The sequence below is a fragment of the Catenulispora sp. GP43 genome, from assembly GCF_041260665.1.
In the GTDB taxonomy this organism is placed as follows: Bacteria; Actinomycetota; Actinomycetes; order Streptomycetales; family Catenulisporaceae; genus Catenulispora.
In genome coordinates, this window is the sequence record NZ_JBGCCT010000010.1 from 223210 (window position 1) to 278712 (window position 55503).

At 71.5% G+C, this 55503-nt stretch carries 58 protein-coding genes (1 of these 58 only partly in view); 22 read left to right on the forward strand and 36 right to left on the reverse strand.

The genetic code is table 11. From position 1 onward, the window contains the following. The 3 genes from ABH926_RS22210 to ABH926_RS22220 form a co-directional block, all read right to left on the reverse strand. A protein-coding gene (locus ABH926_RS22210; RefSeq protein ID WP_370367620.1) for a transketolase crosses the window boundary here: on the reverse strand, positions 1 to 1119 show its 5' portion. It extends 822 nt beyond the left edge of the window; 1119 of the gene's 1941 nt are visible here — the first part of the coding sequence; its start codon is at positions 1117 to 1119; its stop codon lies beyond the left edge, outside the window. Positions 1120 to 1407: 288 nt separating this feature from the next. Continuing rightward, the gene (locus tag ABH926_RS22215) at positions 1408 to 1929 is read right to left on the reverse strand and encodes an SRPBCC family protein (protein WP_370367621.1); all 522 of its coding nucleotides are present in this window, start codon (positions 1927 to 1929) and stop codon (positions 1408 to 1410) included. Positions 1930 to 2017: 88 nt separating this feature from the next. After that, positions 2018 to 2353 carry a hypothetical protein gene (locus ABH926_RS22220; RefSeq protein WP_370367622.1) on the reverse strand — a complete coding sequence of 112 codons (336 nt, stop codon included), beginning with the start codon at positions 2351 to 2353 and terminating at the stop codon, positions 2018 to 2020. Positions 2354 to 2660: 307 nt separating this feature from the next. On the opposite strand from ABH926_RS22220, the gene ABH926_RS22225 reads away from it, so the two are divergent. Continuing rightward, complete coding sequence (locus tag ABH926_RS22225; RefSeq protein WP_370367623.1) at positions 2661 to 3959, forward strand: PP2C family protein-serine/threonine phosphatase; 1299 nt, start codon at positions 2661 to 2663, stop codon at positions 3957 to 3959. 6 nt (positions 3960 to 3965) lie between these two features. Here the strand turns inward: ABH926_RS22225 and ABH926_RS22230 are convergent, their stop codons facing one another. After that, positions 3966 to 4391 (reverse strand): response regulator, encoded by a 426-nt coding sequence (locus ABH926_RS22230; protein ID WP_370367624.1) that lies wholly within the window; start codon positions 4389 to 4391, stop codon positions 3966 to 3968. A 156-nt stretch (positions 4392 to 4547) separates the two neighbouring features. Between ABH926_RS22230 and ABH926_RS22235 the strand changes: the two genes are divergently transcribed. Continuing rightward, entirely contained in the window at positions 4548 to 6236 is a 1689-nt protein-coding gene (locus ABH926_RS22235) for an ATP-binding protein (RefSeq protein WP_370367625.1), read from the forward strand. Between the two features lie 7 nt (positions 6237 to 6243). On the opposite strand, the gene ABH926_RS22240 is transcribed toward ABH926_RS22235, so the two are convergent. Next, on the reverse strand, positions 6244 to 6630 hold the full coding sequence (locus ABH926_RS22240) for a low affinity iron permease family protein (protein ID WP_370367626.1): 387 nt from the start codon (positions 6628 to 6630) through the stop codon (positions 6244 to 6246). 143 nt (positions 6631 to 6773) lie between these two features. Next, positions 6774 to 7037, reverse strand: a complete 264-nt coding sequence (locus ABH926_RS22245; protein ID WP_370367627.1) for a hypothetical protein — start codon at positions 7035 to 7037, stop codon at positions 6774 to 6776. 223 nt (positions 7038 to 7260) lie between these two features. Here ABH926_RS22245 and ABH926_RS22250 point away from each other — a divergent pair, with 223 nt between their 5' ends. Next, positions 7261 to 7833 (forward strand): hemerythrin domain-containing protein, encoded by a 573-nt coding sequence (locus ABH926_RS22250; protein ID WP_370367628.1) that lies wholly within the window; start codon positions 7261 to 7263, stop codon positions 7831 to 7833. 150 nt (positions 7834 to 7983) lie between these two features. Here the strand turns inward: ABH926_RS22250 and ABH926_RS22255 are convergent, their stop codons facing one another. Continuing rightward, positions 7984 to 8625, reverse strand: coding sequence for a PRC-barrel domain-containing protein (locus ABH926_RS22255; RefSeq protein ID WP_370367629.1), 642 nt, complete (start codon positions 8623 to 8625; stop codon positions 7984 to 7986). 141 nt (positions 8626 to 8766) lie between these two features. Continuing rightward, entirely contained in the window at positions 8767 to 8940 is a 174-nt protein-coding gene (locus ABH926_RS22260) for a hydrophobic protein (RefSeq protein ID WP_370367630.1), read from the reverse strand. A gap of 353 nt (positions 8941 to 9293) precedes the next feature. Between ABH926_RS22260 and ABH926_RS22265 the strand changes: the two genes are divergently transcribed. From ABH926_RS22265 to ABH926_RS22285, 5 genes are all read left to right on the forward strand, one after another. Continuing rightward, positions 9294 to 10208, forward strand: coding sequence for an SRPBCC family protein (locus ABH926_RS22265; RefSeq protein WP_370367631.1), 915 nt, complete (start codon positions 9294 to 9296; stop codon positions 10206 to 10208). Positions 10209 to 10402: 194 nt separating this feature from the next. Next, entirely contained in the window at positions 10403 to 10696 is a 294-nt protein-coding gene (locus tag ABH926_RS22270) for a GlsB/YeaQ/YmgE family stress response membrane protein (RefSeq protein ID WP_370367632.1), read from the forward strand. Positions 10697 to 10789: 93 nt separating this feature from the next. Next, positions 10790 to 11254 (forward strand): hypothetical protein, encoded by a 465-nt coding sequence (locus tag ABH926_RS22275; protein ID WP_370367633.1) that lies wholly within the window; start codon positions 10790 to 10792, stop codon positions 11252 to 11254. Positions 11255 to 11441: 187 nt separating this feature from the next. Then, on the forward strand, positions 11442 to 11735 hold the full coding sequence (locus tag ABH926_RS22280) for a DUF4193 domain-containing protein (RefSeq protein ID WP_370367634.1): 294 nt from the start codon (positions 11442 to 11444) through the stop codon (positions 11733 to 11735). 55 nt (positions 11736 to 11790) lie between these two features. Further along, on the forward strand, positions 11791 to 12183 hold the full coding sequence (locus ABH926_RS22285; protein ID WP_370367635.1) for an ATP-binding protein: 393 nt from the start codon (positions 11791 to 11793) through the stop codon (positions 12181 to 12183). A 60-nt stretch (positions 12184 to 12243) separates the two neighbouring features. Here ABH926_RS22285 and ABH926_RS22290 read toward each other — a convergent pair whose 3' ends face one another. Next, positions 12244 to 13197 carry a YihY/virulence factor BrkB family protein gene (locus tag ABH926_RS22290; RefSeq protein WP_370367636.1) on the reverse strand — a complete coding sequence of 318 codons (954 nt, stop codon included), beginning with the start codon at positions 13195 to 13197 and terminating at the stop codon, positions 12244 to 12246. Between the two features lie 115 nt (positions 13198 to 13312). Here ABH926_RS22290 and ABH926_RS22295 point away from each other — a divergent pair, with 115 nt between their 5' ends. Beyond that, entirely contained in the window at positions 13313 to 13654 is a 342-nt protein-coding gene (locus ABH926_RS22295) for a hypothetical protein (protein ID WP_370367637.1), read from the forward strand. A 39-nt stretch (positions 13655 to 13693) separates the two neighbouring features. Here the strand turns inward: ABH926_RS22295 and ABH926_RS22300 are convergent, their stop codons facing one another. After that, positions 13694 to 16546 carry a LuxR C-terminal-related transcriptional regulator gene (locus ABH926_RS22300; RefSeq protein ID WP_370367736.1) on the reverse strand — a complete coding sequence of 951 codons (2853 nt, stop codon included), beginning with the start codon at positions 16544 to 16546 and terminating at the stop codon, positions 13694 to 13696. A 134-nt stretch (positions 16547 to 16680) separates the two neighbouring features. Between ABH926_RS22300 and ABH926_RS22305 the strand changes: the two genes are divergently transcribed. The 3 genes from ABH926_RS22305 (at position 16681) to ABH926_RS22315 (ending at position 18254) form a co-directional block, all read left to right on the forward strand. Continuing rightward, positions 16681 to 17037, forward strand: coding sequence for a VOC family protein (locus ABH926_RS22305; protein WP_370367638.1), 357 nt, complete (start codon positions 16681 to 16683; stop codon positions 17035 to 17037). 54 nt (positions 17038 to 17091) lie between these two features. Beyond that, positions 17092 to 17562 (forward strand): iron chaperone, encoded by a 471-nt coding sequence (locus ABH926_RS22310; protein WP_370367639.1) that lies wholly within the window; start codon positions 17092 to 17094, stop codon positions 17560 to 17562. Positions 17563 to 17630: 68 nt separating this feature from the next. Continuing rightward, complete coding sequence (locus ABH926_RS22315) at positions 17631 to 18254, forward strand: glyoxalase (protein WP_370367640.1); 624 nt, start codon at positions 17631 to 17633, stop codon at positions 18252 to 18254. Between the two features lie 26 nt (positions 18255 to 18280). On the opposite strand, the gene ABH926_RS22320 is transcribed toward ABH926_RS22315, so the two are convergent. The 14 genes from ABH926_RS22320 to ABH926_RS22385 form a co-directional block, all read right to left on the reverse strand. Next, the gene (locus tag ABH926_RS22320) at positions 18281 to 19348 is read right to left on the reverse strand and encodes an LLM class flavin-dependent oxidoreductase (RefSeq protein WP_370367737.1); all 1068 of its coding nucleotides are present in this window, start codon (positions 19346 to 19348) and stop codon (positions 18281 to 18283) included. An 80-nt stretch (positions 19349 to 19428) separates the two neighbouring features. Beyond that, a complete protein-coding gene (locus tag ABH926_RS22325) occupies positions 19429 to 20229 on the reverse strand; it encodes an alpha/beta hydrolase (protein ID WP_370367641.1) in 801 nt (266 codons plus the stop codon). Next, entirely contained in the window at positions 20226 to 21380 is a 1155-nt protein-coding gene (locus tag ABH926_RS22330) for an LLM class flavin-dependent oxidoreductase (RefSeq protein WP_370367642.1), read from the reverse strand. The genes ABH926_RS22325 and ABH926_RS22330 overlap by 4 nt, the downstream gene beginning before the upstream one ends. Before the next feature lie 70 nt (positions 21381 to 21450). After that, a complete protein-coding gene (locus tag ABH926_RS22335; protein ID WP_370367643.1) occupies positions 21451 to 22638 on the reverse strand; it encodes an acyl-CoA dehydrogenase family protein in 1188 nt (395 codons plus the stop codon). Beyond that, entirely contained in the window at positions 22635 to 24968 is a 2334-nt protein-coding gene (locus ABH926_RS22340) for a molybdopterin-dependent oxidoreductase (RefSeq protein WP_370367644.1), read from the reverse strand. The genes ABH926_RS22335 and ABH926_RS22340 overlap by 4 nt, the downstream gene beginning before the upstream one ends. Before the next feature lie 12 nt (positions 24969 to 24980). Continuing rightward, positions 24981 to 26099: an LLM class flavin-dependent oxidoreductase gene (locus ABH926_RS22345; RefSeq protein WP_370367645.1), complete on the reverse strand. Its 1119-nt coding sequence runs from the start codon at positions 26097 to 26099 to the stop codon at positions 24981 to 24983. A gap of 67 nt (positions 26100 to 26166) precedes the next feature. Continuing rightward, positions 26167 to 26949, reverse strand: coding sequence for an ABC transporter ATP-binding protein (locus ABH926_RS22350; RefSeq protein ID WP_370367646.1), 783 nt, complete (start codon positions 26947 to 26949; stop codon positions 26167 to 26169). Then, the gene (locus ABH926_RS22355; RefSeq protein WP_370367647.1) at positions 26946 to 27818 is read right to left on the reverse strand and encodes an ABC transporter ATP-binding protein; all 873 of its coding nucleotides are present in this window, start codon (positions 27816 to 27818) and stop codon (positions 26946 to 26948) included. The genes ABH926_RS22350 and ABH926_RS22355 overlap by 4 nt, the downstream gene beginning before the upstream one ends. Then, positions 27796 to 28680 (reverse strand): ABC transporter permease, encoded by an 885-nt coding sequence (locus ABH926_RS22360; RefSeq protein ID WP_370367648.1) that lies wholly within the window; start codon positions 28678 to 28680, stop codon positions 27796 to 27798. Before ABH926_RS22360 ends, ABH926_RS22355 begins: the two co-directional genes overlap by 23 nt. Then, a complete protein-coding gene (locus ABH926_RS22365; RefSeq protein ID WP_370367738.1) occupies positions 28677 to 29702 on the reverse strand; it encodes an ABC transporter permease in 1026 nt (341 codons plus the stop codon). Before ABH926_RS22365 ends, ABH926_RS22360 begins: the two co-directional genes overlap by 4 nt. Positions 29703 to 29815: 113 nt before the next feature. Further along, positions 29816 to 31375 (reverse strand): ABC transporter substrate-binding protein, encoded by a 1560-nt coding sequence (locus ABH926_RS22370; RefSeq protein ID WP_370367649.1) that lies wholly within the window; start codon positions 31373 to 31375, stop codon positions 29816 to 29818. Positions 31376 to 31781: 406 nt separating this feature from the next. Then, positions 31782 to 32528 carry a DsbA family protein gene (locus ABH926_RS22375; protein ID WP_370367650.1) on the reverse strand — a complete coding sequence of 249 codons (747 nt, stop codon included), beginning with the start codon at positions 32526 to 32528 and terminating at the stop codon, positions 31782 to 31784. Next, entirely contained in the window at positions 32525 to 32944 is a 420-nt protein-coding gene (locus ABH926_RS22380; RefSeq protein WP_370367651.1) for a cupin domain-containing protein, read from the reverse strand. Before ABH926_RS22380 ends, ABH926_RS22375 begins: the two co-directional genes overlap by 4 nt. Before the next feature lie 22 nt (positions 32945 to 32966). Next, positions 32967 to 33404, reverse strand: a complete 438-nt coding sequence (locus ABH926_RS22385) for an Rrf2 family transcriptional regulator (protein WP_370367652.1) — start codon at positions 33402 to 33404, stop codon at positions 32967 to 32969. A gap of 341 nt (positions 33405 to 33745) precedes the next feature. Here ABH926_RS22385 and ABH926_RS22390 point away from each other — a divergent pair, with 341 nt between their 5' ends. Next, on the forward strand, positions 33746 to 34327 hold the full coding sequence (locus tag ABH926_RS22390) for a flavin reductase family protein (RefSeq protein WP_370367653.1): 582 nt from the start codon (positions 33746 to 33748) through the stop codon (positions 34325 to 34327). A gap of 7 nt (positions 34328 to 34334) precedes the next feature. On the opposite strand, the gene ABH926_RS22395 is transcribed toward ABH926_RS22390, so the two are convergent. Then, a complete protein-coding gene (locus tag ABH926_RS22395) occupies positions 34335 to 34886 on the reverse strand; it encodes a MarR family winged helix-turn-helix transcriptional regulator (RefSeq protein WP_370367654.1) in 552 nt (183 codons plus the stop codon). Between the two features lie 47 nt (positions 34887 to 34933). Between ABH926_RS22395 and ABH926_RS22400 the strand changes: the two genes are divergently transcribed. Further along, positions 34934 to 35827, forward strand: a complete 894-nt coding sequence (locus ABH926_RS22400; protein WP_370367655.1) for a DMT family transporter — start codon at positions 34934 to 34936, stop codon at positions 35825 to 35827. Between the two features lie 54 nt (positions 35828 to 35881). Here the strand turns inward: ABH926_RS22400 and ABH926_RS22405 are convergent, their stop codons facing one another. The 8 genes from ABH926_RS22405 to ABH926_RS22440 all read right to left on the reverse strand — a co-directional run bounded on the left by ABH926_RS22405 (position 35882) and on the right by ABH926_RS22440 (position 46731). Further along, on the reverse strand, positions 35882 to 37123 hold the full coding sequence (locus ABH926_RS22405) for an MFS transporter (RefSeq protein WP_370367656.1): 1242 nt from the start codon (positions 37121 to 37123) through the stop codon (positions 35882 to 35884). Then, positions 37120 to 38415 carry an ATP-grasp domain-containing protein gene (locus ABH926_RS22410; RefSeq protein ID WP_370367657.1) on the reverse strand — a complete coding sequence of 432 codons (1296 nt, stop codon included), beginning with the start codon at positions 38413 to 38415 and terminating at the stop codon, positions 37120 to 37122. Before ABH926_RS22410 ends, ABH926_RS22405 begins: the two co-directional genes overlap by 4 nt. Beyond that, complete coding sequence (locus ABH926_RS22415) at positions 38412 to 40400, reverse strand: biotin carboxylase N-terminal domain-containing protein (protein ID WP_370367658.1); 1989 nt, start codon at positions 40398 to 40400, stop codon at positions 38412 to 38414. Before ABH926_RS22415 ends, ABH926_RS22410 begins: the two co-directional genes overlap by 4 nt. Before the next feature lie 13 nt (positions 40401 to 40413). Further along, positions 40414 to 42021: a carboxyl transferase domain-containing protein gene (locus ABH926_RS22420; protein WP_370367659.1), complete on the reverse strand. Its 1608-nt coding sequence runs from the start codon at positions 42019 to 42021 to the stop codon at positions 40414 to 40416. Beyond that, complete coding sequence (locus ABH926_RS22425) at positions 42018 to 43268, reverse strand: aminotransferase class I/II-fold pyridoxal phosphate-dependent enzyme (protein ID WP_370367660.1); 1251 nt, start codon at positions 43266 to 43268, stop codon at positions 42018 to 42020. The genes ABH926_RS22420 and ABH926_RS22425 overlap by 4 nt, the downstream gene beginning before the upstream one ends. Before the next feature lie 12 nt (positions 43269 to 43280). Further along, the gene (locus tag ABH926_RS22430) at positions 43281 to 44138 is read right to left on the reverse strand and encodes a 3-hydroxybutyryl-CoA dehydrogenase (RefSeq protein ID WP_370367661.1); all 858 of its coding nucleotides are present in this window, start codon (positions 44136 to 44138) and stop codon (positions 43281 to 43283) included. Beyond that, positions 44135 to 45370 (reverse strand): LLM class flavin-dependent oxidoreductase, encoded by a 1236-nt coding sequence (locus ABH926_RS22435; RefSeq protein WP_370367662.1) that lies wholly within the window; start codon positions 45368 to 45370, stop codon positions 44135 to 44137. The genes ABH926_RS22430 and ABH926_RS22435 overlap by 4 nt, the downstream gene beginning before the upstream one ends. A 332-nt stretch (positions 45371 to 45702) precedes the next feature. Next, on the reverse strand, positions 45703 to 46731 hold the full coding sequence (locus tag ABH926_RS22440; protein WP_370367663.1) for an ABC transporter substrate-binding protein: 1029 nt from the start codon (positions 46729 to 46731) through the stop codon (positions 45703 to 45705). 97 nt (positions 46732 to 46828) lie between these two features. On the opposite strand from ABH926_RS22440, the gene ABH926_RS22445 reads away from it, so the two are divergent. Next, positions 46829 to 47284, forward strand: a complete 456-nt coding sequence (locus tag ABH926_RS22445; protein ID WP_370367664.1) for an Rrf2 family transcriptional regulator — start codon at positions 46829 to 46831, stop codon at positions 47282 to 47284. A gap of 64 nt (positions 47285 to 47348) precedes the next feature. On the opposite strand, the gene ABH926_RS22450 is transcribed toward ABH926_RS22445, so the two are convergent. Both ABH926_RS22450 and ABH926_RS22455 read right to left on the reverse strand, forming a co-directional pair. After that, the gene (locus tag ABH926_RS22450; RefSeq protein WP_370367665.1) at positions 47349 to 47519 is read right to left on the reverse strand and encodes a hypothetical protein; all 171 of its coding nucleotides are present in this window, start codon (positions 47517 to 47519) and stop codon (positions 47349 to 47351) included. A gap of 333 nt (positions 47520 to 47852) precedes the next feature. After that, a complete protein-coding gene (locus ABH926_RS22455) occupies positions 47853 to 48278 on the reverse strand; it encodes an alpha/beta fold hydrolase (RefSeq protein ID WP_370367666.1) in 426 nt (141 codons plus the stop codon). Positions 48279 to 48382: 104 nt separating this feature from the next. Between ABH926_RS22455 and ABH926_RS22460 the strand changes: the two genes are divergently transcribed. Continuing rightward, entirely contained in the window at positions 48383 to 49273 is an 891-nt protein-coding gene (locus tag ABH926_RS22460) for a DUF72 domain-containing protein (RefSeq protein ID WP_370367667.1), read from the forward strand. A 9-nt stretch (positions 49274 to 49282) separates the two neighbouring features. Here the strand turns inward: ABH926_RS22460 and ABH926_RS22465 are convergent, their stop codons facing one another. Further along, entirely contained in the window at positions 49283 to 49435 is a 153-nt protein-coding gene (locus ABH926_RS22465; protein WP_370367668.1) for a hypothetical protein, read from the reverse strand. Positions 49436 to 49642: 207 nt separating this feature from the next. On the opposite strand from ABH926_RS22465, the gene ABH926_RS22470 reads away from it, so the two are divergent. From ABH926_RS22470 to ABH926_RS22495, 6 genes are read left to right on the forward strand one after another with little or no spacing between them, the layout of a single operon-like run. Continuing rightward, entirely contained in the window at positions 49643 to 50458 is an 816-nt protein-coding gene (locus ABH926_RS22470) for an STAS domain-containing protein (RefSeq protein WP_370367669.1), read from the forward strand. Beyond that, entirely contained in the window at positions 50455 to 50832 is a 378-nt protein-coding gene (locus ABH926_RS22475; RefSeq protein WP_370367670.1) for an STAS domain-containing protein, read from the forward strand. Before ABH926_RS22470 ends, ABH926_RS22475 begins: the two co-directional genes overlap by 4 nt. Continuing rightward, positions 50829 to 51257: an ATP-binding protein gene (locus ABH926_RS22480; protein WP_370367671.1), complete on the forward strand. Its 429-nt coding sequence runs from the start codon at positions 50829 to 50831 to the stop codon at positions 51255 to 51257. The genes ABH926_RS22475 and ABH926_RS22480 overlap by 4 nt, the downstream gene beginning before the upstream one ends. Next, entirely contained in the window at positions 51245 to 52345 is a 1101-nt protein-coding gene (locus ABH926_RS22485; protein ID WP_370367672.1) for an ATP-binding SpoIIE family protein phosphatase, read from the forward strand. The genes ABH926_RS22480 and ABH926_RS22485 overlap by 13 nt, the downstream gene beginning before the upstream one ends. Continuing rightward, a complete protein-coding gene (locus tag ABH926_RS22490; RefSeq protein WP_370367673.1) occupies positions 52342 to 53793 on the forward strand; it encodes an ATP-binding protein in 1452 nt (483 codons plus the stop codon). The genes ABH926_RS22485 and ABH926_RS22490 overlap by 4 nt, the downstream gene beginning before the upstream one ends. Next, positions 53790 to 55403 (forward strand): SpoIIE family protein phosphatase, encoded by a 1614-nt coding sequence (locus ABH926_RS22495; RefSeq protein ID WP_370367674.1) that lies wholly within the window; start codon positions 53790 to 53792, stop codon positions 55401 to 55403. Before ABH926_RS22490 ends, ABH926_RS22495 begins: the two co-directional genes overlap by 4 nt. The last annotated feature ends 100 nt before the right edge of the window (positions 55404 to 55503 follow it).

The window sequence follows — 55503 nt, forward strand, 5'->3', positions numbered from 1 at the left end:
CTCGGCGATGTAGCTCTCGATGAAGCGGTCCGGGCAGACCTTCGCGAAGTCGTTGGTGTGGGTGGAGTTCCCCACCTCCGCGTCGAGGACCACGATCTCTGGGCGCTCGGCCAGCGCCGCCAGTGTGGCGCCGAACGCCTTACGCGGTGCCACCTCCTCGCCGCCGCCGAACGTCGGCAGCGCCTCGGTCGCCGCCGGGACGGCGACGGGCTCGCCCTTCTCACTGGGCGGTGTCCGGCCCGCGACCCGAAGCCGTCGCACACCGCCGAGTCCGGCGATCGCTCGATCGGCCATGTCCGCGGGCAGCGCCTTGCCGTGCCAGTCGGGGCTGTCCTCGACCTCTGAGAAGCCCCGGCCCTTGCGGGTACGGGCCAGGATCACCGTCGGTCGCACGGCGTCGGCGGCGCGGTCCAGGGCCCCGTCGATCTGACCCAGGTCGTGACCGTCGATCGGGATAGCCCGGGCCCCGAACGCCTCGACCCGGCGGGCGTAGGCGTCCAGGTTCCACTCCAGCTCGGTCGGCCCGCGCTGGCCCAGCCGGTTCACATCCACGATCACGGTGAGACCGGCGAGCTCATGGCGGCGGGCCGCGTCCAGGGCCTCCCACACCGATCCCTCGGCCAGCTCGGAATCCCCGCACAGCACCCACACCCGGTAGGCGGGCCGGTCGCCGCCCCGAAGCCTGGCGGCCAGGGCGACGCCCACGCCGACCCCGATGCCCTGGCCGAGCGAGCCGGTCGCGGCGTCCACCCACGGCAGCCGCGGCGTGGGATGCCCTTCCAACCGGCTACCGGCCCGCCGATAGGTGTTCACCAACTCGTCCTCGGGGACGGCCCCCGCCGCGCAGAACATCGCGTACAGCAGCGGTGAGGCGTGTCCCTTCGAGAAGATCAGATGGTCGTTTCCGGGATTGCCGGGGAGCTGCCGGTCGTAGTTCAGGTGCCTGGCCATCAGAACGGCCATCAGGTCGGCCGCGGACATGCCCGACGTGGGGTGGCCGGAGCCCACGGCGGTCGAGCAGCGGATCGCGTCGACGCGCAGTTGCTGGGCGAGTTCGAAGACGTCGGACATGGCCGCATCCTGATCGATGGTGCCGGTGCTCACATCGTTGACGGTCATCGAGCCGAATCCTTTCGTTGGGCCGTCGGTCGCGAAGTCTCCAGCCGGATGACGATCGACTTCGTGTTCGGCGGGCGCCGACGACAGCCCAGCGCCGCGAAGGGCCGCGCCGTGGGCCTGAAAGGCCCGCCGTGCCCCAGATCATCGGAGGTAAACGGTCGTGGCCGAACTCCCGCCGCCGAATGGGTGACAGTCCGGTCGTGTCGCCGAAAACGCCTTCGGGCTCGGTCCCGACCCACACGGGTCACGACCGAGCCCGAAGCCTTCTCCATCCGCACTAGCAATGGATCACATGGGATCGCGCCCCGCCAGCCTGTCCTGCGTCTGCGCCTGCGCCTGCGCCTGCGCCTGCGCCTGCGGGCCGACCTCGCCGCGCCACGCGCCGGTCGGGGAGTTGCGGTCCTCGATGAAGTCCTTGAACCGCTGGGCGTCGGCCTTCACCTGGTGGGTGTCCAGACCGACGGCGCTGCCGGCCTTCTCGGCCAAACCCACCGGATCCCATCCCAGCTGGATGGTGACGCGGGTGTGGGTCTCATCCATACGCTCGAAGCTGACGTTGCCGGCCTGTTGGACGTCGCCGCCCACGCTCCTCCAGCTGATCCGCTCGTCGGGCCGCTGTTCCGTGATCTCGGTGTCGAACTCCCGCCGCACGCCTCCCACCCTGACCACCCAGTGATTGTGCAGGTCGTCCACCTGGACCACCTGCTCGACCCCGTTCATGAACTGCGGGAAGGACTCGAACTGGGTCCACTGGTTGTAGGCGGTGTCTATCGGGACGTCGACTTCCACCGACGCTTCGACGGTGCTCACAGGTCACACTCCTCTTTTCGTCAGCGAGGGTGGCCGGGGACCGGGCCACCGCGGCAGTGAGGGCTCCGCGTGCCCGACGCTCAGCGCCTCAAACACCGCCATCCGGCCCGATGCCGGTGGGCGCCGCGGGGTACTCACCGGGTACCAGGGGTGCGGGCGCCACAGGGGTCGAAGGCTCCTCGTCGTGCGAACCCTTGTGGAGTTTCCCGGTCAGCCCCGACGCGAGACCCGCGGCTTTGTCGACCACGGCTTTGGACGCGGTCTCCACGCGTTCTTGCAGGTTCTCCCGCATCTCGACGACGGCCGGCTGCCGGCCGACGTCGTGCATCGCGAGCTTCATCTGATCGAACTTCTCGCGGCCGGCCCTCGCGCCGACGACGTATCCCACGCCGAAGCCGGCGGCCAAAGTGAGTGCGCGCTTCATGTGTCGTCCTCGTCTTCCTTCATCAGCGGCCCGTATCGGGCCTGACCTGACCGCGGCCAAGAGCAGGCGCCAGACCCGTCACCGTGTTCCGGGCGCGCGATGCGGTCTGCAGCGTCCACGCCCGGTCATTCGTTACTCGCTTCCTATCGGGCCTGGTGACCGGTCTTGGCCCGATCAAACGGCAGTACGTACGGGCACGCACTCGTCCCGCTGTTGCCGGGGGCACCAGTCCCCTAGGATGCAGCGAGACAAAAAGAGATCCCGGCAAGGCATGGCGCACTCTGCAGGCGTCCGAGGAGGGTGCAGGGTGGACGACTCGGTCGTGGCGCATCCCTCGCTTCCCGGCGCTCGCGACCTTGGTGCGCAGGACGAGCAGTTGCGTGTCCTCGTGGTCGAGGATGATCCGGGCGACGCGCTGCTCACCATGGAACTCATCGCCGACTCCGGATTGGCCGCCACCAGCGAGTGCGTCACGAGCGCGGCCGCGGCGGTCGAGATCGTCGGCCGGGCGCGTGTCGACTGTGTGGTCCTCGATCTGCATCTGCCCGACCTGCACGGCTTCAGCGGTCTGGACGAGCTGCTGCCGGCGCTGGCCACCACGGCCGTCGTGGTGATGACAGGGCTCGACGACCGCGCGGGAGGTCTGGCCGCTATGCGGTCCGGCGCCCAGGACTACCTGGTCAAAGGCCAGGTGGAACCGGAGTGGTTCGGGCGCGCGATCCGCTACGCCGTCCAGCGCAAACGCACTGAACAGTCGGCGTTGGAGCTACTCACGGCGCGCTGGCGGGCCCAGGAGAACGAACGGCTGGAACGCGGGCTGCTGCCCACTCCCCTGCTGCGCGGCGCACCGATCCGGGTGAGCTCGAAGTACCTGCCGCACCGGGCGGGCGCGCTGCTCGGCGGAGACTTCTTCGACGTCGTCGAAACCGACGACGGCCTCATCCACGCGGTGATAGGCGACGTGTCCGGCCACGGCCCGGACGAGGCGGCGCTCGGCGCCGCCCTGCGTGTCGCCTGGCGCACCCTGGTACTCACCGGCAGCAGCGGCCCCGCGCTGGTCCAGCAGCTCGAGCGGATCCACAAAGCCGAGCGCGGCTCACGCTCGGTCTTCACCACGCTGGTGAGCCTCCAGTGGCGGCCGGGCGAGCCGGCGGCGCAGGTGGTCCGGGCCGGACACCCCGGCGTCATCACGCGCCTGAACGGCCGGGTCCGCCTGCACGAGGACGAGCACGGCCCGCCGCTGGGCATCGTCCCGGACGCCACCTGGCCGATCGCGACAGTGCCGGTCGACCCGGGCGGGGAGGTCATCCTCTACACCGACGGCCTGTACGAGAACCGCGACGAGGACGACGAAGTCTGGGGCCAGGAGCGGATGTTGGACGCCGCGGACGCGTTGGCCGACATGGCGGACGGCCGGTTCGTCAACGCCCTGATCAGCGCCACCCGGGACCGCTCCGGCCGGGGCGACAGCGATGACGTCGCGGTGCTGCACCTGCGCCATCTGCCCGCCGGTCCGCCACGGCCGCGGGACGGCCAGGACCCCGCGTCGTCGGACCGTCCGCCGCAATCGCCAACGCCACTGCCACCGCCCGGGGCGTCCCGATGAGCGCGCTCAGGCCGCGGCGGGCGTGGTGGCCGTCCTGAGGAAGAACTCGTCAATGCTCTGCACCGCGTGGGTGAACTCGTCGAGGGTCACCGGCTTGGTCACGTAGGCGTTGGCGTGGTTGGCGTAGGCCGCTTCGATGTCGGTCGACAAGCTGGAGGTGGTGAGCACCACCACCGGCACCGTACGCAGAATGCTGTCGGTCTTGAGGATCTTCAGCAGCTCGTGCCCGTTCATCCGGGGCATGTTCAGATCCATCACGATCAGATCGGGTCGCACGCGGCCGGGGGTGCGCAGGTGCGCCAGCGCCGCGACCCCGTCCTCGATGTGGGTCACGGTGCGCTCGTCGCCGAACTGCTCGAGGGCGTCCTGGATCAATAGTGCGTCGGCCTCATCGTCCTCGACCAGCAGGATGTCACGGGGGTAACCGGGCATGGTCGACTCCTCATTTTCAGCACTACCCAGGGCGCACACACAAGGTAGGGCAGCAGGCGCGCACCAGACAACAACGCGTCATAGGCGCTGTAGAGTGACCGCCACACCGCCCGCCACGCCATTACGCGCCACGCCGCAGGACGTCTCGAGGACGCGATGAGCCAGCAAGACCAAGCTGTCCGCCCCGACCAGTCCCACTCCGGCGCGCAGGTGCCCGGGCACCGCCGCACTGCGGCCTCTGCGGCGACCGCGGCGACCGCCGCCGGACCCGACCTGAGACGCGGTCGCGCGCCTCGTGACGGAGGCTGGACGACCCGGCGCTACCTGGCCTTCGGCACCGGCGCGGCCCTGATCCTGCTGGCCGCGCTCTCCGCCCTGATCGCCGTCGACTTCCAGCACACCAGCGCGACCTCCGACCGGCTGGTCAACCGCACCGCGCCGGCCCTGACCGCCTCCGTCCGCCTGGAAGCCGCCATGATCAACCAGGAGACCGGCGTCCGCGGCTACGGCCTGACCGGGCAGACCCCGTTCCTGCAGCCCTACATCAACGGTCTGGCCGAGCAGCGCGACGCCATCGCCGCCCTGACCACGCTGACCGCGGGTGATCGGCAGCAGGCGGCCGACCTGGCCACGGTCCAGTCCCGTGCCGCCGCCTGGCAAGAACGCATCGCCACGCCCATCGCCGCCTCCCCGGCCGGCGCACCACCGGCCGTCGCGGCGCAACGTGCCAGCGAAGGCCTGACGCTGTTCAACGCGCTGCGCACCGCGATGAGCGCCGAACAGTCTCAACTGCAGAACACCACCACCGTTGAGACCGCCGCCATCAAGCACGCGTACGCGCAGCGCGACGCCCTGTTCACCGCGATCGGGCTGACCGTCCTGGTCCTGGTGCTCCTGGTCTTCGAAGGGCTGCGGCGCGGGGTGACCAAGCCGCTCACCATGATCTCGACCGACACCCGCGAAGTCACCGCCGGCGACTTCGGCCACCCCGTCGCCGCCACCGGGCCGGCCGACCTGCGTGAACTCGCCCTCGACATCGACGCCATGCGCGAGCGTCTGGCCGAGGAACTGATCGCCACCAATCGGGACCGCCAAGCACTCGACGCCCAGGCCCGAGAACTGCGCCGCTCGAACCAGGAGCTCGAACAGTTCGCCTACGTGGCCTCGCACGATCTGCAGGAGCCGCTGCGCAAAGTCGCAAGCTTCTGCCAACTGCTCCAGCGCCGCTACGCCGGACAGCTCGACGACCGGGCCGACCAGTACATCGGATACGCGGTCGACGGCGCCGAACGCATGCAGAAGCTCATCACCGACCTGCTCGCCTTCTCCCGAGTCGGCCGGGTCCACCACGACCACGCCCTCGTCAACCTCGACGACTGCTTCGCCGCCGCCGTCGACGACCTGGAGATCGCGGCCGCGGAGTCGGGAGCGGAGTTCGAAAGCGACCCGCTCCCCACGGTCAACGGCGACACGACGCAGCTGACCCTGCTGTTCCAGAACCTGCTGGCGAACGCGATCAAGTTCCGCGCCCCCGACCGGCCCCCGCGGATCCGGGTGAGCGCGGAGCGCGTCGGGCCGATGTGGCATCTCGCGGTCACCGACAACGGCATCGGTATCGCGCCGGAGTACGCCGAAAGAGTCTTCCTGATCTTCCAGCGGCTCCACGGCAAGGACGCCTACCCCGGCAGCGGCATCGGGTTGGCGATGTGCCGCAAGATCGTGGACTTCCACGGCGGCACCATCGGCGTCGACACCGGCCACCAGGACGGCACGCGCATCACGTTCACCCTTCCCGTTGTGGAAGAAAGCACGGAGGATGTCGTCGAAGAGCCTGAAGGCAGCTGAGCCCGGCTCAGGCGCTTTCGCTGTCCTCCAGTCCGACCGCCGCCTTGAGCTCGGCGACGTCGTCGTGCAACTCGTCCCGATCGTGGATGTCGGCGATGTGGGTCATCAGTTCACTGAGTCCGACGGCCAGGGCGTTGAGCTTGTCCTGCGTGGCCCGGTCGCTGCGGGTCTGGGTGTTCTGCAACAGCGCCACCAAGAGGAAGGTCACGATGGTGGTGGCGGTGTTGATGATGAGCTGCCAGGTGTCGAGACTGCCGACGATGTAGAAGCTCGGCGCCCACACGATGACCAGGAGCAGGCAGCCGGCGAAGAACCACGCCCGGGACGCGAAGTGCGCCGCGGCGGTGGCGAAGCGTTCGAACAGCGACAGGTTCGGCGTCACATCGCTCGGCATGTGCGGCACACGTTTTTGCGGAGCATCGGTGGTAGCGGACATTTGCGACTGCCTCCTGTGCCTATCCCTCACACCACGAGTGAAGCGCGCTCCGGCTACCCCTAGCCGCGGACACGAAACAGGCGGCTGCGGACCAGGGATAGTCACCACAGGTGGGAGCCGACGACGACGGCCAGGACCACCAGTCCCAAGAGCCGCCGAAAGTAGTTCACACCCTGCGTCAGCTCCAAGTAGGCCCAGGTGAACAGGAAGGCCGAGCTGACGAAGCCCGCTCCGCTCCGCCAGTGGCCACCCGAGATCCAGGCGAGGGCCGCGAAGACCAACCAGCCGATCAACGGGATGTTGGGTGCCTGCGCGATGACGACTTTGCCGTCGGCATCCCGCCAGAACCCTCTACTGCCGGCCATCGGTTCTCCTTTTCGCCCGCCGCCCACGATCGTGCGGGCGAAAATCTGATCACGGCACACGCGTGGTGAACCGGGTGCCCGAATCAGGGATTTCAAACGCGGATTCCGGCCCGGCTTCCGCCGATCCTGCTGGTCGAAAGAGCCGGGTTTGCCCTGCCTGTACTAGGACAACCGGTTGGCAACGGCCGGCCACGAGGCCGACCGGCAGGCAAGGGAGACACCCGTGAACGACAACGGCCGCCAGGACGTGACCCAGGTCCTCATCCACGACCACCGCGAGGTGGAGGAGATGTTCGCCCAGTTGGAGAAGGGCGACATCGGCGACGCTCGCGACGTCCGGGCCGTCGTCGAACGTGTGACCATCGAGCTGGTGCGACACTCGGCCGCGGAGGAGCGCCACCTGTACCCGGCCGTGCGACTCCATGTCGCCGGCGGCGACGCGCTGGCAGACGGCGAGATCCGCGAGCACGCCGAGGCCGAGGAGCTGATGAAGGCGCTGGAGCACCTCGATCCCGCTGACGACGCCTTCGGCGACGTCCTGGCCCGCCTCATGACCGGAGTCCGGGCACACATCGCCGAGGAGGAGAACGTCCTCTTCCCGAAGCTGACCGCCGCCTGCACCCGCGAGCAGCTGTTGGAGCTGGGTGACCGGGTCACGGCGGCCAAGAAGAAGGCTCCGACGCACCCGCATCCGGCAGCACCCGACACCCCGCCGGCCAATGCCGTCACAGCTCCGCTGCTCGGCCTCGTGGACAAGGCCCGCGACGCGTTCACCGATCGCGCCACCGGGCAGTAAGCGCTCCCGGGCGGCTGCGCGCCGTGTTCGTGTTCGTGTTCGCAGCCGCCGAGGCGGGTTTCAGCGGCGGCAGCCGTCGCGTCTGCACAACGCGATCAGCCGAGTCCGCGAGCGATTTCTGTGGGCGCGCTCAGTCCCACTCGGCGAGGCTCAGTCCTCCTCGGCGAGGTCGACCGGCGGAAGGTCACGCACGTCGTCCTTCGTGAACCGCAGCCGGACACCGGTGCCGTCGACGGCGGTCACGGCGCCGATCGGGACGGCGACCCGCTTCTTGCCCCACAGGTGGCCCTCGTCCAAGAGGATGTGGGTCACCCCGTGGTCGGCCGGGTCGATGACCAGCCCCTGAACGCGGCCTATGTCGCCGTCGGCGGCATGGACCGGTTCGCCGCGGCGCACCTGCACCTCGCCGACCGGCACGCGGTCGTAGGTGACCATCTGCGGGCCGGCCGGCTCGCCGGGCGTCGCCGCGCCGAGGCCGTAGAAGGGCCAGGAAAGGAGACTCTTCTGGTCGTAGTCCCACTCCCCCGGGGCTCCCGCCACGAAGTCCGTCGCCTCCGCGAGCTCGAGCCTGTCGAACTCCTCGGGCGTGCACGACAGGCGGATCCTCCCGTCCGTCGAGCTCGCCAGAACGATCGGTACGAGGCGGCCCGCGTCCGACCCGTGTTTCGCCTCGACGACGAGGTGGGTGAGAGCTTGGGCCACCGGATCGACGACGACGCGCTGAAGCTCGCCGCACACCCCGTCGCCGCACTCGACCTCGCTACCAATGGTGAACTCCGCATGAGCGCCCACGGTCTGCCTCCTGGTCTCCCGGGCGGCGCTCCCTTCGGGCCGTCAGCTGACTGGCCACCGGCGAGCCGCCCGGCTCCTGCTGTCCCCCGCAGCAGAATGCAAACCAGCCGACACGGCCGCGAAGAGAGCGCTACCGCGGATTCACCATCGGCCGTACCACCGACGCCGGCCACCGGTCCCGGCGCCGCCGCGGACTGCGAAGCCGATCAGCCACAGGACGAACACGACCAGGGCGATCACCCACAGCGCGTGAATCGCGAATCCGGCTCCGCCGAGGATCAGGGCAAGCAGAAGGACAAGCAAGATCACGACCATCACCCGGCCTCCTTTCGAATGGGGCTCCGACGACAAAACGGATGTTGACCGCTCTGGAGCCCGCAGAGCCGTCCAAACGCCCTTGTGACCACTTGCTACGGAACGAAACAGATAGTTCCGCCCATACCGGCTGAAAATGGAGAAGTGCTGAGCGGGCCTTGCAATGCCCGGCTCGCCGCTTGTTTGCCCTGTCAACGATCGGACACCCGGCACTGGCGGCGCGACATCGCGCCGCTCACCGGCTGACGCGGCCCCCGTCGGACGCGCAGTCGTCCGAGTGACCCGCCCCCGTCCGCAGCCCTGGATCCCGCCCCGGAGCGGGTTCGCAGAACCGAGAACCGCAAGGGAGAACCATGAGTGATGTGACCGAATCGGTCGACGTGAACGTGCCTGTCAGCACCGCCTACAACCAGTGGACCCAGTTCGAGTCGTTCCCGCTGTTCATGGCGGGCGTCGAGTCGGTGACGCAGATTGACGAGCTCCACACCCGCTGGGTGACCTCGGTCGGCGGAGCGCGCCGGGAGTTCGACGCGGAGATCACCGAGCAGCATCCTGATGAGCGGATCGCGTGGAAGAGCATCGGCGGCGACACCAGTCACGCCGGCGTCGTGACCTTCCACCGCCTGGCCGCCGACCAGACCAGGGTCACCGTTCAGCTGGTCTGGGATCCGCAGGGCTTCGTGGAGAAGGCCGGCAGCCTGCTGAATCTGGACGCCCACCAGGTCAAGGCCGACACCGAACGGTTCAAGAAGTTCATCGAGGAGCAGGGGGACGCGACCGGGCAGTACCGCGGCGACCAGCCCGCGCCGGGAGACCGGGGCGCCGTCCAGGGCGGCGACATCGTCGAGGTCCTGCTGAGCCAGCACGAGGAGGTCAAGCGCGGGTTCACCCGGCTCCAGGCGGCGAGCGGCGAGGATCGGGTCCGGTTGTTCGCCGAGCTGGCCGCCCTGCTGCACGCCCACGAGACCGGCGAACAGCAGGTCGTGCATCCGGTGATCCGCGAGGACGCCTCCGGCGGCCGGCAGATCGCCGCGGACCGGGTCGAGGAAGAACAGACGGCCGACCAGGTACTGGCCGAGCTCAAGGCCCTCGGGGTCGACCACCCGGACTTCGGCGCCAGACTCGACGTGTTCCACCAGGTCGTGCTGGCCCACGCCACCGCCGAGGAAGAGCAGGAGTTCCCGCGTCTGAACCAGCTGCCCCCGCACCGCCGGCAGGAGTTGGCGGAGCAACTGCGCGCCGTCCAGAACACGCCGATCCCGAAGTAGGGGTCCACGCCCGGGGCGCAGCCGTCCGCGGGCAAAGGCTCGGTCGCGCGTTTGTTTGCAGATGTGGATCCGGGTCACAAGTGTGGGGCGGGCCCGTCCGCTTTCCCCCCGGCGGGCGGGCCACCGCTTCAGGGACAACCCCCAATCCCCCAGAATCCGGTCGACGAAGGCCGGGAGAAATACGAGGCTTCGCCATGGGCATCATCGCCTGGATCGTGCTCGGACTCGTCGTCGGCCTGATCGCCGACCGGGTCATGGGCAGCCCGCACGGAATCATCGTCACCACGGTGATCGGCATCGCCGGAGCCCTTCTCGGCGGCTGGATCGCCGACAAGCTGTTCCACGTCAACAACATCCAGGGCTTCTTCAACATCTCCACATGGGTCACGGCCTTCGCCGGCGCGATCGTGCTGCTGGCCGTCATGCACCTGGTGACCGGCGGCGGGCGCGGGCTGGGTACCAGCCGCCGCCACGGACTGCGCCACTAGGACCTCCGAAGCCTGACAAGGGCCGCCGCTGCTGAGGCAGCGGCGGCCCTGGCCGTCGGGGCACCGAGAAACCACTGAGCAAGGGATCTGAGAATGCCTGTCTTCCGGCGCACCCGGGCCGTCAAGTCCGAGACCGCGATGTCCACGGCCGTCGGCGGCATCGGCGACATCAGCGGCATCAGCGGCATCGTGGTACGCGACGCCGAGAGCCGCGTGCGGTTCGCCTGGCGCCGGGATCTGTACGAAATGCGCCGCCTGGTCGACCGCCAACTGCAGGCTGCCGTCGCGGACAGCCTGCAGGCGTACGAGGTCCTGCGCCGAGCGCAGCAGGACAGCGCCCCGGGCAGGATCGCCGACGCTCACCTGAGGTTCGAGACCGCCACCCGGCTCACGCAGGCGCGGACCGACGACCGCGATCGGATCGACGCGCTGATCGAGGCCGACTTCGGCGGCGGATCCGCCACTTTCGCCACCTCCGCCACTTCCGCCGCTCCACCCTCTCCCGCCAGGCTCGCGCGCGTACGGCGGCTCGCGGCCACCCTGCGGCGGCGCAGCTGACCGCAGCCGACCGCAGCAACTCCGGACAGGCATCGGCGGCCACACCGAAAATCGTGGGTGGTTTTTCCGCTTACAATCCTGCGCATGGGATAGCGGGGCCGCGGTGCAATTTCGGCGTGGCTCATCTGGAATATTCTCCCACCCTATGATGTTTGCGCCAAGGTGCAGACCGAATTTTGGAGGAACCATGGCCACGGACTATGACGCCCCGCGCAAAACCGACGAGGACCTCGCCGAAGACAGCATCGAGGAGTTGAAGGGCGCCCACGCCAAAACCGCCACCCGCGTGGCCGAGCTGGACGAGCCCGACAACGAATCCCTGGACCTGCCCGGAGCCGACCTTTCGGGCGAGCAACTGAGCGTCCGGGTTCTGCCGGCCCAAAACGACGAGTTCACCTGTTCCAGGTGTTTCCTGGTCCAACACCGGAGCCTCCTGGCGCGTCACACCCGTCGCGAATGGATCTGCAAAGACTGCGCCTGAACGGCCGCCGATTTCCGGCAGGTGTGGAATACCGGCCTTCGGGTAGCCGGAGCCGGTGACTACGAAATCCGACGGTACGGCCGCCGCCACAATTCAGCTGACGCCGGAGTCGGGCGCCCCCGGACGTGCGCGGGATTTCCTCACCCGGTTCGTCCGCTCCGAAGGCGCAGAACGTTACGCGGAGGACGGCCGAGTGATCGTCAGCGAGCTGGTCACCAATGCCGTGCGATACTCACGCACGGAGATGTCCGTCGATCTGGAACTGACCGGCGCCGGCTTGGAAGTCGGCGTCTATGACGACGGTCCGGGCGAACCCCACATCACCCCCGCCACCCAGCGCGGGCTGAGCGGACGCGGCTTGGCGCTGGTCGCCAGGCTCGCCCAGGAGTGGGGCGTCCAGTTCGCCGAACGTGGCGGCAAGCGCGTGTGGTGCGTGTTGACCGACTGAGGCCGACTGAGGTCATGCGGCGCGCTGGCAGGCCGCTTCACTGCTCGCTGGTAGGCCGCTTCAGTGCTCGTTGGTCGGCGTCCGGTCCTGCGCCGCCATCGCCGAATCCCACGCTTTCCGGTCGCCTTCGGTGGTCGGCGGCGGGAACAGGCTGCGCGGCCACAGATTGCGGGAGCGGACCACGTCGACCGCGACGGCGTACAAGGTCACCCGAGCCTGGATGTACAGCCATGCGATCAGCCCCAACACCAGCCCGAAGGTCCCATACAACGTCGAAGCGTGCCGCAGCTCGTGAGTGACGTAGTAGCCACCGACCGCCTGCAACAGCTGCCAGCCCACCGCGCCGATCACAGCACCGGTCCACAGATCGCGGCCGGACACCTGCTCGGCGATCGCCAAACGCAGGGCGAGCCAATAGGTCCCGGTTCCGATCACCACCGCCGCCAGAACCGCGACCACCCGGACCGCTATCGACAGCGGTCCGCTGCCGATGCCGGCCGCGAGGTCGGCCACCAGGCTGGTGCCCGCCATGCCGACCCCGACCACGGCGATGAACGCGTAGCTGCGGAACCAGGACCACGGGAAGCCCGGCCTGCGGTTGTAGGGGACGGCCCACAGCCGGTTCAGGACGTTCTGCGCGGCGTTGGCCAGCCCGCGGGCGCCGAGCAGGGATCCGATCAGCCCGACCACCAGCCCGGCCGGCCCGCGGCCGAGAGCGTGGATGTTGCCCCGCAGCTGGTCGCCGATGACCGGGAAGTCCGCCAGCGCCGACTTCAGCACCCACTGCTGCAACGCCGGGTCGTGGCGCAGTGCGAACCCGAGCACTGTCACCAGCACCAGCAGCAGCGGGAACAGGGACATGAAGGCGTAGAAAGTGAGCAGCCCGGTGAGATTGCCCGCCTGGTCATCAGAGAGCTTGCGCCACACCGCCGTGGGGAAGGCCAGCCAGCGATGCCGCTGCTGGAAGGCGTCAACGCGTCGGGCCAGTGCTCTTATACGCGCGCCGAAGCTCATGCCACCGGACCAGCGAGACACAGACGAGGACGCGTTCATGGATGCCTCTTCCTCGTGTATGGCTTTGAGTCCTCCGCTATGTCCATCCCGTGCCGCACGAAACGGCCCGCGCAGAATGTACCTGAAGGGCGGGCGTGCCGCCGACCGACTTCAGGAGTCGCCGACACCTGTCTTCACCACCTCGCCGCGCGTCACCCTCCTGACGCACGACGGCGCCTCCGCGCTCGGCATCGCCGCGATTCCCCTGCTCGCCGCGATCATCGTGGGGGTGTTGCTGTACCGCGGGATCCTGGCCGATTCGCGAAATGCGAGGGCTGCCGCCTGGTCGCTGTCGGCCGTGCTGACCGCCGCGGGTGTCGTCGGATTCGTCACCATCCTCATCGGTGTGGTCGTCGTACCGGTCGGGGTACTGCTGCTGGTCGCGTGCGGGCAGACGGTGCCGCCACGCCTGCGATGACCGAACATCCGGGCGGCGCGGCCACCTGCACGACCGCCGTCACTGCCTCCGGATCGGAACCACGGGAGCGAAGCCGAGATCAGCGATCGCCGCCTCGCCGAGGACGGCATGGTCCCCGCCGGCGAGCACCATGGTCCGGGCCGCTTGATACCGGCAGCCCGCGGCGTCGAACGCGGCCGTCGCGGCGAGCATCCGGCTCTGGTTCCCGTCGAGCAACGCCTCGGCGCGCTCGACCAGCGCGTCGGCGACCGGGTTGCCCGCCACGACGGCGCGGGCCTGCGCGAGGAGATCGCGGGCGTCGGGGCTGCCGGCCAGGACGGCGGCTTCGGCGCGCTGTGCCACGTACCAGTGGAGCCAGGTCCAGGTCACCCACCGCCAGACCGCATCCGGGCCGGGCGTCATGCGCTGGAGTGCCTCCTCGGCCCGGCCGTGGTGTAGGAGGTTCAGCACTGCGAAGACCGCGCCGTATCCGTAGGTCGCCCACGGCGATTCGTCGATCTGCCGCAGCACCCTGTCCCATGCGCGCTCGGCTTCATGGTCTCCGCGAAGGCCGTGGATCGTCGCCACGCCGGCCGCCGCCGGGCCCAGGATCGACCCGGTCGGGCAGCCGGCCCGCTGCCAGCTTTCGAGGAAACGCTCGCTGATCGCCAGCACTTCCGGGACGTCGCCGCTCAGCGCGCCGGTCACCAGCAGCCCGCCGGTGGCCCGATGACCGACCTCGGCCAGCAGCGGATGGTCCGCGAGTCGCCGGGCCCACCTCCGGGCGCCGGGCAGGTCTCCCGTGCCGACGCCGGCTTCGGTGGCCTCGGTGAGTGCCTCGATCAGTTCGAGCGTGCCGGCCGGCGTGTCCGCGACGGACTCCAGCAGCGCGGCCCGCCGCCGCGCCGTGGCCGCGGCGGCGAAGGCGTCGCCGGCCCAGCTGCGGGCGCCGACGAGGGTGTCGAGCGCGGCTGACTCGGCCAGCGGGTCGCCGGCGCGGCGCGCGAGGTCGACGGCATGTTCGGCGGACGCGATGGCCCCTGCGGCGGCGTCGGCGGCCGTGCGCTCGCCGGCGAAGGCGTCGGTGAGCGTCCGTCCGGCTTCGGCCGTCGCCACCGCGGCCAGGGCGGCCAGGGCGGCCGGATCCTCGGCGGCGAGGTCGCGCGCCTGGGTGATGAGCGCATTCGCCTCCTGCTGGGGCAGGGGCTTGGCGAACTTGCTCGCGAACCGGTACGCGTCGCCGGCCGCGGTCGCCAGATCGCGTGCGGCAGCGCCGAGGTCCCCGCCGCGGCGGGCGGCGTCGGCGGCCTCCAGGCGCAGCCGGTGCATGTCGTCGCCGTGCATGCGGCATCCCGCGACCGCGGCGGCGTGCCGCAGCATCTCCGCGGCGACGGCCGGGTCGTCGGCGAGCCCGGCCGCCTGCTCGTAGCGGCGCTGGGACTCGCCGATCAGCTGTCGGGCGAACGCCGCCCGCGCCAGGTGGCCCGCGAGCCGGCACGCGTCAGCCCGCTGATCCGGCTGCTCGGCCGCCCAGGCCAGCACCGCGCGCAGGTCGTCGGCCACGGCGTCGAAGCCGGCGCGCCGGTCCGATCCGGCCCGCGCGAGCCCGTCGGCGGCCGTCAGGCTCCACCGCAGGTGCCGGAGCCGGACGTCGGCCAGCTCGCCGGCCGCGGCCAACCGCTCCGTCCCGTACCGGCGGATCGTCTCCGGCGCGCGGTACGCGGTCGCCGACGCGGACGCTGTCACCGTCACCGTCAGCAGGCTCTGTTCAGCCAGCCGCGCCAGGCCGTCAGCCACGACGATCATCTCGGACCCGGCAACCTCCGCGGCCGCGCCGAGGGTGAACGGCGCCACGAACACCGAGATCCGCCGCAGGAGCGTCTGGTCGTCGGAGTCCAGCAGCGCGTAGCTCCAGTCCAGCGCGGCCCGCACGGAGCGGTGCCGGTCGTCGGCGCGCGAGCCGCCGGTCAGCATCCGCAGCGGATCGGACAGCGCGGCGGTGACACCGTCCAGTCCGAGCGTCGGCAGCCGCGCCGCCGCCAGCTCGATCGCCAACGCCATGCCGTCGAGCCGTTCGCAGATCTCGACGACGCGCCCGCGCTGCGCGGGTTCCGGCACCCAGCCGACCGCCTCGCTCCGGCCGGTGAACAGCGCGACCGCGTCCGAGTCGCCGCCGCCGGCCAGGGAGAACGGCGGGACCGCATACACCCGCTCGAAGGGCACCATCAGCCGGGCCCGGCTGGTCGCCAGCACCGTCAGCTCCGGACAGGTCCCGAGCAGCCGCTCCAGGAACGGAGCCACACCGTCCCTGACGTGCTCGCAGTTGTCCAGGACCAGCAGCGCGCGGCGGCCGGCCAGCGCCGCGGCCACCGACTCCCGCAGACCGGCGCCCGGCTGCTCGCCGACACCCAGCGCGGCGGCGACGGCGGCCGCGACCATCCCCGGCTCGGTCACCGGCACCAGGTCGACGAACCAGGCCCCGGCGGGGAAGTCGCCGGACGTCCGCTCGGCGACCGCCAGGGCCAGCCGCGTCTTGCCGACGCCGCCCGGCCCGATCGCGACCACGTGGCGGTTCGTCCTGAGCAGTTCGGCCAGCTCGGCGCTCTCCGGGACCCGGCCGACGAACGGGGTCAGCGGCCGCGGCAGGTCCGGGGCCGGCCGGGGTGACTCGCCGGCGGCCGCGACACCGGCGCCGACAGCTCCGACCGCCCCGGCTGCCCCGGCTGCCCCGGCTGCCGCCAGCTGGGCCAGCGCCCGCCGATCCGTCGCTCCCAACTTGCGCAGCAACGAGGAGACGTGGCTTTCGACGGTGCGCACGGAGATGAACAGCCGGGCCGAGATCTCGGCGTTGGTGAGGTGCTCCCCGAGCAGCGCCAACACCTCTGCCTCGCGGGCCGAGACCTCCGCGGTCATGTCCACGCCGCCCATTGTCCCGTATGCCGATCCGTGGCCGGATCCGTGGTCACCACGGATGTGGCCGCACCCCGTCCGGCACGAGGCTGTGAGCACGGCCGATCCGCCGAGGCCCACGACCATCAGGAGCGAACATGTCCGACCCCGCGACGTACGGCATCAAGACCGTCCTGCACCCCGTCGCCGACCTGGCGAAGGCGAAAGCCGTCTACGCGGCGCTGTTCGGCATGAACCCGCAGACCGACGCGCCGTACTACGTCGGCTTCGACGTCGCCGGCCTCCACGTCGGCCTGGTGCCCGACGGCGGCCCGCAAGGCATGGCCTCGCCGGTCGCCTACTGGGACGTGCCGGACATCGCGGCGGCCCTGGCCGCGGTGACGGCCGCCGGCGCCCGCGTCGCCGAGCCGGTGCGCGACGTGGGCCGCGGCCGGCTGGTGGCCACCTTCACCGATGTCGACGGCAACGTCCTGGGGCTGATCCAGGACCAGTGACCGGCGCCGCGACCACCCGTCCCACCCGATCGCCCACAGAGTCAGGAGACTCACATGACTACCACGAAGAACACGCCGAAGACCGACGCCGGCGCGGGGTACGACGGCTTCACCGCCGATGAGCGTGCCGCGATGAAGGACCACGCGCTGGAGCTGAAGTCGGCCGGGCGCCGGGGTGCGAAGGCGTCCGCCGCGGACGGCGAGGCCGACGTCCTCGCCAAGATCGCCGAGATGGACGACGCGGACCGCCTGCTGGCGCAGCGGGTGCACACCGTCGTCAGGACGGCGGCGCCGCACCTCACGCCGAAGCTCTGGTACGGGATGCCCGCCTACGCGCGGGACGGCAAGATCGTGTGCTTCTTCCAGAGCGCGGCGAAGTTCAAGGCCCGCTACGCGACCCTCGGCTTCAACGACCCGGCGAACCTGGACGAGGGCACCATGTGGCCGACCGCCTTCGCCCTGACCGCACTGTCCGCCGCCGACGAGCAGCGGATCGCCGACCTCGTGGCGCGCGCGGCGGCCTGAATTCCCGACTTCCCCACCTCCCGACTGACCGGCTTCCCCACTTCCCCACCCACCGAAGGAACTCCGCCATGACCGTCATCGAATCCGTCATCCTCGAGTCCCCCGAGCCCGAGGCCGCCGAGGCCTTCTACACCGCCGCGTTCGGCCTGGACCACCGGCTGCGCGTCCGCGCGGCCGACGCGCCGACCACCGGCTTCCGCGGCTACCTGCTCTCGCTCGTGGTCTCCCAGCCCGGCAACGTCGACCTGCTCACCGGCGCCGCCCTCGAGGGCGGCGCGACCGTGCTCCAGCCGGCCAAGAAGAGCTTCTGGGGCTACGGCGGCATCATCCAGGCACCGGACGGCGCCATCTGGAAGATCACGACCTCGGAGAAGAAGGACAGCGCCCCGGCGACCCGCGCCATCGACGCCTTCGTCCTCCTGCTCGGCGTCACGGACGTCAAGACGACCAAGCAGTTCTACGTCGACCGCGGCCTGACCGTCGCGAAGAGCTTCGGCAGCAAGTACGTCGAGTTCGACACAGCGCCCTCGCCGGTCAAGCTCGCCATGTACACCCGCCGAGCCGCCGCCAAGGACGCCGGAATCGACTCCGCGGGCAGCGGATCCCGCCGCATCGCCATCGGCACCGCCGGCGACCGGGGCTTCACCGACCCCGACGGCCTGGCCTGGGAGACCGCGCACGTCCGAGCGTGACCCCCGAGTCCGGGCTCGCACGCCCCTCAGAGTCTTCGCAGCAACGGCAAGAGCATCTCCCCGACCGTGTAGGCCTCCTCCAGATGCGGCTGTCCCGACAGGATGAAGTGCTCCACGCCCAGCGCGCGGTACTCGGCGATCCGCTCGGCGACCTGCTCATGGCTGCCGACCAGTGCCGTGCCGGCGTGCCTGCGGACCAGTGCGAAGCCCGCCCACAGGTTGGGGGCGACCTCCAACCGGTCTGCTCCGCCGGCGGTCAGCGCCGTCATACGGCGCTGACCGACCGAGGTCGAGGCCTCGAAGCGCTGTCTGGCCACGGCGATGGCCGCCGGGTCCAGCGTCGCCAGCATGCGGTCGGCCTCCGCCCAGGCGGCGGCCGCGGTGTCACGGGTGATGACATGCAGCCGGATGCCGAACCTCGGCGGTGGCCGGTCGAGGGCGGCGGCGCGTTCACGGACCCGCTCGAGCTGCGCCGCGACCGCCTCGGGCGGCTCGCCCCAGGCCAGGTGGACGTCGGCGTGGCGGGCTGAGACAGCGGCCGCGGCGGCCGAGGCGCCGCCGAGGTAGACGGTGGGCGGCGGACCGTCCAGCGGGCGGCCGACGGTGGCGCCGGCGACGTCGTAGTGCTCGCCCACGAAGTCGAAGGGCTTGTCGCCCCACGCGCCTCGCAGAACCTCGATGAACTCCGCGGTGCGCGCGTAGCGCCGGTCGTGGTCGAGCCGGTCGCCGAAGCGGCGCTGCTCCTGCTCGTCGCTGCCGGTGACGATGTTCAGCGCCACGCGTCCGCCGGACTGGTGCTGGAACGTCGCGGCCATCTGCGCGGCCAGCGTCGGCGCGATCGAGTCCGGCCGCAGCGCGACGATGAAGGTCAGGGTACTGGTCAGGGCGGACAGGGCGGCCGTGGTGATCCACGGGTCCTGACACCAGGTGCCGGTCGGGGTCAGGACCGATTCGAAGCCCAGGCGCTCAGCCGCCCGGGCCACATCGGCCAGGTACCCCGGGTCCGGCGGCCGGCCGGCGGCGCGCGGATCGTCGGTCGCGGTGCGGGAGTGGGCCCAGCCGACGATGTCCCGGCCGTCCCCGGCAGTGGGCAGGTACCAGTGGACGTGCGGCCCCCGGCCCCCGCCCCCGGCGGTGGGACGGGGGTCGGGGACCGGGCCATGGCCGGGGATCGTCACCGCGCCGCCGCCGGCTCGGTCGCGGGCCGCACCGCCAGCAGCGGCCGGGCCGGACCGTCCCCGCGCAGCCGCTCCAGCCACTGCACGACGTGGGCGGCGACGGTGCGATGGATCGCGTCGTTGAGCACATCGTGCGACGGGGTCCGGGCCAGCACCAACTCGGCGCCGGGCAGCCGGTCGGCCAGCGCCGAGGCCTCCGATGCCGGCGCGAGCTGGTCGTCGGTGCCGTGCAGGACAAGGGTCGGGACTGCCAAGGCGTCCAGCGCCGGATCGTCGAGCACCGCCAGCAGCTTCGCCCGCACCGGCTGGGACAGCGCGCCCCGGACGAAGTCGTGATCGACAGCCAGATGTGCGCGGTGCGTCGGGCAGGCGGTGCGCGCTTCCAGCTCCTGCTGCCAGTCCCCTGGTACGGCGAGCCGCGCCCGGCCCGGGACGCCCACCAGGATCAGGCCGCCGATCGCGACCGTGCCGGACAACGCCAGTGACAGAGCGCTCAAAGCGCCGGTGTCCGAACCGGCGAGCACCACCGGTTCCTGGGCGACAGCGGCGAGCCCGGCGACGGCTTCGGCGAGCGCCGCGGCCCCGTCGCCGACATCGGCCCGGTCGCCGACATCGGCACCAGCACCGGCACCGGCACCGGCGGCACCGCCGGCGTCGACCGCGTGCACGGCGTAGGCGTCGTAGGCCAGCCGTCGTCCGAAGCGCTCGTACACCCCGCCGTGCTCGCCCCGACCGGGCAGGACCACGACCGTGCCGCGGACCGCGGCCGGGCCTTCGGGCAGCCAGCTGTGCGTCACCGGGCCGCCCCGCTCAACGCGGGCTCGGTCGCGGCCGGAGCCGGGGTGCCAGAGCCCTCGTTCTCTCGGCGCGCGACCTCCTCACGGACCAGCGGGATAAGGTGGCGGCCGTAGTCGATCGCGTCGTCGAGCGGGTCGTAGCCGCGGATGAGCAGCGTCGTGACGCCGATGTCCACATAGTCCAGCAGCGCCTGCGCCACCGTCTCCGGGGTCCCGACCAGCGCCGTGGAGTTGCCGCCGGCGCCGGAGGCCTTGGCCGTGGCGGTCCACAGCGCGCGGTCGTGACGGTCGCCCTTCTCGGCGGCGGCGAGCAGGCGCTGCGAGCCGACGTTCTCCGGCGCCTGGCCCGGGGTGCGCCACGGGGCCTTCTTCGCCGACCAGAACGCGCCGCCGCCCCCGCCCTTGATCTTGTCCAGGATGCGTTCGGCCCGCTCCCAGGCCAGCTCTTCGGTGGCGCCGAGGATCGGCCGGAAGGACACCGAGATGCCGGGCGTGTCGATCCGTCCGGCGGCGGCCGCCGCGGCGTTCACCGAGGCGATCTGCTCGGCGGTCTCGGCCAGCGGCTCGCCCCACAGCGCGAAGGTGTCGGCGTGCTTGCCACCGACCCGGTACGCGGCCTCGGAGGAGCCGCCGAAGTACAGCGGGATCCGGGTGACCGGCTTGACCTCCGCGTGGTGGCCCTCGAACTTGTAGTACTCGCCGTCGTGGTCGAAGGGCTCTTGCTCGGTCCAGGTGCGGCGCAGGATGCCGAGGTACTCGTCGGTGCGGGCGTAGCGCTCGTCCTTGGTCAGGTAGTCGCCGTCGCGGCGCTGTTCGGCGTCGTGGCCGCCGGTGATGGTGTGGACCGCGACGCGGCCGCCGGTGAACTGGTCCAGGGTGGCGAACTGCCGGGCGGCCAGGGTGGGGGCGACGAAGCCGGGACGGTGTGCGACCAGCAGGCTCAAGCGCTCGGTGTGGGCCGCGGCGTAGGCGGCGACCTGGCTGCCCTCGGGGAAGCCGGAGCCGTAGCCGATGAGGATCCGGTCGAAGCCGGCGTCCTCGTGGGCCCGGGCGAAGCGGCGGGTGTAGTCGGGGTCGATGATGGGGCCGGGGACGTGGAACGTCTCGGAGCCCGGCTTGGTGCCGATCATGCCGATGAACTCGACGGGCATCAGGGTCTCTCCTTGCTCGGTGTCGCTGGTCGGGGATATGGCGGGTCGATCAGTGCTGGGTCGATCAGTGCTAGGCCGCTCCGGTGGCGGAGTGGCGGGCCAGGGCGGCGGCGCCGAGCGCGGCGGTGATGCTGTCGTCCTGTGGGGTGTGCACCCGCGAGCACAGGACGTCGCGCAGGTGCCGCTCCAGCGGATTGCGGCGGGTCAGGGCGTTGTTGCCGATCAGCGCCACAGCGCGCTCGACCGCGCCGATCGCCGCGCGGGTGCCGGTCAGCTTGGCGGCGCCGCTGTGCTCGGCGGCCTGGCGGTCCCCGGCGTCCACGCGCTCGGCCAGCGCCTCGACGAGCGCGAGCGCGCCGACCAGGGCGGCCTCGATCTCGCCGGCCTCGGCCTGGAACCGGGGCAGCGTGGCCAGCGGGCGGCCCAGGGCCGAGGGGGTGCGCTCGTGCAGGAAGCCGATGAGCCAGTCGCGGGCGGCCTCGGCGACGCCGAGGTAGAGCGCGGTCAGCCCGAGGTTGTTCCAGGCGATCAGGGCCGGGTCGCGCCGGGGGTCGGGCTCGGCCGGGTCGGTCAGTCCGGCGGTGGCTCCGCGCGGGATCCGGACCCGGTCCAGGATCACATCGTGGCTGCCGCTGGCGCGCAGTCCCAGATGGTCCCAGGTCGGCTCGATACTCAGGCCCGCCGCGCCGGCCGGGACCAGGAACGAGCCGACGCGCGGCGGATCCTCCTCGGTCCGGGCCCACACCGCCAGCCACCGAAGGCCGGGCGCGCCGGTGGAGAAGATCTTGTGCCCGGTCAGCACCCAGTCCGGCCCGTCGGCGCGCGCCGTGGTGGCCGGCAGGCCGCCCCGGGCCGGGGTTCCCAGATCGGGCTCGACGCGCAGCGCGTTGACCAGCGCCGGGCCGCGGGCCGACGCCTCCAGCAGCTCGCGGTAATGCTCCTCGGGCCAGGTGGGGTTCGAGTCCTGAAGCGCGTGGGTGAACAGGGTCATCGCCGAGACCAGCGCCACCGACGGGTCGCCGGCGCCCAGGGCACGCAGGATGCGGACGGTTCCGGCCAGCCGCACCCCGGCGCCGCCGTGGCGTTCGCCGACGGTCGCGGTCAGCAGCCCGGCGCGGTGGACCCGGTCGACGCCCTCGAAGGGGAAGGACGCGTCGCGGTCGTGGCCCTCGGCGCGCTCGGCGAGATACGCCGTCACGTCCGCGAGCTGGTCGAACGCCGGCGGGATCAGGGCGGCATCGGTGGTCGGGGTGCTCACAGGTCTTCCTTTCTCAGCAGGACCGGCGGTTCGGTGACCGTGACCGGCGGCGGTTCGCCCTCGAAGCGCTCGATGTCGACCAGCGCGTGCTGGCCGGTGCAGCCCTGCGACAGCCGCGAGGAGGGGATGTCTGCGGTAAGGGCATTGGGGTTGCCGTGCGCGCACCAGGGCTCGTCGTCGAAGCCGGGGACGGGGTCGAACCACGCGCCGGTGGGCAGCTGCGCCACTCCGGGCCGCAGCCCTTCGGTCAGCACGGCTCCGGCCAGGCAGGCGCCCCGGGCGTTGAAGATCCGGACCAGGTCGCCGTCGGCGATGCCGCGCGGGGCCGCGTCGGCCGGGTGGATCCGGGCCGACTCCCGCCCGCCGATCTTCGAGCCCTGGCTCAGGGCCCCGACGTCGAGCTGGCTGTGCAGCCGGGTCGAGGGCTGGTTGGCGATCAGGACGAGCGGGGTGCCGGAGTTCGGTTGCTCGTCGGGCTCCAGCCAGGCCGGATACCCCGGGCAGTCCGGGTAGCCGAAGCCGCGCACGGTCTCGGACACGATCTCGATGCGGCTGCTGGGGGTGCGCAGCCGATGCGTGTCCGGGTCGGCCCGGAAGTCCTCGAACAGGGTGAAGTGGCTGGGTCCGGCCGGCAGGAGGTACTCCCCCGCCTGCCAGAACTCCTCGAAGGCCGGGACGGCGTGGCCGTGCGCGATCAGGTCCGCGCGCCAGCCTTCGTAGAGGTGGACCAGCCATTCGCGGGCCGAACGGCCTTCGGTGAACTTCTTCCCGAAGCCCAGCCGCTCGGCCAGCCCGGACAGGATCGTGTAGTCGTCGCGGGCCTCGCCCACCGGGTCGCAGCCGCGATGCATCGCGATCAGGTGGGTGTCGCGGCGTCCGCCGCCGACGTCCTCGCGCTCCAGCGTCGTGGTGGCGGGGAAGACGATGTCCGCGTGCCGCGCGGTCGAGGTCCAGTAGGGCTCGTGGACGACGACCGTGTCGGGCCGGGCGAACGCGCGGCGCAGCCGGCCCAGGTCCTGATGGTGGTGGAACGGATTGCCGCCGGCCCAGTACACGAGGCGGATGTCGGGGTAGGTCCGGCGCGCGCCGTCGTAGTCGTACCGCGCGCCGGGGTTCAACAGCATGTCGGCGATGCGCGCGACCGGGATGTACTCCTCGACGGGGTTGTGTTCCTGCGGCAGGTACGGGAGCCGCAGCTGCGGGCCGTGGTCGCCGACGTCGCCCATGCTGCCGTAGCCGTGGCCGAACCCGCCGCCGGGCAGCCCGATCTGCCCCAGCATCGCGGCCAGCGCGATCGCGGCCCACACCGGCTGCTCGCCGTGCTGGATCCGTTGGAGCGACCAGGTGACGGTGATCAGGGTTCGTGCGGCGGCCATGCGCCGCGCCAGGGCCCTGATGTCGGCGGCGGCGATGCCGCACCGGGCCGCGGCCCAGTCGGCGTCCTTGGGAGCCCCGTCGGTGGCGCCGCGTACGTAGCGCTCGAACTCGGCGAAGCCGACGGTGTACCGGTCGAGGAACGCCCGGTCGTGCAGGTCCTCGACGAGCAGGGTGTGCGCCAGGGCGAGCATTAGCGCGACATCGGTGGCCGGGGCGATCGGGTACCACGTGGCGTCCACCGACTCCGGCAGGTCGGCGCGCAGCGGGCTGATGAGCGCGACGTGGGCGGACAGGGCTTGCAGCGCTCCGGGCGTGACGTGCCGTGTCACCCCGCCGGGCGTGACGAACACGTTCTTGGCCGGTATGCCGCCGAACGCGACGACGAGCTCGGTGTTCTCGGCGATCGTCAGCCACGACGAGCCGGCGCGCAGTACCGCCTCGGCGTCCCCGACGATGTGCGGAAGGACGACCAGCGAGGTCCCCAGGCTGTAGGAGTTGCGCGAGGAGGTGAAGCCCCCGGCCAGGTTCAGGAACCGGTGCAGCTGGCTTTGCGCGTGGTGGAACCGACCCGCGCTGGCCCAGCCGTAGGAACCACCGAAGACCGCCTGCGGGCCGTGGTCGCGGCGGACCCGGTCCAGCTCGGCGGCGACCAGGTCCAGCGCCTCGTCCCAGCCGACCTCCACGAACGGCTCGCTGCCGCGGCGCGGATCCGGGCCCGCGCCGCGCTCCAGCCAGCCGCGCCGGACGGCGGGCCTGCGGACCCTGGTGCGGTGGCGCAGCGCCCCCGGGATGTTGGCCAGCAGCGGGGACGGCGCCGGATCGGCGGGATGCGGGACCACCACGATCCCGCCGTCGGCGTCCGTGTCGGCGTTGGCGTCGGGGTCGGCCCGCACGCCGAAGGCACCCCAGTGCGAGGTGGTCGGCGAGACCGGCGCGGCGGCGGTCGGCAACATCGGCAGCGGCCCTCAGACGCCCGCGCCGACCAGCGGCGCACCCTCGTGCTGCGCGCGCACCAGCCGGACGAGGTCGCCGTAGTCCCGGGCGTCCTGCAACGGGGAGAATCCGCGGATCAGCAGAGTGCTGACGCCGAGCGCGACGTAGTCCAGCAGCGCCTCGGCGACCTGCTCGTAGCTGCCCACCAGGGCCGTGGAGTTCCCGGCGGCGCCGGTCTCCTTGGCCACGGCGGTCCACAGCCGCTTGTCGTGGACGTCCGCCTCGGCGGCGTACTCCAGCAGCCGCTGCGAGCCGCGGGCGGCGGCGAAGTCCTTCTTGTCGCCGCCCCAGCCCCAGGCCTTGCGCGCCTCGCCGGCCTTCTCCCTGGTCAGCCGCAGCACGTCGGCGGCCCGCTCCCACGCCTCGGCCTCGGTGGCGGCCGGGATCGGCCGCAGGCTGACGCTGAAGCGCGGGTCGCGGCCGAACGGCGCCGCGGCGGCCCGCACCTCGCGGATCCGCTCGGCGATCCCGGCCAGCGGCTCGCCCCAGAACGCGTAAACGTCGGCGTGCTTGCCGCCGACCCGGACCGCGTCCTCGGACGCGCCCCCGAAGTAGACCGGGATGGCACCGGGCTCGGGCCGGATCGCCGACCAGCCGCCGCGCACGGTGTAGAACTCGCCCTCGAAGTCGAAGGGCTCCGCGCTCTCCCACTCCTTGCGCACGACGGTCAGGAACTCGTCGGTGCGGCGGTAGCGGGTGGCCTTGTCGGCCAGGTCGCCGTCCCGGGCCTGTTCGCGGTCGTCGCCGCCGGTGATGGTGTGCAGCGCGACGCGGCCGGGGTGGAAGGCGTCCAGGGTCGCGTACTTGCGCGCGGCGTACGTCGGCGACACGAACCCCGGACGGTGCGCGAGCAGCACCCCGATCCGGGAGGTCCGGGACAGGACCTGGTCGGCGATGACGAAGCCGTCCGGCGAGGCCGAGGAGTGCGCGATCAGGACTCGGTCGAAACCGGACTCCTCGTGCGCGAGGGCGAGGTCCTGGAGGTATCCGGGCTGGACCACCGGGCCGTCGGGGGCGGCGGTCTCGGTCTCGCTGCCGGGACGGGTCCCGGTGATGCCGATGAACTCTATGTGGTTGATCGAGTTTGGCACAGTCGTCTCTTTTCTCGGTGGAGCGGCAGGTACAGGGGTGGGGCGGGTTGAGCGGGTCGGGCGGGCGTCAGGCCGCGGTCGGCCGGAGACGGCGCAGCCGGGGTGTCGCGGCGACCAGTCGTGCGGTGTAGGGGTGTGAGGGTTCTCGCAGGACCTGCTCGACAGGACCGTCCTCGACGATCCGGCCGCGGTACAGCACCACGATCCGGTCGGCCAGGCCCGCCAGCGAGGGCAGGTCGTGCGAGATGACCAGCTGCGAGGTGCCGGAGCGGTCCCGCAGCCCGGCCAGCAGGGCCAGGACGTGGTTGCGGGCCGCGGCGTCCAGCGCGCTGACCGGCTCGTCGGCGATCACCAGGGCCGGCGCGGTGACCAGGGCCCGGGCCAGCAGGACCCGCTGACGCTGGCCGCCGGACAGCTGCCAGGGCCGGCGCGCGGCCAGCCCCGGATCCAGGCCCACGGCCCGCAGGGCCTCCGCGACCCGCTCCGCGCGCTCGCCGGCCGGCACCGTCCCGGCCACCGCCAACGGCTCGGCGACCAGGGCGTTGACATCCCAGTCCGGGTCCAGAGCCCGCAGCGGGTCCTGGAAGACCAGTTGGAGACGGCCGGTCCGGCGGAAGTCGCGCAACGCCCGGCCCTTGAGCGCGGTCAGGTCGGTGCCGCCCAGGCTGATCGTCCCGGCCCGGACCGGGACCAGCCCGGCCACGGCGCGGGCCAGCGTGGTCTTGCCCGAGCCGGTCTCGCCGACCACGCCGACGATCTCGCCTGCGCCGACAGTGAGTGCCACGTCGGTCAGCACGGTGCGGCGGCGGTCGTAGGCGGCCGTCAGACCGTTGATCTCCAGGCAGGTCATCGCACTCCTCCGGCGGCCGGTTCGCGGTGCCACACCGAGGCGGCCTCGATCAGGGCCCGGGTCCCGGGATGGGCCGGCTCGGCCACGACGGAGGCGGCCGGCCCCTGCTCGACGATCTCGCCGGCGTCGCACACCAGGACGCGGTCGCAGAGCTCGGCGACGACCGCGAGGTCGTGGGTGACCAGCAGCAGCGCCAGTCCGCGTTCGGCGGTCAGGCGCCGCAGCAGCCCCAGGACGCCGGCTTGGACCAGGGCGTCCAGCGAGCTGGTGGGCTCGTCCGCGACCAGCAGGTCGGGGTCGCCGGACACGGCGATCGCGATCATCACCCGCTGCGCCATCCCGCCGGACAGCTCGTGCGGGTAGGAGCCGTAGACGGTTTCGGGGTGGCGCAGCCCGACCGAGGCGAAAAGCTCCAGGGCCCGGGCGCGCGCCGCCTCGCGGGCCAGCCCGGTCTTCAGGCGCAACGCCTCGGCCAGCTGGTTGCCGACGGTGACCGAGGGGTTGAGATAGGAGGCCGGATCCTGGAAGACGGTGCCGACGCGGGTCCCGCGCACCGCGTCCCAACCACGGCGGTCGAGCGCCGTGAGGTCGGTGTCCCCCAGACGGATCTCGCCGCCGGTGCGCACGCACCCCGGCGCCAGCAGCCCCAGGACCGCCCGGCAGGTCAGGGTCTTGCCGCTGCCGGAGGCGCCGACCAGGCCGACGATCTCCCCGGCGCGGACGGTGAAGGAGACCCCGCGGACCAGTTCGGTACCGCCGGCTTCGACCCGCAGATCCGTAACGGCCAGCGCCGCTCGGCCGGAGGCCGCCGCGCCTGGCGGTGCGCCGGATTCCAGCGGATGGGTGTCAGACAGCTGCGAGGCCGACATCGGCGTGCTCCCTTTCCAGTGCGAGCGGCTGCGGACGCGCGGGGCCGCAGGCCCCGCCGCCGTCTCGGAACGCGTCGGCCAAGGCGTTGAGAGCCGCGGCCGCGGCCATGATGAGCAGGCCCGGGACCAGCGGCGCCCATGGCTGGACCGAGAGGTATGTCAGGTCGCTGCTGAGGATCTCGCCCCACGTCGGCAGCGGCGGCTCGACGCCCAGTCCCAGGAACGCCAGCGAGGACACCGTCAGCAGCGCGGCGGCCAGGGCCTGCGCGGTGGTCACCGCGATGGTCGGGGCGACCTTGGCCCAGATGTGCCGGCGCAGGATCCACCACCGCGACGCCCCGGCGAGCTCGGCCGCCTCGACGAACTGGGAGCCGGCCTGGCTGAGCGCCGCGGCCCTGGTGATCCGGAAGAACCGCGGCGCGACGAGCATGCCGATGGCGGCCATGGCCACGGTGAGACCGTTGCCCAGCACGCCGGTGACGGCGACCGCGAACACCACGTACGGCAACGTCAGCAACGCGTCGACCACCCGCGCCGAGACCCACTCGAAGACCGGTCCGAGCCACACCGAGGCCAGGCCGGGCAGGACGCCGGCGACCAGCCCGATGCCCACCGCCTCCAGCGCCCCCACCACCGAGGCACCGGTCCCGGCCATCAGCCGGGACAGCACGTCCCGGCCGAGATAGTCGGTGCCCAGCCAGTGCCCGGCGCCCGGACCGCGCAGCGCCGCCGCCGGGTCCTGCGCCAACGGGTCGTGCGGAGCCAGCTGGCGACCGAACACCGCCAGCACCGCGATCACGACGATCACCGCGGCGGCGATCCGCGCCGAGCGGAAACGCCAGCTGCTTCGCAGGGCCCTCATGACGCCGCTCCCACAGTGCCCGCAGTGCCCGCAGCGCTCGCGGCACCGGCGATCCGGACTCCGGACCGCCGCCACACCGTCCGGCGCCGGGCCCGCGGGTTGAGCCGGACCAGCGCCGCGTTGACGGCGAGGTTGCTCACCAGCACCACGGTGATCGTGACCAGGAGCGTGCCCTGCACGACCGGGATGTCGTGGGTGGAGCCGGCCTGCAGGGCGAGCTGGGCCACCCCCGGCAACACGAAGATCTTCTCAGCGATCACCGCGCCGCCGATGAGGTTGGGCACCTCCAGGCCCAGCACGGTCAGCGCCGGGCCCGCCGCGTTGCGCAGGACGTGCCGGTAGAGCACGCGCCGCGAGCTCAGGCCGCGCGCCGCCGCGCCAACCGCGTAGTTCTCCCCCAGCGCGCCGACCAGCGAGGTCCGCAGCTGCCGGGCCACCGCCGCCGCGGCCTCCACGCTCAGGGCCAGGGCCGGCAGGATCGCGAAGCGCAGCCACTGCACCGGATCCTGGCCCAGCGGCACATACCCGCCGGACGGCAGCACCTTGAGGAACACCGAGAACACCACGATGAGCGCGATGCCCACCAGGAACGGCGGAACCGTGGCCAGCCCGGAGGCGGTCAGCGTGACCGTCCGGTCCCACCAACCGCCGGCCCGCCGCGCCGCGCTGACGCCGGCCGCCGTCCCCACCACGGCGGCCAGGAGCAGCGCCAGCACCGCGATCGAGAGATCCACCGGCAGGGCCTGGCCGATGCTCGTGGATACCGGGATCGAGGTGAAATAGGAGCGGCCGAGGTCCCCGGTCAGGGCGTGGCCCAGCCAGCTCGCGTACTGCACCAGGAACGGCCGGTCCAAGCCGAACTGGTGGTTGACCCGGGCTATGTCGGCGGGCGTGGCGGTGTCGCCGAGCGCGGTCGCGGCCGGGTTGGCGCCGCCGAGCGCGCCGAGGCCGAAGGTGACGAACGAGGCGAGGAGGAACACCGTCACCGGGACCGCGGCGAACCTCAGGACCCTGAGCAGCACGCCGACGGCGCGGCCGGGTGCGGGCTCGGGCTCGGGCTCGGGCTGACCGAAGTCATCGGCGTCAGCGTCGTCCTCGCCATAGCCGTAGCCGCCGACGCCGTCGGGGTCCGCGCTCACTTGACCGTCACCCCCTCGAAGCGCTGGACCACGGTGTCGGCGGGAAGGTCGGAGACCGAGGCGGAGTGGGCCAGGATGCGCGGCACGGTGTACAGGAACACGTTCGGCTCCTGCTGCACCGCCAGCGCGGTCGCCGCCTGGACCACAGCCGGGTAGTCCGCACTGTCCAGCGGCGTGGTGCTGATCTTGTCGACCGCCGCCTGGAGCTCGGGGCTGACACCGCGCCCGGGGTTGAGCAGCCCCGCCTTGCCGAACAGCACCTGGAAGGCCTGCGCGGTGGAATCACGGCCGGCGAAGGCGTCTACGGTCAGAGCACGGGAGTGCTGGACGTAGACGATCTGCGTGAACTGAGCGGCCGGGATCACTTCGATCTTCACGGTGAAGCCAACCGCTTGCAGCTGTGCCTGAAGCTGCTCCGGGACGCCCGCGGCCGCGCTGGTGGTGATGATGACCGCCGGGTGGGCGCCGTATTTGGACGCCGCCAGCAGCGCCTTCGCCTTGTCCGGGTTGTACGCGTAGGAATCGCCGATGGCGTCGCTGTATCCCACATACCCCTTCGGGAACGGCTGGTAGGAGACGTCGCCCACGCCGAAGTTCGCGGTCTGCAACAGCGCCTTGCGGTCCACCGCGTACTTCAGCGCCTGGACGACGTCCGGGTCGTCGAACGGCGCGATCGTGTCGTTGACATCCAGGACCGACACCACCAGCGACGGGATCACCTGGACCTTGAGCCCGGCGGACTTGGCCGCGGCCACCAGGTTCCCGGGGATCTGCGCGACGCTGTACTGGCCCGAGGTCAGTCCTGCCACGGCGGTCGAGGGATCGGGGAGCGGGTAGAGCTCGAAGTTCGCTATGTGGATCTGGGAGGCGTTCCAGAATCCTGGGTTGCGCACCAGCGAGGCTTTGGAGTTCTGCACGTAGGACGAGAGCGTGAAGGGCCCGGCGCCGACCGGCTTGAGCGCCAGATTCGCGCGGTTCGCGGTGAACGCCGCCGGGCTGACCAGCATGCCGGTCTTGCCGGCGAACAGCGTCGGGATCTGGAAGTTCGGCTGGGCCAGGTCCACGACCACGGTGTCCGCGTCCGGCGCGCTCACCTGCTTGACGCTGGTCAGCTGCGAGGCGATCAGCGAGTCCTTCTCGTCGCGTCCGCGCTCGATGTTCGCCTTGACCGCGGCGGCGTCCAAAGGCGTGCCGTCGCTGAACTTCAGGCCGGGGCGCAGGGCGAAGGTGATCTCGGTGCCGGCGGCGTTGTACTTCCACGCGCTGGCCACCGCCGGGACCGCGTTGCCCGCGGCGTCCTCCTGGGTGAGGCCGGAGTAGACCAGCGACAGGGCATGGACATCCCAGCCGGCGGAGGAGGTGACCGGGTCCCAGGAAGTCGGCAGCGCCCACCCCCACTTCAGGGTCCCGGACGCCGCGCCGCCGGTCTTGACGCTGCCGGTACTGCCGGTACTGCCGGCGGTGGCGGTGCCGCCGCAGGCAGCCAGGGACATGACGGCGGCCGCGGCGGCCAGGCGGCGGCCCGGTTTCAGGAGTGTGGACAGGACGGCAGGCATGGCGAGATCGCCTTTCGGAAGGGAAGAAGTCTTCGGGTGCGACAACGAGGTGCCATGCGCCTGCGCGGAAAGCGGGAAGGCGACAGCACTCTGTGGAAGTTCGGGGCACAGTGGGATCGGGCGACCTGGCGGGTCGTCACGACGCCGAGCCTGACCGGGATCGCGCCGGCACGCGGCGATCCGGTTCGGCTTCAGGCGGGTTCGGCGGAGTTCGGTACTGGGGAGACCGGCCGGGCGGCGAGGCTGAGGCTCGCCAGGAGACTCAGCGGCAGGCGCTGGCGCAACACAGGGCGCTGGAGGTACGCCGGAAGTCGACGTAGCGGCAGACCACGCCGGGGTGGATGCGAGTCATGAAGCTCATCGTGGCGGGAACTCGCAGGTCTGTCAATTGATACATGGAGGTGTCTTATCCGCCGAGACGCGGGGAGGAGAGCTCCGGGGCGAGCCCGGGCGCCACCGCGCGCACCGCGTCGAAGTACTCTGACTCCGGCCGCCACCCGGGCACCACGGCGCGGCCGGCGGGGCCCAGGAACACCAGCGTGGGCAGGGCGTACCGGTAGCCGTCCTCGGGGTCCTCGCCCAACGCTTTGGCCCGGCCCGGATGCCTGCCGGGCGCGTCCAGCTCCAGCACCTCAGGACACGGCGAGCGGGTCTCGGCCCAGTCCTCGCGCACGGCCGCGCGGATCCGCGGCGAGGCGGCGTCGGCGGCCAGCCGATCGATGTCGAGGCCGGGCAGCCCGCGGAGCGCCTCCAGGACCCGAACGGGGGTGTCCGCGGGCTCGCCGCCGACGAACGTCGTCTCCCGCAGTCGCCACAGCACGGCCTCGGCCGTGTCCGGGCCCTGCGCCTCGGCGGCCTTGGCGGCCAGCGAGGCCGGCCAGCTGCTGGCGCTGACCCGGGCCAGGCGCTCCGGGACCGGGGCACCGGTGTGGGTCGCGATCTCCCGCAGCTCGTCCAGATACCAGGCGGCCTCGGCAGCCGGGTCCGGCGCCGGCGGCTCGCCGTCGTCGAACAGGATCCCGAAGACGCGGCGCCACCGGACCCGCGGTCCGAGCTCGGCGCGCAGGCGGCGGAACTTCGGCTCCGAGCCCCAGGCCCAAGGGCAGGCCGGATCGGTGAACTCCACCACCCGCAGCTCCGGGAGCGCTGTCATGTCTGGACCTCGGCCCACAGGCTCGGCAGGTTGACCACGATCGCCTCCTGGCTGCTGCGGGCGATCACGACCACCGCTTCCTCAGCACCCGGGTTCTCCTCGCGGTGCGGGACGTAGGGAGGCACGAAGACGTAGTCGCCAGGACCGGTCTCGAGCCTGATCTCCTCCTCGCCTTCGGCGAACACGAACACCGGATTGCCGGACACCACGTAGATGGCCGTCTCGGCCGCGCCGTGGTGATGGTCGCCGGAGTTGGTGGCCGGCGCGACGTGCGTCTGCCCCATCCACACCTTCTCGGCGCCGACCGTCTTGCCGGACACCGCCTCCAGCCGGGTCATCCCGGAGGTCTGGCGCGTGTCCCCGGACAGGTCGGCGGCCTTGATGTGGCGCAGCGGCGCGTGCCAGTGGTCGGTCATGTCGTGCTCCTCACGGGTTCTGTCACGAACTCAGGGCGACGGCGCCCAGAGCCGCGTGAGCGGTCTGGTCCAACAGGTCGGCGATGCTGACCGCGCCGAAGACGTCCTCGATCCGCGCGCCCAGCGCGAGCCAGAACAGGCCCAGGCCCGAAGCCGGAGCGGGATAGGCGACATCGGCCGGCGGCACGTCGTTCACGGTGAGCAGTTCGCTGTCGACGGCGCGCACGACGTCGGCCAGCGTGATCGAGGCGGCGTCCCGGCCGATCCAGTAGCCGCCCTCGCAGCCGCGCTGGCTGCGGACCAGGCCGGCCAGGCGCAGATCGCGCACGACGGACTTCAGGAAGCGGTACGGGATCTGCTGCGACTCGGCGACGGCCTCACAGGTGACCGGTCGGGAATCGGCCGCCGCGAGCTCGATCAGCACGCGGACGGCGTAGTCGGTTCGGGCCGAGACACGCATGGGCACCGGTCCTCGCGGGGATTCGGGGACGACGTCCGGATGCTGGGCACACCGGGCGTCGCAGGGTTGACACCGAGGGACTCTAGCAAAATAGACTCCTGAAGGTATCCTTTGCTCCACACCCCTTCTCGGCGTCCGCGGCACCGGACGCCCGGCCCCGGCGCCGCTCGCTCGCCCGGCCGAGCAGCGCACCTGTTCGCGCAGCTCACCGCAGCACAGCGCTTCCAGCCGCATCGTTCCCCACCTGTCTGTTCGCCGGTCACCGTCCCGCACACGGTCGCGCATAAAAAGCACCATGTCTATGGGTGACCTGGAGAATGAGACGCCGACAAGGAGCCATCGTGACCGTCCACGCCCAGATCGCGGCCCCGTCCGCGCCGAGCCCGATAGCAGTTCCGGTCCCCGCAACCGCCGAAGTCGCGACCACCGCAGCCGCGCCCGCCGCCCCGACACCCAAAGAGCTGCGGACCATGTTCGCCTCGTTCCCGACCGGCGTGACCGCGGTGGCGGCCCTCGTCGACGGCGCACCGGTGGGCTTGGCCGCCAACTCCTTCACGTCGGTCTCGCTGGAACCCGCGCTCGTCTCAGTGTGCGCGGATCTGAAGTCCTCCACCTGGCCGATCCTGCGAAGCCGGCCGAGGCTGGGCATCAGCATCCTGGCGGCCGAGCACGAACAGGCGTGCCTGCGCCTGGCGTCCCGGTCCGGCGACCGGTTCGCCGACCTGGACTTCCGCAGCTCAGCCGACGGGGCGGTGTTCATCGAGAGAGCCAGTGCCTGGATCGAATGCTCGCTGGAGGCCCAGTATCCAGCCGGGGACCACGAGATCCTCGTGCTCCGCGTCCACGACATCGGGGCCGACCCCGACGTGACGCCTTTGGTGTTTCACCGAAGTGCGTTCCGCGACCTGAGCAGGCGGGAGTAGGACTCCTCTACGCCTGCGCCGCGCCTGGCACGCCCTCCGGCTCCTCCCCCACCGCGTCCAGCCGCTCATGCCACGCACCGAGCAGCGTCGCCAGGGCGCCGGATTCGTCGGGAGTGAGGACCGCCAGAAGGCGATGTTCGTTGCGCATGTGGGCGGTGAAGGCCTCATCGATCAAGCGGCGGCCGGCATCGGTGAGAGCGACGACGCGGCCTCGGCCGTCGCTGTCGGCGCGCCGGCGGGTGACGAGGCCGGCTTGTTCGAGACGGTCGATGCGTTTGGTCATGGCGCCGGTCGTGACCATGGTGTGGGCGGCCAGTTCGCCCGGGGCGCGTTCGAAAGGGTCGCCGGCGCGGCGCAGGGCCGCCAGGACGTCGAACTCGCCCTCGCCGAGGCCGTAGCGTTCGTAGACCAGGGTGAGCTCCGCGGTCAGGCGGGCGGCCAGGCGGTGCAGGCGGCCGATCACGGCTTGCGGCGAGACGTCGAGGTCGGGCCGCTCGCGGCGCCATTCTTCCTGGATCTGCGCCACGCGGTCTTCCGATGACTGTCTCTGCTCCCGCATACGACGAGCCTATCGCAATAACTTCCATGGAAGCTAATATCTCTTCCGTGGAAGCTACACCTCGATGGATCGCCCTCACCGCGGTCGCACCGCTGGCCTGGGGAGCCAACTACTACGTCACGCGCTCCCTGCTGCCGGCCGATCGCCCGCTGTGGGGCGCGGCCCTGCGCGCGCTGCCGGCCGGCCTGGTCCTGCTCGGCCTCACCCGACGGCTGCCGAGCGGGGCGTGGTGGTGGCGCTCGGCGGTCCTGGCGCTGCTGAACACGACGACGTTCTTCGTCTTGCTCTACATCGCCTCCGAACTCCTGCCCACCAGCGTCGCCTCCAGCATCATGGCCGCCTCGCCGCTCGCGATGCTGCTGATCGCCTGGACGCTGGCCGGGCAGCGTCCACACCGCAGGCACCTGGTCGGAGCCCTCGTCGGACTGGCGGGCGTGGTAGTCATGATCGGCGGCGGCAGCGCGATCAGCGTGCGAGGAGTCGCGGCATCGGCGGCGGCCATGCTCGTCTCGTCGGTCGGGTATGTGCTGTCGGCCCGCTGGCGCGGCGGCGCGGATGCCTTGTCCCTGACCGCGTGGCAACTCACCGCGGGCGGCCTGATGCTGCTTCCCATAGCGATAACCGTGGAGGGCGGACCGCCGACACTCGGCGGCGCGGCGGCACTGGGGTTCGGGTATTCGACGTTCGTCGCCACCGCTTTGGCGTTCGCGCTGTGGTTCGGCGGCCTGCGTCACCTGCCGGCGGCGACGGTGGGGCTGCTCGGGCTGTTGAATCCGGTGATGGGCGTACTGCTGGGCGCGCTCGTCGCCGGCGAGTCGTTCGGCGCGCGCCAACTGTGCGGCTCGGCGATGGTGGTCTGCGGGATCCTGCTGGAATTGGGCAGCCGGCCTTCCACACGGCGATCGCCGTGCCGGGGGCCGGCGCGGTCGCACTGTGGCTGAGGTCGCCTGCCCGGTTGCCCGCACCACCGCCGGCCCCTGTCACGACCGGGCCGGTCAGCGGTCGACCAACCCCGGCTGCCGGACCGGCACGGCCAGCCGCCGCTCGGACCACCTCACGACCGCCGGCACCGCCAGGCCCGTGACGGCGAACATCGCGCCGACCGCCCACCAGCCCGGCGCGCCCCAGTCGATGCACAGCCCGATCAGCAGCCCGGGGCCGATCGTCACGCCGAGGCCCATGCCCATGCCGAACAACCCCTGGTACTGGCCCACCGCGTGGCTCGGCGCGAGGGCGAAGGAGAGCTCGAAGCCGCCGGCCGACTGCCAGATCTCGCCGACGGTGTGGACGACGACGCCGGCCAGGACCAGCGTGACCACCAGCCAGCCCGGCAGGCCCGACAAGGTCGAGAAGATCGCGCAGGAGGCCAGGAAGGCGAATCCGGAGCGCCGGAAGGCCAGGCCGCCGGCCTTCGGGGTGTCGATGCTCCGGCTGGCCCGGACCTGGAACACGACCACGATCGCGGTGTTCACCAGCATCACCGCCGAGACCGACCAGCGCGGCGCGTGGGTGCGGCTGAGCAGCCACAGCGGGATCGCCGCGGTCAGGACCCGGAACTGGATCGCCATCACGCCGTCCAGGAGCGTCAGGGCCAGGTACGGCCGGTCGCGCAGCGCGATCCACCGGCGGCCCCGGCCGGCCGGCTCCGGCGGCAGGGCCGGCAGCAGCATCACGACACCCGCCGCGACCGCGCTGCACGCCGCGCTCACCGCGAGCAGCACCAGATACGCGCGACGGGTGCCGATCTGGATGCCGAAGCCGGCCAGGACCGCGCCGAGGGCGATGCCGATGTTCGTCACCGCACGCAGATACGCGCGGTACTCCGCCGGGCGCTCCCCGCCGTAGTGCTTCACCAGCGGGCCGCGGGCGGCCGGGCCCGTGCTCTGGGCGACGGCCGCGACCGAGGCGAAGACCAGGAACGGCCAGAAGCCGCGGGTCAGGCACAGCCCCGCCATCGCCAGCGCCGCGGCCGTCAGCGTGAGTGCGTAGGACCCGCGCGCGCCGCGCCGGTCGGCGAGGTGCCCCACCGGGACCCCGGCGGCCAGCGCCACGGCGCCGGCCACAGTCAGCCCGATGCCGACCCGGGATGCGGCCAGCCCCATCGCGCGGGTGAAGTACAGCACGCTCGCGGTCAGGTAGACGCCGTAGCCGGTCATGTTCACCGCGGTCGCGACCGCGAGCACCCGCCGCGGCCCGGACTCTGGGACAGGGAGTCTGGGAAGTCTGGGAAGTCTCATGTGAGCGACCACAGCCCCGGCAGGCGGTCGGCCGGCGCGTCCTGCACCACGAAGCGCACCGAGTCCACGAGTTCGGCCGCCAGTTTGCGGGCCAGGGCCGGGTCGTCCGCGCCGACGACCACGAAACCGGCCCGGTCGGAGGACTGCCGCAGGGGCTTGATGATGTCGCCGGGGGCGACCAGCAGTTGGGCGTGCAGGAGGGCGGGATGCGCCAGCACCTCCTCCCACCCTTCGATCGCGGTCACCCGGCCCGGCGGCGGAACCAGGTAACGGACGGCGGCGCCGCGGGTGGGGGTCAGGGAGGTGTGCGTGCCGGGCAGGCCCAGCAGGTCCTCGAAGACGAGCCCGAAGACCTCCAGGTCCGGGATCGCGTGTTGCAGCATGGTGTGGATCCAGTCGCCGCCGAAGCGGCCGTGCACCTCGCCGAGCACCGGGCCGTCGGCGGTGAGCCAGAGCTCGACGTGGAAGGCGCCGGCGCGCAGGCCCAGCGTGGACAGGGCCGCGACCACCCGGTCCCGGATCCGGTCGTGGTCGGTCTCGGAGATCTCGGCCGGCAGCACGTGCCCGACCTCGACGAAGAACGGCGGCGGCGCCTTCTCCTTGGCGGTGACGGCCAGGATCCGGGGCTCGCCGCCGAGGAAGACCCCTTCGACGCTGAACTCGGGGCCCTCGACGAACTCCTCGATCAGGAACGGGGCGTCGTCCGGCAGCGCTTCGATCGCGCCGGGCAGGTCGGCGGCCTCGCGCACCAGGCTGACCCCGATGCTCCCCATCGCGTCGCGGGGCTTGACGACCCAGGGCCCCGGCTTCGAGGCCTGCGAGGACTGCGAGGACTGCGAGGACTGCTCCAGGAAATCGGCTGCCGCCTGCGCGTCAGCGCACAGCCGCACCGCCGGCTGCGCGAAGCCCGCTTCGGCCAGCGCCGCGCGGCACAGGTCCTTGGTCCGGATCCGGCGCACGGCTTCGGGCTCGTTGCCCGGCGCCCCCAGCGCCCGGGCCACCTCGGCGACGGCGACCTGCGCCATCTCCTGAAGCGCGAACACGGCGTCGAACCGTTCGCCCTCGCGAGCCCGGGACCGGGCCCAGGCCACGACCAGCTCCGGGGGCACGAAGTCGACCGCCGAGACCGCGTCGGCGGCGGCGCTGACGGTCGGGGTGCCGGCCAGCGCGTCGGGCCGGTTCACGACGTGCGTGCGGATCCCCCGGGCCCGCGCCTGGGCCAGGGCCTGCTCGGCCATGACCGTGCTGATCGGTACCGGACGCGCACCGCCGACGAATAGCAGGTTCTTCACTTCACACCTTCCGCTGTGGGGGTTTTCATGAGCGCCAGGACCTGGCCGGCCGCCACCACGTCGCCGACGGCGCACCGGATGTCGGGCACGCCGGCGAACGGGGCCAGGACGCGGTTCTCCAACTTCATCGACTCCACGACCACCAGGACGTCCCCGGCCTGGACCGGGTCGCCGGCCGCGCCGGGTACGGCGACCACGGTGCCGGGCATGTCGATGCGCACGGCGCCGTCGGAGCCGCGCGCGCCGTCCTCGGCGAAGGACGGGAGAGTCAGGGCTTTGCGATAGCCGCCGACGGTGATGTCGTAGCCGTCGGCGGTGCGCAGCCCGGTCCAGGGGATGTCGTCCACGGTGCCGTGGAACAGGTGTCCGCGACCGCGGGTCCGGACCCGCAGCGTCTGGCCGTCCACGGTCACCCGCGCCAGGTCCGCGGACGCGCCGGCCAGCCGCCCCTGCCATTCGCGGTCGTCGCCGCGCACGACGATCCGGCCCAGCGGGGCGTCCGGGTCCAGATCCGCGCGGCCGAAGGCGCCGATCGAGCCGGTCCACGGCGAATCCGGCACCGGGACGTCCATCGCGGCCGCGCACGCCACCGCCAGCCGGGTGCAGCCCCGGTGGGCGGACCCGGCCACGAGGTCGTCCACCAGGTGGGTGTCGAGCCGGCCGGCGAGGACCTCGGGCTCGGCCAGCAGCCCGGCCAGGAAGCCCAGGTTGGTCGTCAGCCCGGCCAGGCTGGTCTGCTCGATCGCGCCGGTGAGCTGCCGCAGCGCCGCGTCGCGGTTCGTTCCGTGCGCGACCAGCTTGGCGATCATGGGGTCGTAGAACGGCGGGACGGTCGCGGTCCCGTGCGCCCCGGCCTGCGGGCCCTCCGGAGTGTCGTCGAACGCTGCTTCGACCCGCACTCCCCCGGGCCACCGGACGGCGGCGGCCGATCCCGACGCGGGCCTGAACCCGGCCTCGGGGTCTTCGGCGTACACGCGGGCCTCGACGGCGTGCCCGCTGACCGTGATCTGCGGCTGGACCAGCGGCAGCGGCTCACCGCCGGCGACCCGCAGCTGCCATTCCACGAGATCGACGCCGGTGACCTCCTCGGTCACCGGATGCTCGACCTGCAGGCGGGTGTTGACCTCCAGGAAGTAGAAGTCCTCGCCGTCGAGGATGAACTCGAACGTCCCGGCGTTGACGTAGCCGATCGCCTCGGCACCGCGGACCGCGGTCGCCAACAGCGCCTCGCGCACACCGGCGGCGAGCCCGGCGGCGGGCGCCTCCTCGACGATCTTCTGGTGGCGCCGCTGCAACGAGCACTCGCGCTCGTGCAGGTGGACGACGTTCCCGTGGCTGTCGCCGAACACCTGCACCTCGATGTGCCGCGGCCGGGCCACATAACGCTCGACGAGCAGCCGTCCGTCGCCGAACGCGCTGCGGCCGATCCGCACCGCCTGCTCGACCGCCTCGGGTAACGCGGAGGCGTCGGCGACGACCGCCATCCCCTTGCCTCCTCCCCCGGCGACGGGCTTGAGGATGACGGGGAAACCGATGCGCTCGGCCTCCTCGGCCAGAACCGCCACGGAATCAGTGGCCTGAGAGGATCCCGGGAGCACCGGGACGCCGGCCTGGGACATCAGCGTTCTGGCGCGCGCCTTGTCCCCCATCGCGGCGATGGTCTCGGCGCCGGGGCCGACGAAGACCAGACCGGCTTGGGCCACGGCCTCGGCCAGGCGCGGGTTCTCCGACAGGAAGCCGTAGCCGGGGTGGACGGCGTCGCAGTCGGTGCGCAGCGCGGCCTCGACGACCGCCTCGATGTTCAGGTAGCTGTCCGCCGCGGCGGCGCCGCCGATCTCCACCTGCTCGACCGCGCCGTCCAGGTGCGCGGCGAAGCGGTCCGCCTCGGAGTACACGGCCACGTACTCGATGCCCAGCCGGCGACAGGTCCGGGCGATCCGCCGGGCGATCTCGCCGCGGTTGGCTATCAGGACTCGTTTCAACATCCCCGTCTCCCCGTCACATCCGGAAAACGCCGAAGCTGGTCTGCCGCCGCGGCGCGCCGGCCGCGGTGGCCAGGCACAGCGTCAGCCACTCCCGGGTCTGGCCCGGGTCGATGATGGCGTCGATCCACAGCCGGGCCGCGTAGTACAGCGGCTGCGCCTGCTCCTCGTAGGCGTCGATGATGGGCTTGCGGATCGCCTCCTCTTCCTCCGGACTCAGGGTCCTGCCTTCCTTGGCCAGTTGGTCCGAGCGGATCAGGGCCATGACGGTCGCGGTCTGCTCGGCGCCGACGACCGTGGACTTCGCGCTCGGCCACATCGCCATCTGCCACGGGCCCATCGAGCGCCCGCACATCGCGAAGTTCCCGGCGCCGTAACTGCCGCCGACCACGACGCTGAACTTCGGCACGGCGGCGCAGGACACGGCGTTGACCAGCTTGGCGCCGTGTTTGGTGATGCCGCCGGCCTCGTACTCGGCACCGACCATGAAGCCGTTGATGTTGTGCAGGAACACCAGCGGGATGTCGCGCTGGGCGCACAGTTCGATGAAGTTGGTGGCCTTCTGCGCGCTCTCGGAGAACAGCACCCCGTCGTTGATCAGGACGCCGACCGGGTAGCCGCCGATGTGGCCGGTCCCGCACACCATCGTCGGCCCGAACCGGGAGCGGTACTCGGTGAACTCGCTGCCGTCGAGCAGCCGGGCCAGGATCTCCCGGGCCGGGATGTGCTCGCGCAGTCCGGCACTGACCACACCGGCCAGCTCGGCCGGGTCGTGCAGCGGCGGACGGGGCACGGCGGGCGGGGCGGGCACGGGCCCGCCCGCGGTCCGGGCGGCGATGTCGCGCACGAGCGCCAGGGCGTGCTCGTCGTTCTCGGCGATGTGGTCGGCCACGCCGGTGACGCGGCTGTGCAGGTCCGCGCCGCCCAGGGTCTCGGCGTCGACCACCTCGCCGGTGGCGGCGCGCACCAGCTGCGGCCCGCCCAGGAACACGGTCCCGGTGCCGCGCACGATGACCGTCTCGTCGCACATGGCCGGGATGTAGGCGCCGCCGGCCGTGCAGGACCCCATCACCGCGGCGATCTGCGGCAGCCCCAGCGCCGACATCTCGGCGATGTTGCGGAAGATCCGCCCGAGGTGGTGCTCGTCGGGGAACAGGTCCTGCTGCATCGGCAGGAACACCCCGCCGGAGTCGACCAGGTAGACCGAGGGCAGGCCGTTCTCCCGCGCGATGTCCTGGGCCCGCAGGTGCTTGCGGACGGTGAGCGGGAAGTAGGTGCCGCCCTTGACCGTGGCGTCGTTGGCCACGATCATCGCCGGCCGGCCGGCGACCACGCCGATGCCGGCCACCAGGGCGGCCGAGGGCACGGGCTGCTCGTAGACGCCGTGTCCGGCCAGTTGGCCGATCTCCTGGAAGGGCGTGCCGGCGTCCAGCAGGCCGGCCACCCGCTGGCGGGCGGTGAGTTTGCCGCGGTCGGCGTGCCGCTGCCGGGACCGGGCGTCGCCGCCGGCGATGGCCGAGGTCCGGGCCTCGGCGACCACGCGGCGCTTGGCATCGAAGTCCCGGACGTTGCGTAAGTAGCCCTCGGAGCGCGGGTCGAGGCGGGAGCGCAGGATCGTGGTCACCGGCGGACGTCCCCGGCCTCGGCCCCGTCGCCGCTGGGCGCGAGCTCGTCGCGCAGTTCCTTCAGCAGTCCGGCGAAGGTCTCGATCTCGGTGCGGGTCATGTTCGCGCGCAGCATCAGGCGCAGACCGGCCCGGCCCCGGCCGATGATCGGGAAGAAGATCGGGGAGGCGTAGAAGCCCTGCTCCAGCAGGCGCTGCGCGAGCTGGACCGTCGCGTCCTCCTTGCCGACCTCGACGAAGCGGATCGGCAGCCCGTCGCGGCTCTGCTCGGTCTGGACCAGGCCGTCGAACAGGTCGATGTTGTCCTGGAGCCGCTTTTGCAGCCCGGCGAACTCCTCGGTCGCGTGCAGCGCCACCGAGGCCTTGATCGCCCCGAGCCCGGCGGTGTTGACCCGCTGGGACCACATCAGCGGGCCGTTGCGCAGCGCCAGGTTCTTGCGTTCGTCCGAGCCCCGCGGGCCTAGGAATATCGCGCCGCCGGAGGCGCCGAAGCCCTTGTTGAGCGAGGCGATGATGATGGTGCGGTCGGTGATCCGTCCGCCGAGCTCCTCCAGGACCAGGCCCCGGCCCCGCTGTCCGAGCGTGGAGATGCCGTGCGCCTCGTCGAAGTACAGGAACAGGCCGTACTTCTCCTGCAGCCGCAGCAGTTCCTTGACCGGCGCCTGGCCGCCAGTGCTGTAGACGCCGTCGGCGACGTAGGCGACCTTGGGGTGTTCCTTGCACAGCTGCTCGAGCGCCTCCACGTCATTGTGCGCGATGGTCACGATCTGCGCCTCGTCCGCGGCGGCGGCCTTCAGTGCGTTGAGGCAGAAGTGCGCGTTCTTGTCGAAGACCATCACCGGCGGGACGTCCTCGGTGAACAGTCCGGAGGCCAGCAGCGGCAGGCTGGCCCAGGCCGCGACGGCACACGAGGCGGTGGTCACCGCCTCCACGTCGAAGTGCTCTGACAGCGCCCGTTCGGCGTCCTCCAAGGCGGCGAAGCGGATCCGCATCCGGGAGGTGGAGGTGTTCAGCGACCCCTCGGACAGCACCGCGTCGGCGGCGGCCTGGACCAGCCGGGGATCGGTGTCCAGGCCGAGGTAGGAGTAGGAGGACATGTTCACGAACTCGTGGCCGTCGTCGGCGCGGCGGTGCCGGCCCTCGCCCAGGCCCGCGACGACGAGCCCGAACAGGCCGGCGCGATCGGTGACGTCCCAGAAATCCCCGCTGATGCTCGCGAGCTTCTTGATGTTCATATACGTGTGCATGGAAAGCAGTCCTCAGAGATAGGAGTGGAAACCGCGCCCGGATTTGCGGCCGAGGATGCCCGACTCGACCATCCGGGACAGCAGCGGCGGCGGGGCGTGCAGCGGCTGGCGGGACTCGGCATGCAGGGCCTCGGCGATGGCGGCGACCACGTCCAGGCCGATGAAGTCGGCGAGCTTGAGCGGGCCCATGGGGTGCGCGCAACCCGATTCCATGGCCTGGTCGACCGCCTCGGCCGAGGAGTACCCGGACTCCACCATCCGGATCGCGGCCAGCAGATAGGGGATCAGCAGGGCGTTGACGACGAAGCCGCTGCGATCGGCGACGGTCACCGGCTTCTTGCCCAGCCCGGTCACGAAGGCCTCGACGCGCTCGCGCACGGCCTCGGCGGTCAGCAGGGTCGGGACCAGCTCGACCAGCTCCATCACCGCCACCGGGTTGAAGAAGTGCACGCCCAGCACCCGCTCGGGATGCTCCACCACCCCGGCCAGCCGGGTGACGGACAACGCCGAGGTGGTCGAGGCCAGGATCGCGTCGGGGCCGGCGACCTTGTCCAGCGTGGAGAAGACGTTCTGCTTGATGCCCTCGTCCTCGGCCACGGCCTCCACCACCAACTGGCGGTCGGCCAGATCGCCGAGGTCGGCGGTGACGGCGATGGCGGCCAGCGCCGCGTCGCGCTCGTGCGGCGTGAGTCTGCCCTTGGCCACGCGGCGGTCCAGGGAGGCGGCGATGCGCGCCGGCGCCGCGGTCAGCGAGGACGGCCGGGAGACCGCCAGCCGGACGTCCAGACCGTGCAGGGCGAACAGCTCGGCGATGCCGGAGCCCATGGTGCCGGAGCCGACGACGCCGACCCGGGTGATCCCCGGGCTCACCGGGTCGCCTCGAGCTGCCGCTCCTGCGTGCCCTGATTCTCTTGCCTGCCCTGATGCTCCTGCGTGCCCTGATTCTCCTGCGCGGTCGCGGCCGCCTGGCCAGCCTCTCGCTCGGCCTCCTGCTCGGCGGCGCGTTCGGCGTCGCGCTTGGCGACCTCCTCGCGCACGACCGGGATCACGTACCGCCCGAAGTCGATCGCGTCGCCGAGCAGGTCGTAGCCGCGGGCCGACAGGATCTCGACGCCGAGGTCGTAGTAGTCCAGCAGCGCCTGGGCGACCGTCTCGGGGGTGCCGACCAGCGCGTTGGAGTTGCCCGCTCCCCCGGTGACGGCGGCGGTGCGGGTCCACAGCGCGCGGTCGAAGCGCTCGCCGCGCTCGGCGATCTCGATCAACCGCTGCGACCCGGTGTTCTGCGGCGCCTGGCCGCGCAGCCGCCGGCGCTTGAGCTGGTCCGGGCCACCGTCAGCCTTGCGCTGCTCGATGCGCTCGACCACGCGGTGCGCCTTCTCCCAGGCCAGTTCCTCGGTCGGCGCGATGATCGGCCGGAAGGCGACCTGGATCCGGGGCACGTCGGTACGCCCGGCCGCGGCCGCCGCGGCCTTCACCGCCGCGATCTGCTCGGCGGTCTGCTCCAGCGGCTCGCCCCACAGGCAGTAGATGTCGGCCTCGGCCCCGCCGGCCTCATAGGCGGCCGGCGACGAGCCGCCGAACGACACGGCCGGACGCGGCTGCTGGGCCGGGAACACGTCGCTGACGAAGTCGGCGAAGTCGTAGTGCGCGCCCTGGTGGCTGAACGGCTCGTGCGAGGTCCAGGCCTGCTTCACGATGCCGATGTACTCCCGGGTGCGGGCGTAGCGCTCGTCCTTGGTCAGGAAGTCGCCCTCGCGGCCCTGCTCGGCGTCGTTGCCGCCGGTGATGAAGTGCACCGCGACACGGCCGTCGCTGATCTGGTCGATGGTGGCGAAGACCTTGGCCGCGTACGTCGGGTAGGACAGGTTCGGGCGGTGCGCCAGCAGCAGTTGCAGGGTGTCGGTGCGGGCGGCGATGTACGCGGCGCCGGCGGCCGGGTCGGGGCTGCCGGAATGGTAGGCGAACAGCACCCGGTCCCAACCCCACTCCTCGTGGGCGCGAGCCAGGCGCAGGGTGAAGTCCTTGTCGAAACTCGGGCCGGACCGCGAACGGGTCTCAGAGGAATCGCTGGTCGCGGCGATCCCGAGGAATTCCACGGGCATGACGGAAGCCCTTTCCAAAGATATGGCGGTGTGCACCGCACGCGGAATGCTCACGCGATGCGGTCGGGGCGCGGGAGTGGGGACGTCAGCGGCAACAAGAGGCGGACCACACACGACCGAAGTCGATGTGGTCGCGGGTGACGAGCCGGGCGCTGTTCACCCTTCTTGAGTATCAGGATTCTTAGTAGCGGGTCAATAGAAGTCCACAGGAAATCGCCATCTATGAGGCGTTAACAAACCCTGGGAAGTCCCTGAAAAATGGCAGGCGTAATTCTTCGGCGACCCTTTGTTCCGGTCGCCGAAGTATCACGGTCGCGCCGCTGGGACAGGCGTTAGGAGTTGGTCACCGGCAGGCCGGGCGGGTTCACCTGCGAGGTCTGCACCGCCTCGTTGCCGAGGTTCCACGCGGCCAGCCACTTGGCGTAGTCGCCGTTCTGGATCAGATAGTTGATGGCGTCGGCGATCGGCTGAGCCAGGCCGCTGCCCTTCTTCGTGGTGGCGGCGATCAGGCCCTGCAGCGTCGCCCCGGCCCCGGAGTACTCCCCGGCGATCCGGGTCGGGTTCGGTGACTTCGAGGTCTGCGTCACCTGGTAGGCCACGCCGGGGTTGGCGCCGAGGAAGACGTCTATCTTCCCCGAGGTCAGCGCGAGAAGCGTCGAGTTGGCGTCCGGGTAGTACTTGACGGAGAAGTCCTTGCCCTCGGCGCGCAGCTTGGTCTGCCACTCCAGCAGGATCTTCTCCTGGTTGGTCCCCGACCCCACCGCGATCGTCTTGCCGGCCAGGGCGTGATAGTCGCCGCTGAAGGTCCAGGGGTTGCTCTTGAGGACCTCGAAGCCGAGGTTGTCCTCGCGGTAGCTGGCGAAGTCGTACTTCTCCTTGCGCTTCTCGGTGTCGGTGATGTTGGCGAACCCGACGGCGTCCTTGCCGCTGTCGATGGCCACGAACATGTTGTCCCAGGTGGCGTTGTCGAAGGTGGGCTTGAGCCCGAGGACCGCGGCGACCAGCCGGGCCAGGTCCGGCTCGGAACCGGTGAGGGTCTTCTGGTCGCTGCCGACGAAGAACAGCGGAGGCGTCCCGGCGGGCAGATCGCCGATGGCGACCGGCAACTGGCCGCTGTCCCGGATCGACGCCGGGAGCTCGGCGCGGATCCGGTCCTGCTGCGCGACGCTCAGATCGACCGGGGTCGCGGCCCCGTTGGACAGCGACCCGACGTGGACCACGCTGGAGCCGGCGGCGGCCGGGGCCGCGGCAGGATGGTTCGAGGCGGGATCGTTCGAGGCGCTGCCGGCGCAGGCCGACAGCGCCAGCCCGAGGGCGGCCGCGATCGCGGGCGCGAGCAGGCGAAGCGGTTTCACGGACACGGTCGTCTCCTTGAGGAAGTCGCGGGGACGGCCGCGATGCTCAAATCGCGGCAATCCCCATGGGGTTCATAGAGTTTTTGGCTGTTACCATCCAGGCGTGCACATCTCAGCCAAAGCGGACTACGCGGTGCGCGTCATGCTGGAAATCGCCGCGCACGGACCGGACCTGGTGAAGTCCACCATCGTCATCGGGCACCAGGACCTGCCCCGCAAGTTCGTCGAGTCGATCCTGGTCGAACTGCGCCACGCCGACCTGGTCCGCAGCCACCGCGGCGCCGAGGGCGGCTACACCCTGGGCCGCCCCGCCGCCGCGATCTCGATCGGGCAGATCGTCCGCGCCGTGGACGGCCCGCTGGCCGAGGTCCGCGGCATGCGTCCGCACGAGTGCGAGTACACCAACGCCGCCGAGAACCTGGCAGAGGTCTGGGTCGCCGCCCGCGCCGCGCTGCGCGCGGTGCTGGACGAGACCAGCCTGGCCCACGTGCTGGCCGGCCGGCTGCCGGCCCACGTGCGCCAGATGACCGAGTCCCCCGAAGCGTGGCTGCCGCGCTGAGCCGCGCACACCGCCGCCGGCGATCCGGTCGCCGGGTTTCGACCGGCGGGGCACCCGATGGTCCTCACAGGGATTCCTTTCGGAGTCGGCGGCCGAGCGCGGACAGCAGTGAGCGCACCGAACGCGGCTGGCCGGGACGGCGCGAGGACCCGCGGGGCCCGGCCGCCTCGTACTCGCCGGCAGGCGCGGGTGAAGGAAGCGCCAGCGGCGCCGGCACCTCGGGGACATCAGTCATGGCGATGCGCTTTCGCTCGGGTCGGGCACACGGTGATCCGCGCCGCCCGTCGGGGAGCGTCACGGATTCGCAGGTCAGCTGACCGGTGCGGGCGCCGTACACAGGGCGCTGTTGACCCGGAGCAGGTCGACGTGACGGCGCAGGATCCGCGGCTGGGAGCAGCCGGTCCGCATGGTGTCACCTCGCCTTCTCGCTGTGAGAACTATCTCTATGGGGACAGTGGGTTTTGGCCTCGGGCTCAGCATGGCTCATAAGACCCCTGATCCGGTATCCCCGTCTCACGTCTTGGACAGCATGGCCGGGTAGACCCAGGGTGGGTGTCCGTGGTCCAGGTCAGGTCGACGTGGCTCGGCGTACGGGCATGAGCGTCGGCGTCGGCTGCGTGGTGAGGAATTCGGCGGTCAGGGAGTACACCGCGTCGGGCTTTTCGGCAACCAGCAGATGCGATGTCCCGGGGACGATGGCCAGTTCGGAATCCGGGATGCCGCGATAGAGCGCGATGGTGTGTTCCAGTGAGACGGTGTCGTCGTCGCCGACCATGACCAAGGTGCGGGCCGCGACTGCTCGCAGGTCTTCAGAGGTGAGGGTGGGCTCCGTCGCAGCCATGTCGAGGACCTTGCGGGCGATGACGGGGAAATGTTCCTCGCCGTCGGGGGACACCTCCCCGTGGCGGGTGCTCATGCGGCTCAGCGTCTCCGCGTCAAACTCGCTGAGGGTACCGGGCAGATTGCCGTCGTAGTGGAAGGTTCCGGTTACCACCAGTGTACGCCTCTTTACTCCCGATAACCGTCGAGTGTCGCTTGTTCGACGACACGCACATGAACGCCCGAAGACAGGGCATGCGGCGGCGGGAGGTGTGGAGCATGCGAATCCTGACAGGCACCGCAGGATGGGTCGACGCAAGTCTGCTACGAAGTGGCTGGTATCCGCCGGGTACAAGGACGGCTGCGGACCGGCTGCGCTACTACGCCAGCCAGTTTCCCCTCGTCGAAGCCGATGCCCCCTACTACGCACTGCCGCGCGCGACGACCGTGGAAGGCTGGATCAACGCGGCACCCGCCGGCTTCACCATGGACGTCAAGGCGTACTCACTGCTCACTGGCCATGGGACCCGCGCCGCGACCCTGCCCGCCGACCTCCGGTCCGGCGTCGGCCGCCCTTGGCTGACCGGGGCCACGGCTCCCCCGGGCCTGCTGGCCGAGCTCTGGCGCCGGTTCCACCAGACGTTCGAACCTTTACAGAAGAGTGGGCTTCTGGGACTGGTCCTCCTGCAATTCCCGCCGAACTGCCGAGCGGATGCCGCCGGCCGGGCGTGGGTCCAGGCAGCACTGCGACACTGCGAGCCGCTGTCAGCGGCGGTGGAGTTCCGCCACGGGTCATGGCTTGAGCCGGAGCAGCAAGCGAGGACGTGGAAGCTCCTCAGAGCCCACAACGCCGCCTATGTGTGCACTGATATGCCACAGTCCCATCCCGGCGCCGTGCCCCCACTGCTCGCGGTCACCGCCGACCGGGCGGTCATCCGGCTGCACGGCCACAGCCACGCGTGGCAACGAGGTGGGAAGGAGGATCGCTATCGCTACGAGTATTCAGCCGCCGAGCTGTCGGCCTGGGCTGAGCGGAGCATGCTGCTCGGCGATTCCGCCGAGGAGGTGCACATCGTGGTGAACACGTGTTGCGCCGGAGCCGCACAGCGAGCTGCCGCAACCCTGCGCGATCGGTTCCAGCCGATAGGGCCCCCATCCGCAAGGTTCTGATAAGAGACCTCACGGATGAGCGACGAAACGGCCGGGCAAGCTCTGGGCAGACAGGAGCTCGCCGGAGCGCAGCAGCCGCCATGCCGCCGCCAAAAGCCAAAGGTCGCCCGGACCCGCTGCGGGAAACTGGCTGAGCGCCATCAGGCCCACCACCAGCCACATTGGCAAGCACTTCTCGCCGGACCGGTTCGTGGTGGCCCCGACTAGGTCACAGACAGGTTCGGCCTGGCAGCAAGCAATTTGACAATGCTCGGACGGGGCTGCTCGTGGCGCGATGACATAGGCTCAGTCCCGCCGCCGTACGCACGGCGCGACGATCCGAGGAACGAGGACGTAGTGAATCAGGTTTCTTCGAATCGACTCATCGAATTGCTGACGACCCGGCGTGAGGAACTGGCAGCCGCCTGGATCGAGGTCGTGTCCGGTTCCCTGGGCGGCCGGGTCAACCGGGCCGAGTTGGACCGGGAACTGCACGAGCTCTATGACGCGGTCCTGGCCGCGCTGCGCTCCGGCGAGGCGGACATGGCGTCCGAGTCCTACGGCGAGGTTCGGGCGCTGCTCGTGGAGATCTCGCGCAACCGCGCCCGTCAGGGCTTCACGCCGGCGGAGACGGCGATCAGCGTCTTCGCGCTCAAGGCGGGGCTGGAGCGGGTGCTCGACGAGGGCGCGGTGGCGGATGTGGCGGCGTACGTGGCGCTGAGCCGGCTCACCGACGCGCTGGGGATGTTCACCGTCGACAGCTACGCGGTCACCCGTGAGGAGATCATCAGCGCCCAGGCCGAGGAACTGCTTGAGCTCTCGACCCCGGTGGTCAAACTGTGGGACGGGGTGATCGGCGTCCCGCTGGTCGGCACGCTCGACTCGGCGCGGACCCAGGTGGTGATGGAGAAGCTGCTGCAGGCCCTGGTCGACACCGGGTCGGAATACGCGATCATCGACATCACCGGGGTTCCGGCCGTCGACACCGAGGTGGCCCAGCACCTGCTCAAGACCGTCGTCGCGGCCCGGCTGATGGGCGCCGAATGCGTCGTGTCCGGAATCCGGCCGCAGATCGCGCAGACGGTCGTCGCGCTGGGCATCGAATTCGGCGACATCACGACCAAGGCGACCCTGGCCGACGCTTTGCGGCACACCTTCCGGCACCTGGCCGCGAACTCCGCGCAGCGCGCCGGGACTCCCGCGTGAGTGAACGCCTGCCGATCCTGCGCATCGGCGAGAACCTGCTGGTGTCGATCCAGGTCGACCTGGACGACCAGACCGTGCTGAACCTGCAGGACGACCTGGCCGAGCAGGTGGTCAAGCAGGGGGCGCGCGGCGTGGTCATCGACATCACGGCGGCCGAGATCGTCGACTCGTTCGTGGGCCGGATGCTGTCCACCATCGCCTCGATCTGCCGGCTGCTGGACGCCGAGACCGTCGTGGTGGGCATGCGCCCGGCGGTGGCGATCACCCTGGTGGAGTTGGGGCTGTCGCTCGGCGGCGTCCGTACGGCGTTGAACCTGGAACGAGGACTGGCGATCCTGTCCGAACGGTCTTCCGCGAGAGTGGCCGGGCGGTGACCGCCCCGGGCCGGGGTCCCGCCGCCGAACAGGCCGCGGTCCTGGCCGTCGCCACGTCCGACGACGTCGTCCGGGCGCGCCAGCAGGCACGCGCCCTCGCGGTCCACTGCGGCCTGTCGCTGGTGGACCAGACGAAACTGGTGACCGCGGCCAGCGAACTCGCCCGCAACACGGTCATCCACGGCGGCGGCGGGACGATGCACGCCGAGGTGATCGAGCGGGGCGGGCGCCGCGGGATCCGGCTGCGCTTCGCCGATGAGGGGCCAGGGGTCCCGGACATCGGCCTCGCCCTGAGCGACGGCTGGTCCTCCGGCAGCGGCATGGGTCTGGGGCTCAGCGGCGCGCGCCGCCTGGTCGACGAGTTCGACCTGCACACGGTGGTCGGCGAGGGCACGACGGTGACGGTGCTGAAGTGGGCGCGCTGAACACGGTTGTGCCCGCCGGTGACCAGGGCGGGGTGTGGATCCGGCAGGAGGTCTCGCTCGCGGCTCAGGCCCGCCGCGCCGCCGCGGAGGTCAGCCGGCGCCTCGGTCTGCCCGACCAGCGGATCTCAGAGATCGAACTCGCCGTGACCGAGGCGGCCACGAACCTGAACAAACACGCGGCGGACGGCGCGCTGCTGCTGCGTCCGTTCGGCTCGGGCCCGGCGGCCGCGGTGGAGATGCTCGCCATCGATCACGGGCCGGGCATGGCGGATGTGGCCCACGCGCGCCAGGACGGCGTCTCGGCCACCGGCACGCCGGGCCTCGGACTGGGCGTCTTGGCGCGCATGGCGGACGTCTTCGACGTCCACTCGCTGATGGGACGCGGGACGGTTCTCGTGGCCCGGTTCCGCGCTCGCCCGGCGAACCCCAAGGTGCCGGCTGAGCCTGCTCCCGAACCGGTTCTGACCGGGTTGGCCAGGCCGATGAGCGGGGAGAGCGTGTGCGGCGACCGGTGGGCCGCGCGGCTCGCCGGGCCCACCGGGCCCACCGGGCCCGCAACGGACGGCGGGGAGACCCTGCTGGTGATGCTCTGCGACGGTCTCGGTCACGGTCCGCTCGCCGCCCGGGCGAGCGAGCAGGCGACGGCGGCGTTCCACCACTCGGTGAGCACCGATCCTCAGGAGATCGTCCTCATGCTGCACGCGGCACTGGCCGGGACCCGCGGCGGAGCGCTCGCGGTGGCCAGGGTGGACCTGCGTGAACGCCGTATCGCGTACTGCGGCGTCGGCAACATCAGCGGGTTCGTGGTGGCGGACGATCGTCGCAGCACACTGCTGTCCCTGCCCGGCATCGTCGGCCATCACCTGCCGCGGTTGCGCACCTTCGACGCGGACTTCCCGCAGCGGTCGAGCCTGGTGCTGCACTCCGACGGGCTGACCGAGCGCTGGCGCCCCAGCACGCTGCCCGGCCTGTTCGAGCATTCGAGCACCATCATCGCCGCGCAGCTTCTGCGCGAGGCCGGAGTGCGCAGGGACGACGCGAGCGTCGTCGTACTGAAGGGCACCGGGTCGTCCGGAGGCGGGGCGTGAACGGCGTCGTGCTCCTGCTGACGACGGCTGTCTCCGATGAACAGGACGTCTTCGCCCTGCGCCGCTACGGCCGGACCATCGCCGAAACCGCGGGGCTGGACCAGCAGGACCAGATCCGGCTCGCCACGGCCTTGAGCGAGCTGGGCCGGGATCGGCTGGGCTGCGCCGGCGTCACGGTCCGTTTCGTCCTGGGGGCCGAGCCGGCGCCGACGTTGGAGGTGACGACGCGGTGGGTCGACGGGCCGGCTCCGGCCCCGGAGGCTTTGAGCTCCGTCGGCCGATTGGTGCGGGACACCTCCCACGAGGTCGGCGGGCGGCGGGGAAGCGCCACGTTGCGCGTCCCGGTGCCGGTCGCCCCCGCGGCGTTCGCCGAGATCTCCGAGCGGATCGGCGAAGTACTCCACACCAGCGCGACCGCCAGCCGCGAGGAAGACCTGCGTGCGCAGACCAGGGACCTGGTGGTCGCCTTGGAAGAAGCGCGTTTCCAAGGCGATGAGCTCCGACTGCTCAACGAAGAGCTCGAGCAGACCAACGCCGGCGTCATGGCGTTGTACAGCGAGCTGTCCACCGAACTGGAGCAGACCAATACCGGTGTCGTCGCGTTGCACGCCGAGCTGGAGGCCAAGAGCCGGCAGCTGGTGCCGGACGGGACGGTGGCGCTACTCTTCCCCGATCCGGCCCGGTTGCCGACCCTGGTCACCGACGAGGCAATGCTCGCCCGCGTTCTTCGCAACCTGGTCGGCAACAGTCTGAAGTTCACCACGACCGGCTATGTGCGGATCCGAGTCGGGATGCCCGACGCGCACGACGGAACGCTCGAGATCTCGGTCGAGGACACCGGCGTCGGCATCCCCGAGCAGGATTTGGAGAAGGTTTTCGAAGAGTTCTACCAGGTGCGCGGCGCGCACCAGCGCGGCAGGACCGGCACCGGGCTGGGCCTGCCCTACGCGCGCAGGCTGGTGGAACTGCTCGGCGGAACGCTCACGTTGACGAGCACCCCGGCCCGGGGTACGACGGCGACCGTGACGCTCCCGGCCGCCGGCGCGGCGGCGCCGGCCGCACCGACGCGGGTATCCGTCGTGATCAGCGCGGACGACGACGCGGCGTTCTCCGCCGCGTTCCGGCCGCTGCTCGCCGAGATCGCGGAGCGGGTGGTGCAAGTCGCGGACGGCGCCGCGCTGCTGGAGGCCGTCCGCCGCGAACGGCCCGGCGCGATCGTGGTCGACCTGGACATGCCCGAGATCGATGGATACGAAGTCCTCCGACGCCTGGCCGGGGCCGGGGAACTCGCTGCCATCCCGGTGGTCGTCGTCACCGGATTCCCCGTGGAACAGACCGACCGGGCCCGTCTGGGCCATGCCCGTGCGGTCCTGGCCAAGGCCTCGGTCGGGGTCTCCGATCTGGCGGCCGCGCTGGGGCTGAGCCGACCCGGGGCCGGGTCGGCGTGACCGTCGTCCAGGCCGCCGACGGCGATCCCGGTCACATATTGGTCGTCGAGGACAACGCCGCCAACCGGTACCTGCTCTCGCAATGGCTGCGGCGGGCCGGCCACACGGTCGCCGAAGCGGCTGACGGCGCCGAGGCCCTGGACCTCTTGGCCGGTGAGGGCGGGCTGCCGGAGGTGGCCATCCTGGACGTCGTCCTGCCGGACATGACCGGCTTCGAACTGTGCCGGCGGATCAAAGCGGCCTCGCCCACGGCCGACATCCCGGTGGTGCACGTCTCGGCGTTCGCGGTCACCGCGGCGGATCGCACCCAGGGCCTGCACGGCGGGGCCGACGCCTACCTCGTCGGGCCCGTCGACTCGCACGAACTGCTCGCCACGATCACCGCGGTGCTGCGGTACACCCGGGCCCGCCGCGCCGCGCAACGTCTGGCCGAGCGACTCATGCTGCTCAACGAGGCCACACTGGAGATGCACCGGGCCACCGACATCGGCCGGCTCGCGGACGCGGCGGTCACCGGCACTCTCGGCGTGTTGGGCGCGCAGGCCGCGAGCGTCTATCTCAGCCTGTTCGGCCGGCCGATGCGCACCTACCGAGTGGGTGCGCAGAACCCGATCGTCTCCGAACCGATCGCCGCGGAGCTCCTGGAACACATCGCCCAGCGGATCCTGAGCGGACGGACCGGTGTCCGGATCGCGCTGATGTCCCAAGAGCAGTGGCGCGAACTGGTTCCCGGACCGCCTGTGCTGGGCGACGTCCTCGTAGCGGCGGTCCGTGCGCACGGCGGGCGTCCACCGGTGTGCGCGGCGATCGCCGTCGATCAGCCGCCGTCCGCGGATGATCGCACCCTGCTCATGCAGATCACGCAAGCATGCGCGCTGTCGCTGGAGTCGCTGCGCAACTTCGCCGAGGAACATGCCCTCGCCCTGGAACTTCAGAGGTCGTTCCTGCCCACCACGCTGCCCACGGCCGGCATCGAGTTGGCAGTCCGCTACGTGCCGGCCAGCGCCCAGGCCGAGATCGGCGGCGACTTCTACGAAGCCATCCAGACCCCCGACGGCCTCCTGCTGGCCATCGGCGACGTCGTGGGCCACTCCCTGGAGGCGGCGATCATCATGGGCCTCGTGCGCCATGCGCTGTGCGCCTACGCCATCGAGGGGCACCCGCCAGGGGCCATTCTGGAACTGCTCGATTCGCTGCTCACACGTCAGTATCCCCGGGCGGTCACCGTCACCATGTGTCTGGTGCTCGTCGAACCAGGACATCGGAGACTGCAGGTGGCCAACGCGGGCCACATTCCGCCGCTGCTGCTCGCCGACGGCGCCGCCCGGTTCGTGACCGAGCACGGCCAGCTGCTCGGCCTCGGCCGGGCCCGCTACGGCGTGACCACCGTGCCCGTGACATGCCGCACCCGACTACTGCTGTACACCGACGGTCTGGTGGAAGTCCGAACCAGCGGGCTGGACGAGAGTCTCGCAGCCTTCGAAGCCTCCGCGCTCAAAGGCCCGGAGGACTTGGCAGAGCTCTGCGACATGCTCCTTGACACCTTCGGCCGGGACAAGGACGACGACATCGCCCTGCTCGCCGCGGACCTCGTTCCGGAAGGCCCCTGATATTCCGCCGAGAATGCCGGGATTCGATGGCCGAAGTTGTTTGGCGACTGCCACTGCGGCCATAAGGCGGGTTCGCGAACATTTTCTGTGACAAGGGAGA

Coding starts and splice junctions, on each gene's coding strand:
- ABH926_RS22220 (WP_370367622.1), bottom strand. CDS start 2,353: ATGAAGCGCGCACTCACTTTGGCCGCCGGCTTCGGCGTGGGATACGTC.
- ABH926_RS22230 (WP_370367624.1), bottom strand. CDS start 4,391: ATGCCCGGTTACCCCCGTGACATCCTGCTGGTCGAGGACGATGAGGCC.
- ABH926_RS22235 (WP_370367625.1), top strand. CDS start 4,548: ATGAGCCAGCAAGACCAAGCTGTCCGCCCCGACCAGTCCCACTCCGGC.
- ABH926_RS22240 (WP_370367626.1), bottom strand. CDS start 6,630: ATGCCGAGCGATGTGACGCCGAACCTGTCGCTGTTCGAACGCTTCGCC.
- ABH926_RS22245 (WP_370367627.1), bottom strand. CDS start 7,037: ATGGCCGGCAGTAGAGGGTTCTGGCGGGATGCCGACGGCAAAGTCGTC.
- ABH926_RS22260 (WP_370367630.1), bottom strand. CDS start 8,940: ATGGTCGTGATCTTGCTTGTCCTTCTGCTTGCCCTGATCCTCGGCGGA.
- ABH926_RS22265 (WP_370367631.1), top strand. CDS start 9,294: ATGAGTGATGTGACCGAATCGGTCGACGTGAACGTGCCTGTCAGCACC.
- ABH926_RS22270 (WP_370367632.1), top strand. CDS start 10,403: ATGGGCATCATCGCCTGGATCGTGCTCGGACTCGTCGTCGGCCTGATC.
- ABH926_RS22275 (WP_370367633.1), top strand. CDS start 10,790: ATGCCTGTCTTCCGGCGCACCCGGGCCGTCAAGTCCGAGACCGCGATG.
- ABH926_RS22280 (WP_370367634.1), top strand. CDS start 11,442: ATGGCCACGGACTATGACGCCCCGCGCAAAACCGACGAGGACCTCGCC.
- ABH926_RS22290 (WP_370367636.1), bottom strand. CDS start 13,197: ATGAGCTTCGGCGCGCGTATAAGAGCACTGGCCCGACGCGTTGACGCC.
- ABH926_RS22295 (WP_370367637.1), top strand. CDS start 13,313: ATGTACCTGAAGGGCGGGCGTGCCGCCGACCGACTTCAGGAGTCGCCG.
- ABH926_RS22300 (WP_370367736.1), bottom strand. CDS start 16,546: ATGACCGCGGAGGTCTCGGCCCGCGAGGCAGAGGTGTTGGCGCTGCTC.
- ABH926_RS22305 (WP_370367638.1), top strand. CDS start 16,681: ATGTCCGACCCCGCGACGTACGGCATCAAGACCGTCCTGCACCCCGTC.
- ABH926_RS22310 (WP_370367639.1), top strand. CDS start 17,092: ATGACTACCACGAAGAACACGCCGAAGACCGACGCCGGCGCGGGGTAC.
- ABH926_RS22315 (WP_370367640.1), top strand. CDS start 17,631: ATGACCGTCATCGAATCCGTCATCCTCGAGTCCCCCGAGCCCGAGGCC.
- ABH926_RS22330 (WP_370367642.1), bottom strand. CDS start 21,380: ATGCCCGTCGAGTTCATCGGCATGATCGGCACCAAGCCGGGCTCCGAG.
- ABH926_RS22340 (WP_370367644.1), bottom strand. CDS start 24,968: ATGTTGCCGACCGCCGCCGCGCCGGTCTCGCCGACCACCTCGCACTGG.
- ABH926_RS22350 (WP_370367646.1), bottom strand. CDS start 26,949: ATGACCTGCCTGGAGATCAACGGTCTGACGGCCGCCTACGACCGCCGC.
- ABH926_RS22355 (WP_370367647.1), bottom strand. CDS start 27,818: ATGTCGGCCTCGCAGCTGTCTGACACCCATCCGCTGGAATCCGGCGCA.
- ABH926_RS22360 (WP_370367648.1), bottom strand. CDS start 28,680: ATGAGGGCCCTGCGAAGCAGCTGGCGTTTCCGCTCGGCGCGGATCGCC.
- ABH926_RS22370 (WP_370367649.1), bottom strand. CDS start 31,375: ATGCCTGCCGTCCTGTCCACACTCCTGAAACCGGGCCGCCGCCTGGCC.
- ABH926_RS22375 (WP_370367650.1), bottom strand. CDS start 32,528: ATGACAGCGCTCCCGGAGCTGCGGGTGGTGGAGTTCACCGATCCGGCC.
- ABH926_RS22380 (WP_370367651.1), bottom strand. CDS start 32,944: ATGACCGACCACTGGCACGCGCCGCTGCGCCACATCAAGGCCGCCGAC.
- ABH926_RS22385 (WP_370367652.1), bottom strand. CDS start 33,404: ATGCGTGTCTCGGCCCGAACCGACTACGCCGTCCGCGTGCTGATCGAG.
- ABH926_RS22395 (WP_370367654.1), bottom strand. CDS start 34,886: ATGCGGGAGCAGAGACAGTCATCGGAAGACCGCGTGGCGCAGATCCAG.
- ABH926_RS22405 (WP_370367656.1), bottom strand. CDS start 37,123: ATGAGACTTCCCAGACTTCCCAGACTCCCTGTCCCAGAGTCCGGGCCG.
- ABH926_RS22415 (WP_370367658.1), bottom strand. CDS start 40,400: ATGTTGAAACGAGTCCTGATAGCCAACCGCGGCGAGATCGCCCGGCGG.
- ABH926_RS22425 (WP_370367660.1), bottom strand. CDS start 43,268: ATGCACACGTATATGAACATCAAGAAGCTCGCGAGCATCAGCGGGGAT.
- ABH926_RS22435 (WP_370367662.1), bottom strand. CDS start 45,370: ATGCCCGTGGAATTCCTCGGGATCGCCGCGACCAGCGATTCCTCTGAG.
- ABH926_RS22450 (WP_370367665.1), bottom strand. CDS start 47,519: ATGACTGATGTCCCCGAGGTGCCGGCGCCGCTGGCGCTTCCTTCACCC.
- ABH926_RS22460 (WP_370367667.1), top strand. CDS start 48,383: ATGCGAATCCTGACAGGCACCGCAGGATGGGTCGACGCAAGTCTGCTA.
- ABH926_RS22465 (WP_370367668.1), bottom strand. CDS start 49,435: ATGTGGCTGGTGGTGGGCCTGATGGCGCTCAGCCAGTTTCCCGCAGCG.